Raw genomic sequence first — 41866 nt, 5'->3', positions numbered from 1 at the left:
CGCGTAAACACTGCCGAATAACCCGCAGCTTGAAGCTCTCGTCATATTTCGCCATCAAAAACACCCCGAAGGTTGGATGATGTCCAACTTTCGGGGTGCAGTTCAGCAACGGCCGGTACCTTGAACTGGCGAAGATCCCAGCCCGACTGGCGACGGCGCGGCTTGCGACGGCGGCGCTTGGGTTTGCGCGCCGCGGCCTGCTGTGTGGTCTTTTCCGACTCGCTCATAGGCTTTCTATCTATCCGTTACGGTGGATGAGTGGCATCACAGGTGACGCGGTGTACCCGCCAAGGCGCGCACACCGGCGCCATAGTGTAACAGGGCTTGGCCCCAGAGGCGCAGCGTTGCTGTATGCCAGGCGCCGGTGCCTGTTAGAATGAACGCTTCCATCAGGCTATAGGTTACCCCGGAGCGCTTACATGACGCGTCGCAAAAAGACCCGCTCGCTTGCCGACAAGGTATCGATTCGTACCGGTCGACGTAAGGACTACAAACAGTGGCGCCACGCCAACCCTGACCAGACGGGGCCATCAAAGCGCTTTGCCGCCAAAAAACAAAAGCAGCGCCAGCAGCAGGCGCAAAAACGTCTGCAGCGCCAGCAAAGCGCGCCGAACATTGCCATTCACCCCTCCGATAACGGCGGGGAGAAGCACTGATGCGGCTGGTCTCGTTTAACGTCAACGGCATTCGGGCACGCCCCCATCAGCTAAAAGCACTGGTCGAGAGCCATCGGCCGGACGTCATCGGCCTGCAGGAAACCAAGGTACAAGACAGCGAGTTCCCGCGGGAAAGCGTGGAGGCGCTGGGCTATCACGTGGTGTACCACGGCCAGAAAGGCCATTACGGCGTAGCACTGATGTGCCGCCAGGCACCCGAAGCGGTGTTTTACGGCTTTCCCGACGATGAAGAAAACGCCCAGCGGCGCATGATCGGCGTGCGCCTGCGCGGCGCCGAAGGCGAGGCGGTTACGGTATGGAACGGCTACTTCCCCCAGGGAGAAAGCATCCATCACCCTACCAAGTATCCCCACAAGGCGCGGTTTTACGCCCAGCTCTTGCAGCTGCTGCACGACCGGCACTCGCCCGACGACCACGTCGCGGTGATGGGCGATTTCAACGTATCCCCCGAAGATCGTGATATCGGCATCGGCGAGGCCAACCGCAAGCGCTGGCTGCGCGAGGGCAAAACAAGCTTTCAGCCCGTGGAGCGTGAGTGGCTCGGCGGCATCAAGGCCTGGGGGCTTGCCGACAGCTATCGGATCTGCCACCCGGCGCGTGACGATCTTTTCAGCTGGTTTGACTACCGCTCCAAAGGTTTTGACCGCGACCCGCGGCGCGGGCTGCGCATCGACTATATTCTGGTCAGCTCGCCCCTTGCCCGGCGCGTCCGGGAATCGGGCATCGACTATGCGCTGCGCGGCATGGAAAAGCCCTCGGACCACGCGCCGGTATGGACCGAGTTTGATCTGTCACTGGCCTGACCCGGCTTTCAGCGCTGCCAGCCACGGCTTTGCCTGCTCGTCACCCAGGGCCACGGCGCGCTCAAAGGCCGCTCTGGCTTGGGCATCCTGCCCCCGGGCATAGGCCAGCCGGCCCAGCATGCGCCACTGCTCGGCGCTTTGGGTATGCAGCGCCAGCGCCCGCCGGGCCTTGAGCGCGTGCGACACGTCCCGGGCCTGCTGCCAGGCCGTGGCGCGCAGGCTCAGCGTCAGCGCGCTGCGCACCACCCGCCCCGCGGCAAGCCCGGCGTCCAGCAGTTCAGCCGCTCGCGCCGGCGTACCGCCGCTTATATGCAGGTCAATCAGCTGCCAGTAGTCTGCCGGGCGCTCAAGCCGGCCCAACCGCCAGGCGGTGTCCCAAAGCCCGGCGGCCACCCCCGGCCGGCCGGCGCGCTGGGCGACCCCGGCGGCCTGACGCCACGCATCGGCACTGCTGTCTGGCCCAAGCTCGGCGGTGAGTTCGTCCAGCGCCTTGTCCATGCGCCCGGCGTTGAGGTTGACGGCCAGCGCCAGCCGACGCCGGCGCTCGGTTGCCACTTCACCGGCCGCCTCCAGCGCCCTGGCGGCGTCTTCCCAGCGCTTTTCCTGGGCCAGCCAGCCGATCAGGCGCCAGCGCGCGTCGCGGCGCTCGGCGCCGGCCGGGGCGCTATCCAGCCACTCGCTCAGCCGGGCAACGGCCCGGTCGTTGTCTCCGCCGGCCCGGTAAAGTTCGGCCTGCTCGCGCAGCCAGCGCCGGCTCAGCTCGCTTTTCGGCCCCAGCGCCTGACGCGCCCGGGCAAGCTGGCCGGCGGCAGCGCCGTAACGTTTTTGCTCGGCCAAAGCGCTTGCCACCAGCTGACGATACAGCGCGCTTGCGTAGCGGTCGGCGGCGTTGCCCGAGGCAAAGCGCTCGGCCTGGCGCTTGCCGTGACGCACCGCGCGCTCCAGTTTGCCCTGCTCAAAAGACGCCTCGAGCGCTTGCAAATCACGAATCACATCGCCGGCAAGCGAGGGCGCACCCCACGCCGCGACGCTTGATAGCCCTAGCAGCGCAGCGCACAGCAGGCGGGCAAAATAACGGGGCATATAAACTACCTCAGCTGGAACCGAATACGCTGCGTGGCCCGGCGGCGCTGGCTGCCCGGCTCAAACTGCCACTGGGCAATGGCCTTGCGCGCGGCCGGCTCGAAAACTCGGCGGGGCTTGGCCTGAATCACGCGAATCGAGTCTTTCTCTACCCGGCCGTCGCGGCGAATGACAAAGCGCATCTCGACAAATCCTTCCATACCGCGGCGCTGCGCCCGGGACGGATACTGGGGGCTAACCCGGCGAGTCGGCGCGACCTGCCCTACATCCACCGGCTCGTTGGATGCCGGGCTCGGCTCGGGGCTGGGGCGTGCCTGGCGGTCGGTGGACGGCGTCGCGGCCGCCGCCTGGGCTGCCGGCGCGGGGCTCGGGCCGGGTTCGGGCTCAGGCTGCGGCTGAGGCTCGGGCTGTGGCCTGGGTTCCGGCTTGGCCTCGGTCAGCTCCGGCAGCCGGCTGTCCAGCGCTACGGTTTCGGCCGGCACGTCCGGCAGCGTAGCGTCAGGCAGTGCGATAGCACTGCTTGCCACCGGTGCCGGGGCCGGCGCGGGCGGCGGCGTTTGCGCCACCGTCTGGGGCTTTGTCTGGGCCGGCGCCGGCGGCGGAGGCGCTGCTTGGGTAATCGCCAGCGTCATCTGCTCGGGCTTTTGATGATCGGCGCTTGGCGGCATCACCAAAAGCGCCAGCAGCCAGAAAAGCGTCAGCGCAAGCCCGCCGCCGCAAAGCCAGGAAAGGCCGTTACGCAGCATGGCCCACCTCATGAGCCGCTGCGGCTAGCGGCCACGGCCATCTTTTCGACGCCTGCCTGCTTGAGCCGATCCATGACTTCAATGAGCAGCCCGGTTTCCGCGCGGCGGTCGGCCTGAATCACCACGCTGCCGTCATCGCTGATCATTCCGGCTACCTGCTTGCCCACGCGGTGGGTATCCACGGGGCTGCCGTCAACCCACACGGCCCCTTCGGCGGTGAGCGCTACCAGCACCTGGGCGTCGGCCCGGGAGGTAGCGGCGCTGGACTCCGGCCGTTCGATGTCGACCCCGCTTTCCTTGACAAAGCTGGTGGTGACGATAAAAAAGATCAGCATGATAAACACCACGTCCAGCATCGGCGTCAGGTTGACTTCACTGCTGTCGGCGTCCGCGGCCAGCGAATGGCGTCTACGCATCGTTGTTCTCCCGTGAGCGATGTTCCAGTGCCCGGGTCAGACGGTCGTGCAATCGCTGGTCTTCCCGGCGGATGACGTGCTCAAGGCGGCTGATAAACAAAAGCCCCACCACGGCAATGGCCATGCCGGTGAGCGTGGGCAGCGTGGCCCGGGCCACGCCGTCGGCCATGGCGCGCGCCTGACCGGTATCGTTGAGCGCGAGGCTGTCAAACACGCTGATCATGCCGGTCACGGTACCCAAAAGCCCCAGCAGCGGACACAGCGCCACCAGCAGCTTGAGCCAGGGCAGCGGCTTGGCAAGCCGGGCCATCAGCGTCTGCGCGCGAACGTGGCGCAGCGTGCGTGCGCTCCAGCTGTGATGCTCCCGGCGGGCGGCCCAGCGGCGCACCAGATCCTGGCGCGCCGGCCGCCAGCTGAGCTGATAAAACCAGAAGCGCTCCACACCCAGGGTAAACACCAGCACCGCCACGCCGGCCAGTATCACCAGCACGCCGCCGCCGGCGTCCATCAGCCGGGCAACGGGCTCAAGCCACGGTTGAGGCACGCTCATGCGTCGGCTCCGTGTGTGCTGTTGCGGGGTGGTGTTCCAGATGCGTGGCCAGCGCTGCGCTGGCCTGGCCTTCTACGATCTGCGCCAGCGCCCGGCTGCGGCTGGAAAGCGCGGTCTGGGCAAACAGCAGCGGCACCGCCGTGATCAGCCCCAGCACCGTGGTCACCAGCGCCTGGCTGATGCCGCCGGCCATCAGCTGGGGATCGCCGGTGCCAAACACGGTAATCGCCTGAAACGTCACGATCATGCCGGTCACGGTACCCAAAAGCCCCAGCAGCGGCGCCACGGCTGCGAGCAGCTTGACCAGCGGCTGGCCGCGCTCAAGCCTTGGCAGCTCGGCGAGCACGGCTTCGTCCAGCCGGGCTTCCAGCGCTTCGGGGGCTTGCTGCTTGTCCAGACGCTGAAACCGCAGCAGCACCCGTCCCAGCGGATTGTTGGGCCGCAGCGTGGCAGGCGTTCGGCGCTGGCGGCGCACTCGGGCACTTACCGCCAGCAGGTAGGCATACTGCACGGCGGCCACCAGCAGGCCGACCGCCCCCAGGGCGACGACTACATAGCCGACGTAGCCGCCCTGATGAAACCGCTGCCACAGAGTCGGGCGCTGCGTCAGCGCTTCCAGCACGCTGCCGCGCGTCGGGTCCACCGCCAGGGTGCGGCGCTCGCCGCTGGCGTAGCCGGCCAGCCAGCGGCTGACCTCCCTGGGCGTGTCGGGCTCCAGCGCCGGGCTTTCATCGCCACCCCGACGCGTGAGCAGCGCGTTCGGGGTAAAGGCGGCAAAGTCCCCCACGCGCACCACGCTGCGCTCGCTGACGTTACCGCCGGCATCTGCCACGGGCAGCGTGATACGCTCGGCGCGGCCGGTCGCCCGGGTAAGCCCGGCGAGGCTGTCGACCACGTCTTCCAGATGGCGCTGTTCAAGCACTTCGGCATCGTCCAGGCGCGGCGGCAGCGGCGTATCACCCAGGGTGAGCCAGCTGTCGTCGCCCAGGGCGTTGCGCACCTCGGAGCTGTGGCGGGCAAGCGCTGACAGCAGCCCGGCAAGGCGTTCGCCCTGCTCGCTTTGACGGGTTTCCAACCGGGCTGCGCTGAACGTTTGGGCGGTTTGCCGAATCGACAGCGCAGCGGCTTTGCGGCGTGCCTGAGCATGGGCTTTACGGGCCGCCGCTAGCGCGCTTTGCCGCGCCTGCTGATCGTCGACCAGCTCCAGCAGCCGCTGGCGATCGCGCATTTCTGCGGCCTGGCGCGCCTCGCGCAGAGACGCTACATCGGGCTCTGTCTGCGCCTGGCCGGCGCCAGCCAGCAGCAGCGCACCGGCAGCGACCAGCAGGACCCTCCATCGAAATCGGCTCATGCGTCATCCCCTTGGGCATCTTTTGTATCATCGCTCGGCGGTGCGGCGACTGTGACCGACAGCGGCATGGTCAACAGCTCAGGGGCACGCTGCGCCTCGGCCACCAGCAGGCCGTGGCGCACTTCGCGCCGGCCGGCCTCGTCCAGCGGCTGCCACTGGCGGCGCTCGGCGTGCCAGACGCCACCCTTGCGGCCGTCCGGCGTCAGGTAGTACCAGCCGATGCGCCCCAGACGAAGAAAGTCCACCTCTCTGGTTTCTTCGTCGCTGAGCTGTACGCGGCCGCGCCAGCGATCCACGTCGCGCCCGTAGGCAAGCTCGGCGCGCCAGGCTTCCAGCAGCCGGCGAATACGCGCAGCGGGTGCCAGCGCTTCGTCGTTTTCCACCCGCGCCAGGCGTTCCTGCTTGAGAAACGGCATGTCGTTTTTGATAAAGCCGCTTAGCTGGCGCGCCATGTCCTGTTCGATGCGCGGCAGCGCCTTGCGGGTGTGCTCAAGGGTATCAAGCGCCCGGCCAAGCGCCTGCTGGCGCTCGGCCTCGTCTGCCAGCCGCCGCTGCTGCTTGCGGTTTTGATGGCGCAGCGCGCGGGTTTCACGTTCAAGCTTGCGAAGCTCTGCAATGGCCGTACGGGTTTTTTCACTGGCCTGATCAATCTGTGCTTGCAGCTTCGCCTGGGTATGCTGGGCATCTACCCCGTCCACCGCCGCACGAGACGCGGCCGCCTCGTCAGCGGCCCATGACGAGCCTGCAGGCAGCAGCGCGGCCAGCGCACCGGCCGCTGCCAGACAATACGCCGCTGCGCGAATGGTGTTAGTCAAGAGCATCTCCGCCACATGGGTCAGCGTGCTTATCCGCCGGCGGCTCGATCGTTGAGAATGGCCAAGGGATAAGAACGGTTTGCGTTTGTACGCACAGCCTAGCACTTCTTTATTGAATGGCAATACTTATCATTTAATTTAGCGCCGCGCGCGGCCTCTCCGGCGATTCCGGCTATAAAAAAACGCTTCCGGGCGTGCCGGAAGCGTTTGTGATGTGCCGGGCGCACCGAGCGGCGCCGGTTAAAACGCCCAGTCGTCGTCTTCGGTGGCCTCAGCGCGGCCGATCACGTAGGACGAGCCGGAACCCGAGAAAAAGTCGTGGTTTTCGTCGGCGTTGGGCGCCAATGCCGCCATGATGGTGGGGTCCACGTCGGTCACGCTTTCCGGAAACAGCGCTTCAAACCCCAGATTCATCAGCGCCTTGTTGGCGTTGTAGTGGAGGAATTTCTTGACGTCCTCGGTAAGGCCCACGCCGTCGTACAGCGACTCGGTGTATTTGATTTCGTTGTCATACAGCGCCATCAGCAGCTCATAGGCGTAGTTTTTCACCTCGGCCTGACGCTCAGGCGTGGCTTCTTCATAGGCCAGCTGAAACTTGTAGCCGATGTAGTAGCCGTGTACGGCTTCGTCGCGAATGATCAGCCGAATCAAATCCGCGGTGTTGGTCAGCTTGGCGTGGCTTGACCAGTACATGGGCAGAAAAAAGCCCGAGTAGAACAGAAACGATTCGAGAAACACGCTGGCCACCTTGCGCATCAGCGGGTCTTCCGAATAGTAGCGCTCCAGAATCAGCGTGGATTTCGCCTGCAGCGTGGGGTTTTCCTCGCTCCAGCGAAAGGCGTCGTCAACGTCGCTTGTCGCGCACAGCGTGGAGAAAATCGAGCTGTAGGAGCGCGCGTGCACCGCCTCCATGAAGGCGATGTTGGCGTAGACCGCCTCTTCGTGGGGCGTGCGCGCATCGGGCATCAGCGCAGGCGCCCCGACGCTGCTCTGGATGGTGTCCAAAAGCGTCAGCCCGGTAAACACGCGGATGGTCAGCCGCTGCTCTTCGGCGGTCAGCGTCTTCCACGACGGGATATCGTTGGACAGCGGGACTTTTTCGGGCAGCCAGAAGTTGCTGGTCAAACGGTTCCACACCTCCAGGTCCTTGTCGTCCTGAAGGCGGTTCCAGTTGATTGCATCCACTCGGGAAACCCGCGGCGCGGCGGGCGTTTGCATCGCAGTCATGTTCTTCTCCTTTACAGCGTGCAGGACACGCAGCCTTCCACTTCGGTGCCGGCAAGCGCAGCCTGGCGCAGGCGAATGTAATAAAGCGTCTTGATGCCCTTGCGCCAGGCGTAGATCTGGGTGCGGTTGATATCCCGCGTGGTCGCGGTATCGGGGAAAAACAGCGTAAGCGACAGCCCCTGATCCACGTGCTGGGTGGCCTCGGCGTAGGTGTCGATGATCTTTTCCGCGCCGATCTCGTAGGCGTCCTGAAAGTACGCCATGTTCTCATCGTTGAGATACGGCGCCGGATAGTAGGCGCGGCCGAGCTTGCCTTCCTTGCGAATTTCGATCTTGGCGGCCACCGGATGAATACTTGAGGTGGCGTGGTTGATATACGAAATGGAGCCGGTAGGCGGAATCGCCTGGAGATTACGGTTGTAAAGCCCGTGGGCCATAACGGAGGCTTTCAGCTCGCGCCAGTCGTTTTGGTTTGGCAGGTGAATGCCCGAACGCGCAAACAGATCCTTGACCTTGTCGGTGCGCGGCGCCCAGACCTGATCGGTATATTTATCGAAAAAGCGGCCGTCGGCGTAGCGCGATTCGGCAAAGCCCTTGAAGGTATCGCCGTTTTCGATGGCCAGGCGATTGGAAGCGCGCAGGGCGTGGTAGGCCACGGTATAGAAGTACAGGTTGGTGAAATCCAGCCCCTCGTCCGAGCCGTAGTGGATATGTTCCCGGGCAAGAAAACCGTGCAGGTTCATCTGCCCCAGGCCAATCGCCCGGGACCGGGCGTTGCCGTTGGCCACCGACGGCACCGACGACAGGTTGCTGATCTCGGATACAGCGGTAAGCCCGCGCACGGCGGTTTCCACGCTGGAACCGATATCCCCGCTGTCCATCACCCGGGCGATGTTGAGCGAGCCCAGATTGCAGGAAATATCCTCGCCCACCTGCGCATAGCCCAGATCTTCATCGTAGCGGCTGGGCGTATTGACCTGCAGAATCTCCGAGCACAGGTTGCTCATGTTGATGCGCCCGGTGACGGGGTTGTCGCGGTTGGCGCTGTCTTCAAACAAGACGTAGGGGTAACCGGACTCAAACTGCAGCTCGGCCAGGGTCTGAAAAAATGTCCGAGCGTTGATCTTGCTTTTGTGAATACGCTTGTCGGCGACCATCTCACGGTATTTTTCGGTCACGCTGATGTCGCCGAACGCCACGCCGTAGACCCGCTCTACGTCGTAGGGCGAGAACAGATACATATCTTCGTTGTGCTTGGCAAGCTCGAAGGTGATGTCGGGAATGGTCACGCCCAGCGACAGCGTCTTGATGCGGATTTTTTCGTCGGCGTTTTCGCGCTTGGTATCCAGAAAGTGAAGAATATCCGGATGGTGGGCGTTGAGATACACCGCCCCGGCGCCCTGGCGTGCGCCCAGCTGGTTGGCGTAGGAAAACGCGTCTTCCAAAAGCTTCATAATCGGGATAATCCCCGACGACTGGTTCTCAATGCGTTTGATCGGCGCGCCCTGCTCGCGGATGTTGCTGAGCAAAAACGCCACCCCGCCGCCGCGCTTGGACAGCTGCAGCGCGGAGTTGATCGCCCGGCCGATGGATTCCATGTTGTCTTCAATGCGCAGCAGAAAACACGACACCAGCTCGCCGCGCTGGCGCTTGCCGCAGTTGAGAAACGTCGGCGTGGCCGGCTGAAAGCGGCCGTTGATCATCTCGTCCACCAGCGCTTTTGCCAGGGCCTCGTCGCCGCGGGCCAGGGTCAGCGCGACCGTGCAGACGCGATCTTCAAAGCGTTCCAGGTAGCGCTTGCCGTCAAAGGTTTTCAGCGTATAGCTGGTGTAGTACTTGAACGCGCCGAGAAAGCTGGAAAAGCGAAACTTGTAGGCGTAGGCCTGCTCAAACAGCGCCTTGATAAAGGCCGCATCGTACTGTGCGAGCATCTCGGCTTCGTAGTAGCCCTGCTCGACGAGGTAGTCGAGCTTTTCTTCCAGCGAGTGGAAAAACACCGTGTTTTGGTTGACGTGCTGCAAAAAATATTGGCGCGCCGCTTCGCGGTCCTTGTCCAGCTGCAGGCGGCCGTCGGCGCCGTACAGGTTGAGCATGGCGTTAAGCGCGTGGTAATCCAGCGTTTTTGCGGCCTGCTGGGAAGGCGCCGGTGCTACTGATGTGGTGGCCAAAACGAGGTAACTCCCTGACGAACGTTGGCGACGTCTTGCGGCGTGCCAAACAGCTCAAAGCGATATAAAAGCGGCACGCCGCACTTTTTTGCGACGATGCGCCCGGCAATGCCGTAGGCGGCGCCGAAATTGGTATTGCCCGCCGCGATCACGCCGCGAATGAAGCGCCGGTTGTGCGCATCGTTTAAAAAATGAATCACGGGTTTGGGCACGGCCCCGGCGACGCTGCCGCCGCCGTAGCTGGGCACAACCAGAATATAGGGCGACTCGACCTTTAGCGGCGGCACATCTTTTTCAAAGGGAATGCGCTCGGCGGGCAGGTCGAGCTTTTCGATAAAGCGACGTGTATTTCCCGACTTGGTGGAAAAATACACCAGCTGCGGTGCGGTGCTCATGCCGTGGCGGCGGTGAGTTCGCGGATGCGATCCGGACGAAAGCCTGACCAGTGCGCCTCGCCGGCGATAACGACCGGCAGCTGACGATGACCCAGCTGCACCAGCTTGTCGCGGGCTTTGGGCGTTTCGTCTACATTGATAACGGTATAAGAAAGGCCCAGCTTTTCCATTTCCCGGTAGGTTGCCGTGCACTGCACGCACGACGCCGCGCTATACACCGTAATCGCCATTGTTGAGCTCCTCACTGTAAATACGTTGGATCATTAACAGGGATAAACGCGCCCGGGCGCGCAGGTGCGCCCTGCCCGACGGGCACAATATATAGTATATATCGCGCACTTCAAGGCATATTTTGCACTATATATAGTTATTTTCTGCGAAAGATATAACGGCGCAATGTCAAGCTGTCGAGGCGGCGGATTTTATGCTAGGGGCAAGCCGAAGGCGGGAAAACGGGCAGAAAACGTTGCCAAAAATCACGAACGGGCAAAGAACAATACGGGCGTACGGGCATAAAAAAACCGCCCGCTGATCCACAGCGAGCGGTCGGTCACGCTACCGTCGGGGCAGCGTCAGGTCAGCCTGTGCTTCAGGCTACGGCTGCCTGGTAGCGACGCTCGACCTCTTCCCAGTTGATGACGTTGAAAAACGCCGCGATGTAGTCCGGGCGCTTGTTCTGGTATTTGAGATAGTAAGCGTGCTCCCAGACGTCAAGCCCCAGAATCGGCGTGTTGCCGTGGGAAATCGGGCTGTCCTGGTTGAGCGTGTTTTCTACCACCAGCTTTTTCTCCGGCGTTACGCAAAGCCAGGCCCAGCCGCTGCCGAAACGGCCCAGCGCGGCTTTTTTCAGCGCATCCTGAAAGGCTTCATAGCCGCCAAGCTCGGCATCAATGGCCTTGGCCACGTCGCCGTGAGGCTGGCCGCCGCCGTTGGGCGACATCATTTGCCAGAACATGGTGTGGTTGACCACGCCGCCGCCGTTGTTGATCACGGCCTGGCGCTTTTCTTCCGGCACCCGGTCCAGGTTGGCCAGCAGCTCTTCGCCGGGCACGTCTTCAAGGCCGGTGCCTTCAAGCGCGGCGTTCAGGTTGTTGACGTAAGTCTGATGGTGACGCGAATGGTGGATTTCCATGGTGGTCGCGTCAATGTGCGGTTCCAGCGCATCGTAGGCGTAGGGTAGTTCGGGCAGTGTATGTACCATTTGTCATCCTCTCCTTGCGTTATGGTTTTACCGTTGCTCTTGTCAACGCCCTATAAGGTGCGGCCTTGATCGCAGGATTTCAACCGCCGTCGTCGGCGGACCGGTATCGCTACAGCTTGCTTTCCAGCTCAGGCAGCACATCAAAGAGATCGCCCACCAGGCCATAGTCAGCCACTTGGAAAATCGGCGCTTCCTCGTCTTTGTTAATGGCAACGATCACCCGCGAGTCTTTCATACCGGCCAGGTGCTGTATCGCGCCGGAAATGCCCACGGCGATATACAGATCCGGGGCGACGATTTTGCCCGTCTGGCCGACCTGCATATCGTTGGGCACAAAGCCTGCGTCTACCGCCGCGCGCGAGGCGCCGATGGCGGCGTCAAGCTTGTCGGCAATGCCGCCCAGCAGCCGGAAATTCTCGCCGTTGCCCATACCGCGCCCGCCGGACACGATGACGCTGGCACCGCCCAGCTCGGGCCGCTCGCTTACGGCGAGCTGTTCGTCAACAAACTGCGTGAGCGTGTTGTCCACCACGATATCCAGCGCTTCTCGCGGTGCCGCCTCCGCTGCCGGCGCCACGGCGTCAAAGGCGCTGGGGCGCACGGTTATCACCTTGAGATTCTCGCGGTTTTGCACCCGGGCCACGGCGTTGCCGGCATAGATCGGGCGCTTGAATGTATCTGCGCTTTCCACCGCGATAATATCCGACACCTGCCCTACGCCTTTAAGCGCTGCCAGGCGCGGCAGCACGTTTTTGCCGGCCGTTGAGGTGCTTGCAAGCACATGGGTATAGTCGTCGACAAGCGCTGCCAGCAGCGCGCTCAGCGGCTCGGCCAGCCGATGGGCATAAACGGCGTGATCTGCCACGCGCACCCGGCTGACGCCTTCCAGCCCGGCAGCCTGGCCGGCTGCCTCCTGCACGCCGTCCCCCGCCACCAGCACGTCCACGCGGTCATCGATGGCCCGAGCGGCCGCCACGACGTGCGCCGTTTCACCGGCCAGCCGGCCTGCGTCCAGATCGGCGAGTACCAGAATGCTCATGTAATCACCTTTGCTTCGTTTTTGAGTTTATCCACCAGCTCGTCAACCGAGGCCACCTTGACCCCGCCGCGACGCGCTTGCGGCGGCTCAACGCTTAACAGCTCAATATTGGACGCTACGCTGACGCCGAGCGCCTCGGGCGAAGTCTCTTCGAGCGGTTTTTTCTTGGCTTTCATGATCGCGGGCAGTTTGGCATAGCGCGGCTCGTTCAAGCGCAGATCGGCGCTGATCACCGCCGGCAGCGTTAACCGCAGCGTTTGCATGCCGCCGTCGATTTCCCGGGTTACCGTAACGGCTTCGCCGTCCACCTCGATGCTAGAGGCAAAAGTGCCCTGGGCGGCATCCATCATCGCTGCCAGCATCTGGCCGGTCTGGTTGTTGTCGCTGTCAATGGCCTGCTTGCCCAGCAGCACCAGGCCGGGCTGCTCCTGCTCGGCGATCTGCGCCAGCATTCGGGCGGCGTTGAGCGAGTCCACGCGCGCCTCGGTCTGCACGTGGATCGCCCGGTCAGCGCCCAGCGCCATGGCCGCGCGCAGCTGTTCCTGGGCGGCCTTGGAGCCGATGGTGACGGCCACAATTTCGCTGGCCACGCCCTGCTCTTTAAGGCGTACCGCCTCTTCCACGGCGATCTCGCAGAAAGGGTTCATCGCCATCTTGACATGGGTCAGATCCACATCCGTGGCGTCCGGTTTGACCCGGATCCTGACGTTGTGATCGACGACGCGTTTTACCGCGACGAGTACTTTCATAGATGCCTCGCTTGGCCTGAAGGGAAAGCCGACTCCCACCTCGTTATCCGCGCACATCGCGGGGCAAGCACCGCTGCCGGCACACCTGCCGGAAAAAGCACGCCGATAACCATCGAAGGAGCGTTCTTGCACGGGTATTATGCCTCTCATGTACCACAATCAGAAGCGCACACGCCGATGAAAGCGGGCGGGCCGGCCTGACGGCGCCAAGGCCCGCACGGCGTGACGACGAACACAGGAGACATCCCGGTGGAAAACGCACAACGCGAGGTAATGGAGTTTGATGTCGTGATCGTAGGCGCCGGCCCCTCCGGGCTGGCGGCTGCCTGCCGACTGATGCAGCAGGCCCGCCAGGCCGAACGGGCGCTTGACGTTTGCGTGGTGGAAAAAGGCTCGGAAGTCGGCGCGCATATTCTCTCCGGGGCGATCTTTGAAACTCGCGCACTCGACGAGCTCTTCCCTGACTGGGCCGAGCGCGGCGCACCGCTGAATACCCCCGTGCAGCGGGACGCAACGTACCTGCTGCGCAGCGCCACGAAAGCCCATCGCCTGCCCCACGCCCTGGTGCCCAAAAGCATGCACAACACCGGCGACGGCATCACCCGCTACGTTGCCAGCGCCGGTGATCTATGCCGCTGGCTGGCCGAGCAGGCCGAAGCGCTGGGGGTAGATGTCCTGCCCGGCTTTGCCGCCCAGCACTCAATTATCGAAAACGGCCGCGTGGCCGGCATCGTCACCGGTGACATGGGCATTGCCGCCGACGGCACGCCCACCGATAACTATGCGCCAGGCATGGAGCTGCGCGCCCGCTATACGCTGTTTGCCGAAGGCTCCCGCGGGCATCTGGGTCAGCAGCTGATCCGCCACTTCGCGCTGGATGCCGGGTGCGATCCCCAGCATTACGCCACCGGCCTCAAAGAGCTTTGGGAAGTGCCCGCCGAACAGCACAAGCCCGGGCTTGTGCTGCACGGTGCCGGCTGGCCGCTGAGCGGCTCAACCCACGGCGGCTGGTTTTTATACCACGCCGATCACGGCCAGGTGCTGGTGGGGCTGATTGTCGATTTGTCCTACCAGAACCCGTGGATTTCGCCGTTTGACGAGTTTCAACGCATGAAGCATCACCCGCTGCTGGCCCGTCATCTGGCCGGCGGCGAGCGCATCGCCTACGGCGCCCGGGCGCTGACCAAAGGCGGCTTTAACAGCCTGCCCAAAATGACCTTTCCCGGCGGGCTGCTGCTGGGCTGCAACGCCGGCACGCTGAACTTTGCCAAGATCAAAGGCCTGCATACGGCCATGAAATCGGGCATGATCGCCGCCGAAAGCGTCTTCGAGGCGCTGGCGGCAGGCGACGAAGGCGGCCGCGAGCTCACCGACTTTACCCGGCGCTGGCAAGCCAGCTGGGCTTATGCCGAGCTCAGCGAAAGCGCCAGCTTCGGCCCGGCGATTCACCGCTACGGCACCGTGCTTGGCGGGGCGTATAACTTTATCAATCAGCTTGTCGGCGGCCGGCTGCCCAACGTTCACGACACGGCAACCGATCCGGGCTCGCTAAAGCCTGCCGACGCCTTTAGCCCTATCGATTACCCCGCACCTGACGGCAAGCTGTCGTTTGACAAGCCATCATCGGTGTTTTTATCCAACACCCACCACGAGGAAAACCAGCCTTCACACCTCAAACTGGTGGATGCCGATCTGCCCATTCGCCATACGCTGCCCAAATACGCCGAGCCGGCCCAGCGCTACTGCCCCACCGGGGTATACGAAATCGTGGAAAACGCAAACGGCGACAAGCAGGTCCAGATCAATTTCCAGAACTGCATCCACTGCAAGACCTGCGATATCAAAGAGCCCTCGCACAACATCATCTGGACGGCCCCGGAAGGCGGCGGCGGGCCTAACTATCCTAATATGTAGGCCCGCTCCTCTATGCAGGCCCCGCCGGCGCTAGTCGCCGGTGGCAACGCCGCGCGTGGCATCGGTGATCCACTCGCTCCAGGAGCCAACGTAGAGCCGGGGCAGCGCGCGCCCGGCCACGGCGTAGGCCAGCACATGGTGGCAAGCGCTCACGCCCGAGCCGCAGTAGACGGCAATGGCCGGCGCCCGGGGCAGCTCCGCGTTGAGCACGGCCGGGGCTTTGAAACCGCCGTCAGCGGTCAGGTTATCCGTGCTCGGCCGATTGACGGCGCCGGGAATATGCCCGGCCACCGTTTCCATGGGCTCGCTTTCACCGCGAAAGCGCGGCGCGGCGCGCGCATCAACCGGCAGCACCTTGCCGCCGGCCACGGTATCGGCGTCAATCCAGGCGGCGTCGTTGAACCGCGGCCGCCAGTCGCTCGGCACCGGCGCTGCGGTCGCCGTTACCAGCGCCCCGCCGCGCTGCTGCCAGGCATCGAGCCCGCCGTCGAGCACGCGCACGTCCGGATGGCCGGCCCATATTGCCAGCATCCACCAGGCCCGCGCCGCGGCCAGCCGGCCGCTGCAATCGTCATACACCACAACCGGCACGTCGGGTTTGATACCCAGACGCTGCACCACGGCGGTAAACGCTTCGGCGTCAGGCAAGGGGTGGCGCCCGCGCGAGCCGGGCTCGGCGGCCAGCTCATCGTCCAGCGATACGTGCTGAGCGCTGGCAATATGGCCCTGGCGCCACAGGCGCCGGCCGGCCTCGGCGTCGTCAAGCCGCGCGCGACAGTCCAACACCTGCGGCGGCACAGCGCCGGCAAGTGCCGTATCCAGGGCTTCAGCGCAAATCAGCGGATGTAGCATGACAAACTCCAGTCGTCGTTATGAAAGCGGGGTCGCCGTGACTCAACGCCGTGACTCAACGGGCAGGCCGTCAGGGCGCGGCGCTGTCCAGCGATTCAATCGGGGCGCGCCGGGCCATCAGCCGCCGGCGCCCGGCACGCTGGAAGCGCACGTCAATCACCGGGTCGTCAGGGTTGCCTTCCACCGCGGCCACTTCGCCGTCGCCGAACACCGCATGACGCAGCCGCTGGCCGGGGAAGAACTCGCCGGCCGTTGAGGGCATGGCCTCTGGCGTCTGCGACGGCGCTTCCAGCGTTATATCGTCACGCGCGACAGCGGCCAGGTAGCGCCGGGCAATATCCGGGGAGTCCACCGTCAGCGGCGCGGCGGGGGGTGCATCGGCGGCAAGCCGGTCGGCAATCGCCATGGCATCTTGCCAGGCGCACTCGGCGAGAAAACGGCTGGGGCGGTGCTCGCCGCCGTCGTGTATCAGCCGCAGCTCTTCCCGGGCCCGGGTGATCCCCACATAGAACAGCCGGCGCTCTTCTTCCAGGCGCTCGTCGGTGAGCGGGTTGTCGCGGCTGTAGTGGGGAAAGTCCTCTTCGTTGATGCCGGCCACCGCCACCAGCGGCCATTCCAGGCCCTTGGCGGCATGTACCGTACTGATCAGCACGCCGCCGGCCTGGTTGTGCACCGGGCGCTGCAAAAGCTCGATAAAGGCGTCGGGGTCGGCTGCGCTCTGCGCCTGCTCGATCAGCACGTCCAGCAGGCGGACATCTTCTTCGCCCTTGTCGCGCCGGGCGGCGGCGCGCTTGAGCACTTTTTCCGCCTCCACCGCGTCCACCACGTAGCGCAGCAGCTTGGCCGGCGGCCAGGCGCCAAGCTTTGGCAGCTCGCACAGCAGCGCCCAGCGCTTTTTCAGCGTCTTGCGCTGCAGCGCCTTGAGCTCGGTGAGCTGCGGGTCGCCGCGCTCGGGCCAGCGCTGGGTGTCGGCCAGCCGGCAAGCCAGCCGCCAGAGCTTTTCCCGGGCGACGAAGGTGGTCGGCTGGGACAGCAGCAGCAGCAGCAGCGCGGGGTCGTGGAGCAGATTGGGCTGGCGGGCCAATCGAAGATAGCCGGCCAGCGCCTGCACCAGCGGCAGACGAAAGACAAAGCGATCTTCTCGCGAAAGGCGAAAGGGGAGTCCGGCTTGTAAAAGCGCCAGCTGAAACGGCACCGATAGGGCCCAACTACGCACCAATAGGCAGGCCTCAGCGAGCGGACGGCCCCGGGCCTGCCAGTCGGTCAGCGCATCCAGCAGCGCGCGGCTGCCCTGCCCTACGGCCACCCGAGTCGCCGGCGTTGCCGGGCCGGCCAGGCACAGCTGATCGGGCCGGCGGCGGTTGGCGGCAATGGCATAGTTGGCCGAAAGCGCCAGCGCGTGGCCGTGGCGAAAGGTGACCGACAGCGGATAGTCCTGCGCTTTGCCAAAGGTGGCGGTAAAGTCGGCAAGCATGGTATCGGGGCGGGCCCCGCGCCATTCGTAGATGCACTGGTTGGCATCCCCCACGGCCATGACGTCGGCCTGGTCACCGGCCAGCAGCGCCAGCAGACGCTGCTGGGCGGCGTTGATGTCCTGGTATTCATCAATGATAACGTGATCCAGAAAGCCGGCTACCCGGGCGCGCAGGGTCTCATCGGCTTCCAGCACCTTGAGCGGGCGATACAGCAGGTCGGCGTAGGTCATCACGCCGTCTTCGTGCAGCAGGCGCTCGGCCTCGTGAAAGGCGGCGGGAAAATAGTCGGTATCGACATCCAGCGCCAGGCGCGGATACAGCGCCTCGGGGGCCAGCATTTCGGCTTTGACCAGCGCGCAGTAGTGCGCCAGCGTTTCCAGCCGGTCGCTTTCCAGGGCCGCATCCCGGCGCTCGCGTTCGTGCTCCAGCACGCTCAGGCTGGCCTGGCGCAGCAGGCGCTCCAGCTGCCAGTCCGCCGACAGCAGACGGCGCGGCTGGAGCACGCCCCAGCGGCACAGGCTCTGGCTCAGCCGGTGGCCCAGCGAGTGAAAGGTGCGCACGTCGGGCAGCGCCTGCCCGGGCGGCGCCATACTGCTCAGACGGCGCTGAAAATCTTCTCGCGCCGAGCGGTTGAACATCAGCACCAGCATCCGTTTGGGCGCCACGCCCTGGGCCAGCAGGTGCAGCACCCGTGCCGCCATGGTAGTAGTTTTGCCTGCGCCGGCCACCGCCGCTACCCGCGCGTGGCCGCCGGCGTGGTGGATCACTGCCTGCTGCTGCCGGGTGAGCCTCACAGCGCCGCGTCTGCCTCGTCGTCGTCCAGGGTGCCCAGCAGGTGCCAGGCGCCGCCGCTTTCGATGCCGACCTGCGTGCCGGCCTCGGTCCGGCGCAGGCTGGCGGCGTCAACCAGCTGATAGTAAACGTTGCGATTAAGCCGGGCGGCAAGGCCAAAGCGCACCGGCACCTGCGGTGCCGCATCGCCTGCCGGGGTGGCCGTCATGGTCAGCGGGTGATCGCCGTCCAGGCGCAGCGCGTCGCCGTGATCGGTGGTCAGCCACCAGTCGCGGCCTTTTTGGCAGGCCGCGACAATCATCAGCGGGCAGTCTTCGACGTCGATGCGCACCCGCTCGGCCGGTGTCACCAGGCACACGCCTTCAGGATCGCGGCGCAGCAGGCTCGCCAGCAGCCGCACAAGGGCCGGGCGCGTAAACGGCTCGCCCTGGTGCCACCAGCTGCCGTCGGCCTTGATGGTCAACGGTATATCGCCACAAAACGGCGGCTGCCACTGATCCACCGGCGGTACTTCAACAGTGTCTTCAGCGTATTGCAGTAAACGTTCAAGGTGCATGCTGACCTCTCTGTATCGTCAACGATCGCTGCCCGGCTACCGGATGAGCCCGGCTCGGCTCAAAGCATCACGCTGCTCGGCCGAGACGTCGGGCGCGGCGGCGCGAAACAAACGATAGAAGTTGGCCGTGGTCTGCATCGCAACTTCGTCAACGCTGATGCCGCGCTCTTGGGCGATGCACTCGGCCACCTCAACCACCCAGGCCGGCTCGTTGGGCTTGCCGCGATGCGGCACCGGTGCAAGATAGGGGCTGTCGGTTTCGATCAGCAAACGGTCCAGCGGCAGCCGGCGCGCCACGTCGCGCAGGGCCGCCGCGCTGGCAAAGGTGACAATGCCGGACAGCGAAATATAAAGCCCCAGCCCCACCGCTCGGCGGGCCATGTCGATATCTTCGGTAAAGCAGTGCAGCACGCCGCCAACGCTTGGGTCCAGGTGTTTTTCCAGCAGCGCCAGGGTGTCTTCCCTGGCGTCGCGAGTATGCACGATCACCGGCAGCCCAAGCGCTCGGGCGGCAATCAGGTGGCGCTCGAAGCGGGCGTGCTGAACGTCTGGCGGTACGCTTTCACGGTAGTGGTAGTCCAGCCCGGTCTCGCCGATGGCCACCGCGCCGAAATGGGCCGCGGCGTCGATAATGGCGTTGGCATCGGGCTCTTGCGCCGGCGTATGCAGCGGGTGCAGGCCGGCCGAGATAACCACATCGTCATGCGCCCGGGACAGCGCGGCAAGCTCGGGCATGCCTTCAAGGCTGGTGGACACGGCAAGAAACTGCGTGACCTGCGCCCGGCGCGCAGCGTCAAGGGCAGCGCCAACGTCGCCGCCGTGCGTTTTGTCCGAGAGACGATCGAGATGGCAGTGGGAATCAACAAACATGGAACACATCGCCTGAGTAAACGCGCCGTGTCTTGCGCCACGGCCTGAATAAAAGTAGCAATGCCAGAGCGGGCTAGAGGGTATAGGAGGCGCTGGCACTTTCCATTTGACCGGCCAGCAGCGTTTCAATGCGATCGCGAACGTTGTAGTCCTGCTGGCTGAAATGTACGCCCACGCCGGGGGTGCGTCGCCCGGTGACGCCTTCGGGGGAAATCCACGCCACCTCGCCGTTTACGGTCAGCTCCTGGCTTTCACCGGGTAAGGTCAGCATCACAATAATCGGATCACCCAGCATGCAGCGCTCGCGGGTGGCGATAAACAGCCCGCCGCGTTCAAGAAACGGCATGTACATCGACAGCAGCGTGGGCACGTCGGGAATCGCCGTTGTCAGCAGTTTTTGCGCACTCACAGTCGCTCTCCGTGGGGAATAATGCGTGGGCGCCGGCCTGCCGGCTTTCGCACGCGTTCAAAAACGCAGCAGCGCCGACCAGCGCACCAGCCACGCCTCAAGCACCAGCTGCGGGTTGGGATTGCTTCCCACGGCCAGCAGACGCCGCTGCTCGCGGGCATAGTCAAGCAGCCGAAACCAGTCCTGCACCCGAGCGTTTTTGACGGCCTGACGGTACAAGGGAAGCTGATCGGGATTTCTCAGCCGCCGGCTGTCGCCGGACAGGCCAAAACCGATCAGATCTTCAAGCCAGGCAACACCGTACCACAGGATGTCGTCCACCGCCTGGCGGTCCAGCCGTGCCGCTTCGGAAACCGGCTCGGCCCCGCGCACCAGCTGCTCAAAGCAGTCGTGCAGCTGCTGGCGAAGGGCGCGCTGTTCCGGCGTGGCAAGCTCAAGGGCCAGCAGCGGCAAACCGCCTGCCACCTGCCACCAAAAGCACGCCTCCTCATCGCTGCCCAGCCGGCCGGCAAGCCAGGCGCGACAGTCGTCAAGCGCCACCGGCGACAGCGACCACTGCTGGCAGCGTGAACGAATGGTGGGCAGCAAACGCGACGGCACATCGGCAAGCAGGACAAACAGCGTCCGGCTGCCCGGCTCCTCCAGGCTTTTCAGCAGCGCGTTGCTGGCCGCTACGTTCATGGCCTCGGCTGGGCTGATCACGATCACGCGATAGCCGCTTTGCTGGGCTGTCTGGGCGACAAAGCGGTTGATCTCACGCACGGTGTCGATGCGAATCTGGCGCTTGCCCTCTTCCGGCGCAATACGCATAAGGTCAGGATGGTACCCCGACTGCAGCATCCGACAGGCGTGACACTCGCCGCAGGCCGTGGCGGCATGGCCGGCGCACAAAATACGCGCCGCAAGCGCCTCGGCCAGCACCTGCTTGCCCACGCCGCGGGGGCCGCTGAGCAGCAGCGCATGGGGCAGACGGCCGCTTTGCTCCAGCTGCCACAGGCGCTCCCAGAGCGGCTGATGCCAGGGCAGCGGGCGGGGCTGCTCTTGCTCTGACGCTAGCGCCATGCTGCCGTCCGCTGGTCAAGTACGGCCGCCAGCTGGCGCTGCACCGTCGCCAGAGGTTTTGCGGCGTCAATCACGGCAAAGCGCGCCGGTTCGGCGGCGGCGCGCTGCCGGTAGGCATCACGCACCGCGATAAAAAACGCGTCGCGCTCGCGCTCAAAGCGATCGCGCTCGCCGCCTCCGGCCTTTGCTCTTTGGCTGACCCGGCGCGAGGCGGCGTCAACGGGCATGTCCAGCAGCAGCGTCAAGTCCGGGGCTGTGCCCTGCTGGACAAAACGCTCGAGCACGCCTATGCGCTCGGCGTCCAGGCCGCGCCCGCCGCCCTGATAGGCATAGGTCGCGTCGGTAAAACGATCGCACACCACCCAGGCCCCGCGGGCCAGCGCCGGGCGGATCTTTTCGGCCAGATGCTGGGCTCGGGCGGCAAACATCAGCAGCAGTTCAGCGTCCGGGGCCAGCGGCTGGTCAAAACCGGGGTCCAACAGCAGCTCGCGCATGGCCTCCCCGCGCGGCGTGCCGCCCGGCTCGCGGGTGCGCACCACTTCAACGCCGCGCGCTTCAAGCCAGGCGGTGACAAACGCCATATTGGTGGATTTGCCTACGCCTTCCCCGCCTTCCAGGGTAATCAAGCGTCCACGCTGGGTCATAAAAGCCTCGCCCCGGGTATCGGATCAGTCATTGTCGCTACGAATAAAGCGGTTTACCGCATTATTGTGCTCACGCAGGCTGCGGGAAAAATAGTGTGAACCGTCGCCTTTGGCAACAAAATAAAGCGTATTGCCGTCCAGCGGGTTCACCGCAGCGTCAAGCGCGGCCTTGCCCGGCAAGGCAATGGGCGTGGGCGGCAATCCGTCGATGACGTAGGTGTTGTAAGGCGTTTTTTCCCGCAGATCGGCCCGGGTAATATTGCCGTCATAGCGCCTACCCATGCCGTAAATAACCGTGGGGTCGGTTTGCAGGCGCATGCCCCGCTTCAAGCGCCGAGAAAATACGCCGGCAATTTCGCGCCGCTCTTCGGGCACGCCGGTTTCCCGCTCGATCAGCGAGGCCATGATCAGTGCTTCATAGGGCGTATCCAGCGCCAGCTCGTCGGCTCTGGACGCCCACGCCTGATCGAGCATCTGCGCCATGCGTGCGTGCGCCTGGCGCAAAATGTCCGTATCGCTCATGCCCCGGTGGTACTGGTAGGTATCAGGAAAAAACCAGCCTTCCGGGTGCGCTTTGTCCACCTCGATCAGCTCAAGCACCTCGGCATCCGTTTTTCCGGCGGTGCGATGCTTGAGCTTTTGCGCCTCGTCAAGCCGTTCGCGCATCTGAGCGAAGGTCCAGCCCTCGGGCACGGTCAGCGAGTAAGTCACCACGTTGTTACTGCCCAAAAGCGCCATCAGTTCGCGGCTGTCCATATCCGGCATCAGCCGGTATTCGCCTACCCGCAGCGCCGGCACTTTTTGCGGGTATACCCGGGCCAGCACCTTCAGCGCCCAGGGGTCTGCGATGACGCCTTGCTGCCCAAGCTCGGCGATTACCTGATGGAAGCCGGCTCCCTCGGGGACCTGATAGAGCAGCGGCTCGTCCAGGGCCAGCGGCGCGGCCAGACGGCTTTGCCAGTAGGCGTAGCCGCCGGCCGCCGCGGCAACACCCAGCGCGACAAGCACCGCCAGCACGGTGAAAAGGCGTTTCACGTCAATTCTCCCCCGATAAGGATGGATAGCCCAAAAGCGCGTGCGCGTCGGCCTGCAGCCACGCCCCGGCAGCCTCGGCAAACCGGCGCAGCGGCTCGCCGGACGGAGTCAACAGCGACCTCACCGGCCACAGGCCCTGAACCGAGTTGCCCACAAACAGCTGCTCGACGGCGGACGACTCGATCAGGGTCTCGGCGCCAAGCAGCGCTTCCTGCACCCGGCCCTGCTCCAGCAGCGCGGCCCGCAGGGTACCGGCCACGCCGCAGGCGTCGAGCGTTGGTGTCCACCAAGCGCCGGCTTCGCGCCAGAACACGTTCATGGCGGTGGCCTCCACCACGTTGCCCCGGGTATCGGCCAGCAGCCCTTCGGCAATATCGGCGCGCTGCCACTCCCGCCTGGCCAGCACGTTTTCCAGCCGGTTCAGATGCTTGATGCCGGCGAGCGTCGGCTGGCGGGCCAGGCGTAGCGTACAGAGGCATACATCAACCCCGCTCCAGCGCTCAACGGCCGGAGCAAACGCCGTGCGCCGATGCAGCAGCCGGGGCCGGGGCGCGTCGGGCATGGCGTAGCCGCGCCCGCCGCTGCCCCGGGTGAAGATGATCTTGAGCACTTCAAGCCCGTCGGCCGGTCCGTCCAGGCAGGCGTCAAGCTCGGCGTCAGCCGGCAGCTCGATACCCAGCACTCGGCAGCCTTGGTGCAGCCGAGCGCGATGGTACGGCCACAGCACCGGTTTACCATCGCGCAGCAGTACGGTTTCAAACACGCCGTCGCCGTAGGCCAGGCCACGGTCGTCAAACGGCACCTGATCCGCTGATGCCATGATAGGCTCCGTTACGTAAGCGCCGGCTTACACTTTTTGAAACAGCAGCGAGCCGTTGGTACCGCCGAAACCAAAAGAGTTGGACAGCGCCACGTCGATGCGCATGTTCCGGGCGGTGTGGGGCACGTAGTCCAGCCGGCAGCCTTGCTGGGGGTTGTCCAGGTTGATGGTCGGCGGCGCGATCTGATCGCGGATGGAGAGCACGCTGAACACCGCCTCCACCGCACCTGCGGCACCCAGCAGATGGCCGATCATGGACTTGGTAGAGCTGACTGCCACGGCCGCCGACGCATCTCCCAGCACCTGCTCGATGGCACGGCTCTCGGCCAGGTCGCCGGCGGCCGTGGAGGTGCCGTGGGCGTTAATATAGTCCACAGCGGCCGGTGCAACCCCGGCATCCTTGATGGCGTTGCGCATGGACATCGCCGCGCCGCTGCCGTCTTCGGGCGGTGCGGTCATGTGGAAAGCGTCGTCGCTCATGCCAAAGCCGCTCATTTCGGCATAGATAGTGGCGCCGCGCGCCTTGGCATGCTCGTATTCCTCAAGCACCAGCACGCCGGCACCGTCAGACAGCACAAAGCCGTCGCGCTCGGCGTCCCAGGGGCGGCTGGCCGCTTCGGGGTCGTCGTTGCGGGTGGAAAGCGCCCGGGCCGCCGAAAAACCGCCAAGGCCCAGCGGCGTGGTGGCCATTTCTGCCCCGCCGCAGACCATGACGTCGGCATCGCCATAGGCAATGGTGCGCGCGCTGTAGCCGATGTTGTGAGTCCCGGTGGTGCAGGCGGTGGTAATGGCGATGTTGGGGCCTTTAAAGCCGTACTGGATCGCCATGTTGCCGGAAATCATATTGATGATAGAGCCGGGCACGAAAAACGGCGAAATACGCCGAGGACCGCTTCTCTGCAGCGCATTGTGGTTGTGCTCGATCATCGGCAAACCGCCGATGCCCGAGCCGATGGCGACCCCGATACGCTCGGCGTTATCGTCACGGCACTCGATCCCCGCATCGGCAACGGCCTGGGCGCCGGCGGCCATGCCGTACTGGATGAACAGGTCCATCTTGCGCGCATCCTTGGGGTTTAAGTAGGCGGAAATATCAAAGTGCTTGATCGATCCGCCAAAACGCGTGTTAAACCCCTGGGTATCGAAATGCTCGATAGGGGCGATACCGCTTTTGCCGGCTACGATGTTAGCCCATGACTGCTCTACGGTATTCCCGACCGGGGTCACCAGGCCTAGCCCGGTTACCACTACCCTTTTTCGTGCCATTCGCTTTCCTCCAGGCATCCTTGGTGACGTAACCCGCGTGGGGCACTGGCTGGCGCATACGCAGCGCAGCTATCAAGCCGGCACAGTATAACGAAATTTACGCGCCGTATTCAGCCGGCAAACAAAAAGCCGCCCATGACAGGACGGCTTTTATGTGGGCGATTGCACCGCCCCGGTTTTTTCGCTGCGACAGCCCTTACTGGTGGGCGTTTACGTAGTCGACAGCTTCTTGAACCGTGGTGATTTTTTCGGCTTCTTCATCGGGGATTTCGGTGTCGAATTCCTCTTCCAGGGCCATAACCAGCTCGACGGTATCCAGCGAGTCAGCGCCGAGGTCTTCAGTGAAGGAAGAGCTGCTCTGAATGTCTTCTTCCTTGACGTTCAGGCGCTCGGCCACAACTTTCTTTACGCGCTCTTCAATAGTACTCATTAACGTACTCCAGTCATTCTCGTCAGCCGTACCAGTGCCGGCTATTGGGAAACCGCAAGCCAAAAGCTGCGGGTAGTTTATAGACGCCCTTGCGCTGACGCAACCGCCAGTTCAAGGGTCATCAACGCATATTCATGCCGCCGTTGACGTGCAGGGTTTCGCCGGTGATGTAGCCGGCGCCGTCGCTGGTCAAAAAGCCCACGGCCGCGGCAATTTCGTCGGGTTCTCCCAGGCGCGCCAGCGGAATCTGCGCCAGCAGCGCCTCTTTTTGCGCTTCAGGCAGCGACTCGGTCATGTCGGTGGCAACAAACCCCGGTGCCACGGCGTTGACCGTAATAGCACGCGACGCCACTTCCCGGGCCAGCGCGCGACTGAAGCCTTCCATGCCGGCCTTGGCCGCCGCGTAGTTGCTCTGGCCGAGATTACCCATGGTGGCAACCACCGAGCTGATCGAGACGATGCGACCGAACCGCGCCTTGGTCATGCCCCGCAGGCAGGCCTTGCTGACCCGATAGACCGACTTGAGGTTGGTGTCCATCACCTCGTCCCACTGGTCTTCTTTCATGCGCATCAGCAAATTATCACGGGTAATGCCGGCGTTGTTGATCAGAATAGTGGGCGCGCCGAAGCGCTCGCCGATAGCTTTAAGCACGCTATCAATGCTTGCCTGGTCGGTAACGTTGAGGCACATGCCGGCCCCTTCAATGCCCTGCTCGACAAAAGCGGCATCAATTTTTTCAGCACCGGCTTCGCTGGTGGCCGTCCCCACGACAATGCGTCCCTGGCGGGCCAGCTCATACGCCACGGCACGACCAATCCCCCGGGAGGCACCGGTCACCAACGCCACGCGGCGCGGCTGTGTTGTCTCTTCCTGTGTCATTGCAGTATGCCTTACTCAAGAATCAGAAGATGAGCTCAAAAATCAGAGGATGATCAGCCTTCGCCGGCAACGCCGGCGCGGGCCAGCTCCAGCGCAGCGTCGAGGCTGTCCGGGTCGTTAACCGCCAGGCTCTTGCTGCCGCGCACGATACGCTTGTTCAAACCGGTCAGCACCTTGCCCGGCCCGCATTCGACAAAAACACCGGCGCCTTTCTCCTGCATGGCCAGCACGCAGTCGCTCCAGCGTACCGGCTGATACAGCTGCTCGATCAGGCGGGTGCGCAGTGTGCCCGTATCGGCATGGGCCTGAGCGTCGACGTTTTGAACCACCGTATAGCGGGGCGCACGCAGCGTCATGTCGGCCATGGCCTCTTCCAGGCGCTCGGCCGCCGGACGCATCAGCTCGCAGTGCGACGGCACCGATACCGGCAGCGCCATGGCACGCTTGGCGCCGGCTTTCTGACAGGCGGCAATAGCGCGTTCCACCGCCGCCTTGCTACCGGCAATCACCACCTGCCCGGGGGCATTGTAGTTGACCGCGGCAACCACCTCACCCTGCGCGGCGTCGGCGCAAGCCTGCTCGACGGCTGCGTTATCCAGGCCGAGAATCGCCGCCATCGCGCCCTGCCCTTCAGGCACCGCCTTTTGCATGGCCTCGCCGCGCAGCCGCACCAGCCGAACCCCCTCGGCATAGCTCATCACGCCGGCGCACACCATGGCGCTGTATTCGCCCAGGCTATGCCCGGCCATGACGCCGGGCCGCGGGCCTTCCAGCTCCTGCCACACGCGCCAGATCGCCACGCTTGAGGCCAGCAGTGCCGGCTGCGTGCACGCCGTGGCGTTCAGCGACGCCTCCGGCCCTTCCTGAACGACCTTCCAGAGGTCATAGCCCAGCGCGTCAGACGCTTCTTCAAACGTGGTGCCTACCACGCTGTAGCGTTCCGCCAGCTCTCGCAGCATTCCCGGCTGCTGAGAGCCTTGCCCGGGAAACATGAGGGCAAGGGGTTGAGACATGTCGTTCACCTTTGGTTTTGTTGGCTGTTCTTGGCATCCGTGCGTTGGCACGTGCCCGTTTGGCGTACCTGCAAACCGGCTACGGCATCGCTTGCCAGCGCTGGGCAAGGCGCCCTGGAAGGTCGTGCTCGACCTCCTGCATGGCGCGTCGAATCGCGTAGTAAAAGCCTTCCGCGTGGGCCCCGCCGTGGCTTTTGACCACGATGCGCGAAAGCCCCAGCAGGCTTGCGCCGTTGTAGCGCACCGGGTCGAGCTCTTGCTTTAGCCGCCTGAGCACCGGACGCGCCAGAAGGCTCGCCAGCCGGCCGCTGAGGCGGGACTCAAACGCGTTTTGGACACGCTCAACCAGCATTCCGGCAAGCCCTTCGCTGGATTTGAGCACGGCATTGCCGACAAAACCGTCGCATACCATGACGTCCAAAGCGCCGCTGTAAAGATCACCGCCTTCGGCATACCCGCGGTAGTCAAACACGCCGGCGGCGCCGTGGCCGCGCAGCACGGCGTCGGCCTGGCGCACGCGGCTGCTGCCTTTGGTCGCCTCGGCCCCGACGTTGAGCAGCGCTACCCGCGGCATGCGCACACCGTCGACGCTTTGCGCCATGGCCGCGCCCAGCACGGCAAAATCCACCAGGCGCTGCGCCGGTGAATCGACGTTGGCGCCCAGGTCAAGCAGGTAGCACTGCCGCTGCCGGCGAGCCGGAATCGCTGTGCTGATGGCCGGACGCTTGATGCCCGGCAGCATGCCCAGAGCACGCCGGGAAAATGCCACCATGGCCGCGGTGTTGCCAGCGCTGACGGCAGCGTCCAGCCGGCGCCGGCTGTCGCCAAGCGCCTCAAGCATGCAGGCCATGCTGGTCGTGCGGCCGTGGCGCAGCGCCCAGGCCGCCGTGGCCTCTGCCGGCACGCCGTCTGCGGCATCACAGGGGATCAAACGCGACGTTGCCGCAGCCAAGGGCTGCGGCAAGCGCGAAAGTTCGGCAAGCACGTGCCGGCGCGGGCCATAAAGCTCAAGCACCAGCTCAGGGTACTCCTGCGCTGCGCGGGCGGCTCCGTGAATAATGGCGCGGGAGCCGTGATCGCCTCCCATGACATCAACGGCTATACGCACGCGTTACCGAGCTGCTTGGCCGCACCAGACATTGGCTGTTTAAACCTCAACAACCTTGCGGCCGCGGTAGTAGCCGTCGGGCGCTACGTGATGGCGCAGATGCGTGGTGCCGGTTTCCTTGTCCTGAGACAGCGTCGGCGCGCTCAGCGAGTCGTGGCTACGACGCATACCGCGAGCGGAGCGAGTTTTACGGTTCTTTTGAACTGCCATGGGAATTCTCCAAGCTATATAGAAAGGGAGTTACTGCTTGCCTTTCAGGGTGCGCAGCACCGCAAAAGGGTTGTCGTCAGGCGCTGACGCCTCTTCTGTCGCATCGTCTGCCTTGCTGACCAGCTGCTGCGCCGGCACAAGGCAGTCGGCTTCATCGTGGTAGACCACCTGAGGCAGGCTGAGAATCAGCTCATCCTCAACCAGCGCCAGCAGATCCAGCTGTTCGTTTTCCACCAGCACCGGCTCGTGGCTGGCCGGCAGCTCGCCGGCAAGCGACTCGTCAGCCACCATGCCCAGCAAAAACTCGCTTTCCACCGCGCGTTCAATCGGTGCATGACAGCGCCGGCAGGCAAGCGCCAGGTCAGCCTTCAGCCAGCCCTGTATCTGGCGGCGGCCCTGCAGGTCAATACCGAAGTCAAGCACCACGCGGCAGTCTCCTGCCTGGGGGCCGGCTTCTTCGGCAAGGCGAGAAAGGCCGCCGAGCGGCACAAGGCCTTCGAGTCGTTCGCGGCGGGCGGCAAGCTTGTAGGGCTCAACGCGGCCGGGGAGTTGTGAGGTCGACATAGGCGCGCAATGATAGGCACTCCCCCCGTCGGTGTCAAAGCCTGAAAGGCAATCTCACAGCGGCCCGGCGCGCTTAACGCTCTGCGGTGAAATGCAGCGGCGACGGCGAGACGGAAAGGCCCAGCGCCTGCGCTGCCGTCCGGGCAAAACGCCGCGTTAGCCGGTCCAGCGGCCCCAGCGCCGGCGTATAGTCCTGCCGCCGCATGCCGCCGGTATACTCGCGCGCCACGTCCTCGATACTGGCCAGGCGATCGACCAGCCCCAGCTCGATGGCCTGCTCGCCGCTCCATACCAGCCCTGAGAACAGCCGCGGATCGTCCGCCAAACGCGCGCCGCGCCCGGCCTTGACGTCGGCCACGAACTGCTGATGGGTGGTGTCCAGCACCGTCTGCCAGAACGCTTGCGTGTCTTCGTTCAAGGGCTGAAAAGGATCGAGAAACGCCTTGTTCTCCCCGGCGGTCATCACCCGGCGCTCAATCCCCAGCTTATTGATGGCCTGCTGCGCGCCAAAGCTTGAGTAGATCACGCCGATAGAGCCCACCAGACTCGCCGGGGACGCCACCACCTCATCCGCCGCAGCGGCGATATAGTAGGCACCGCTGGCACCGATATCCTCGATCACGGCAATGATCGGTTTGTCCCCCGCCTGGCGCAGGCGCATGACTTCGGCGTATATCCGCTGCGACTGTACCGGGCTGCCTCCCGGGCTATTGATATGCAGCACGACCGCCTTGGCGCTCTGCGCCTGCCAAGCGCGATTGAGCCCGCGAATCAGCCGCTCGGCGTTGGCCGGCGCGTCGCTGGCAATGGGGCCCTCTACCGCCACCACGCCCAGGTGCGGCTGCGCACTCACCGCCGACGCCGGCTGGCCACCAAACAGGCTATAAGCGCTGAGCAGCACCGACATCAGCAGCAGCGTTGCCAGTAGCAGGCGAAAAAATATTTTCCAGCGTCGGCTGCGACGCTGCTCGATCAGCACCCCGCCGATCCAGCGGTCCATCATGGCCATCTGCTGCAGGCGCTGGCGCTCGCGCAGGGTATCGGTATCGTCCTCGGGATAGCCCGCGCCGCCGGGCGGCTCGGCGGAGGCCGCGTCGCTGTCGGTCCAGGGATCTCGCCGGGCGGTACGGCCGCCCTGTTCGCCGCCGCTGCCGGTTGGCTCGTCGCTCATACTGCCTCCTTACTGTATTCGGAATTTACCGCAGCGCGGCGGGCGCCGCCTTCACGGCCGTGGCCTCCAGCCAGTCAAACAGTTCGTCAACGTTCTGGGCAATGTGCAAAGGCTCACAGGCGGCTAGCCGATCGGTATTGTGGACCCCGTAGCCGACGCCTACGCTCGCCATTCCCAGCGCGCGCGCCATGGCCAGGTCATATTCGCTGTCGCCGATCATGACGGCACGGCTGACCGGCACTGCAAGCTCGTCAAGCAGCTCGGCCAGCATCAGCGGGTCCGGCTTGGAGCGGGTTTCATCGGCGGTGCGGCTGGCATGAAACCAGCCGGCGCTGCCGGTATCGGCAAAAACCCGCTCCAGACCGCGCCGGGTCTTGCCCGTCGCTACCGCCAATCTCGGTGAGTGCTGGTGGCGCAGGCGCAAAAGCCGCGCCTCGACGCCGTCAAAAAAGGCCATGGGCGTGCTGTCGGCATGGACGAAATAGTGCGCGTAGCGCTCGCGCAGCCGGGCCGACTGCGCGGGCAAAATGCCCGGGCACAGCCGCGCTACCGCCTCGGGCAGCCCAAGCCCGATAATATTTTCCACGGCGTCAGGCGAAAGCTCGCCCCACTCGGCGTCGCGCGCGGCGGCCTGCATGCTGGAAACAATACGCGGCACCGAGTCCATCAGGGTGCCGTCCCAGTCAAAGATCATCAGTTCAAACGTCATGGCGTGGTCTATCCGCGAAGAGAGTTCAGCACCTGCTCCAGCACATCGGGCAGCGGTGCTTTGACCGTGATCATGCGCCCGCTGCCGGGCTCGGGAAAGCTCAGCGAGCGCGCATGCAAACACAGTCGGCCAACCTTCAGCCGCTGCGTCAGCGCGCCGCTTTCCCGGCTGGCATACTTGTCATCCCCCAGCAGCGGGTGTCCGGCATGGGCGGCATGCACGCGAATCTGGTGGGTGCGCCCGGTGATCGGCTCCGCCTCGATCAGCGTGGCACGCCGGAACGTCTCCGCTACGGCAAAGCCGGTGCGAGCAAATTTGCCGTCCACGGCGACCCGTACGCGGCGCTCGCCGTTGCCGGCGTCAAAACGATCCAGCCGCGCGCTGACAAAGGCCTTGCGCGCCGGCCAGCGTCCGTACACCAGCGCCAGATAGCGTTTTTCCATGGCGTGCTGCTTCAGCGCCTCATTAAGCGAAAGCAGCGCCTCGCGAGACTTGGCCAGCAGCAAACAGCCCGAAGTATCGCGATCGAGCCGGTGCACCAGCTCGATAAAATCAAGGTCGTCACGCACCTGGCGCAGCGCCTCGATCAGGCCGATCTTGACCCCGCTGCCGCCGTGCACGGCAAGCCCTGACGGCTTGTTCAGCACCAGCCAGTCGTCGCTTTCGCGCAGTACGCTGCCCAACAGCACGTCGCGCAGGTTATCGCTGACCTCTCTGACGGCTTCTCTGGGCGCCAGCCGCAGCGGCGGCACCCGCACGGTGTCGCCGGCCTGCACGCGATAGCCGGCCTTGATGCGCTTTTTGTTCACGCGCACCTCGCCTTTGCGCACGATGCGGTAGATCAGCGCCCGGGGGGCGCCTTTCAGCCGGGTCATCAGGAAGTTATCAATGCGCTGCCCCGCCTGCTCCGGGGCGATTTCAACCCACTGCACGTCGCGCCCTTCGGCCATGGCGGTGTCCTCCTGTCGCCGGGAAAAGCGCCATTCTAGCGCACCCGTGCGGACAATGCGCCCACTGCTGCCTGGCAATTGACGGCGGTGAAATTGCTGGCCGTTGGCTTTACTGTTATATTCCGATGCGCTCGCCCTCCAAGCGCTTTCGCGCTTCTGTGTGCCGCACCGCTGCGCACGAGTGACCAGTGCCATAGCGTCCAACACGTGCCATCACAGAACGCCCGCACTCCGGTGGGCGCTTGCCCGGGCTCGGCGCCTGCCCGACCGACACGCAGGCCAGAGCAAGGTAAATGCCATGACACGCAACACGGTTGACGCCGGCTGTGCCGGCGCCGGCTTAGAGTAACGCTACGGATACGCGCCAGGCAGGCCGTTGCCACTGGCGTTGCCGGCCGTTGAGGCCGGCGCAGTCACCGTACAAAGCAGCAGTACAAGGCAGCAACAACACAAGACATACGCTACGCCCGCCGCGGCTACGCTTTCACGTCACAAGGCGTGCCCGGCGGCGGGCGAAACAAGTTCAACGTTGTGCCGGTGGCCGGCGTTGGTAAATCGGGGAATGACAGGTGTTGGCGGCGCCCGCAGAGCCGGATGGCCTTGACAGCCACCGAAACACGTTCTGCCGCCGCCGCGCTCCCGGCGACGCTTCTTTTCGGCCTGCACCTTCAGGCCGGGGCGGCCTTGGGCCGCAAGAAAGACGCCGGGCCAGGCACGCATCCTGCGATTTATCAATGCCGTCTTGGACAAAGCACCGGCACGCAACGCTATGCGAGACAACATGAAACGGATGCTCATCAATGCGACCCAGCCCGAAGAGCTGCGCGTCGCCCTTGTCGATGGTCAGCGCCTTTTCGATCTGGACATTGAATCCGGCGCGCGCGAACAAAAGAAAGCCAACATCTATCGCGGCAAGATTACCCGCGTAGAGCCCTCGCTGGAAGCCGCTTTTGTCGACTTCGGCGCTGAACGCCACGGATTTTTGCCGCTAAAGGAAATTGCCCGGGAATATTTCGTCAAGGACGTAAACGGCCGGCCCAGCATCAAAGAAGTCATCAAGGAAGGCCAGGAAGTCACCGTTCAGGTGGACAAGGAAGAACGCGGCAACAAGGGGGCAGCACTCACCACCTTTATCAGCCTGGCCGGCCGTTTTCTGGTGCTCATGCCCAACAACCCGCGTGCCGGCGGCATTTCCCGGCGCATTGAAGGCGAAGAGCGCAGCCAGCTGAAAAGCGCCATGGGCCAGCTGACGATGCCGGAAAAAATGGGCCTGATCGTGCGTACCGCCGGCATCGGCCGCACGCCCGAAGAGCTGCAGTGGGATCTGGACTATCTGGTACAGGTGTGGGAGTCGATCACCGACGAAGCCGGCAAGCACCCAACGCCTTTTTTGATTTATCGCGAATCCAACGTGATTATTCGCGCCATGCGCGACTACCTGCGCCAGGACATCGGCGAGGTGCTGATCGACAGCCCCGAGATCCACGCCGAAGCGTTGAGCTTTATTCGCCAGGTCATGCCGTCGTATCAGCAAAAGATCAAGCTGTACGCCGACGAAGTGCCGCTGTTTTCGCGCTTTCAGATCGAATCCCAGATCGAAACCGCCTACCAGCGTGAAGTCAAGCTGCCTTCAGGCGGCTCGATTGTCATCGACCACACCGAAGCGCTGGTGTCCATCGACATCAACTCCGCCCGCGCCACCCGCGGCAGCGACATCGAAGAGACCGCCCTGCAGACCAACAGCGAAGCCGCCGACGAGATCGCCCGCCAGCTGCGCCTGCGCGATATCGGCGGTCTGGTGGTCATCGATTTTATCGACATGGGTCCTGCGCGCAATCAGCGCGAAGTGGAAAACCGCACCCGCGACGCGCTCAAGATCGATCGCGCCCGGGTGCAGATCGGGCGCATTTCGCGCTTTGGCCTGATGGAGATGTCGCGCCAGCGTCTGCGCCCGTCGCTGGGCGAAACCAGCGGCGTGGTCTGCCCGCGCTGTAACGGCCAGGGCACGATTCGCGACGTGCGCTCCATGTCGCTATCCATCATGCGCCTGATCGAAGAAGAGGCGATGAAAGAGCGCAGCGCTCAAATCCGCGCCATTCTGCCGGTGCCGGTTGCCACCTACCTGCTCAACGAAAAACGCAGCGTGCTGGCCGACATCGAAAGCCGTCAGGACGTGCGGGTGGTACTGCTCCCCAGCCCCGACATGGACACGCCGCATTACGACGTCCAGCGCTTGCGCGACGACCACCTGGAAGGCGACGACCTGACGTCAGCCTCAAGCTTTGAACTGCCCGTAACAAGCGATGTCGGCAAGGAGCCCGAGCCCAACGTTACCCCCCCGGCCCAGCGCGACGTGGCGGCGGTCAAAAGCGTCACCCACAACGCCCCGGCGCCCGCTTCTCTGCAGAACAGTGCGCAAGGCGCTCACGGCAAGGCGGGTGATGAAGGCGCCGACGCGGCCAACGGCGTGGTCAGCCGCTTTATTCGCGGCTTTGCCAAGTTTCTGGGCGCGGAAGAAACCGAACAAGCCCCCAGCGCGCCTGTGCAGCAGCCCACGCCTCAAACAGCGGAAAAGCGTCAGTCGCGCCCCGCTTCGGCCCGGCGCAAACCGACAGGCGAACGCCGCCGCCCATCCGGCGAGCGCAAGCCCCGCCAAAATGGCAGCGCCCAGCAGGATAGCGGCGCCGACACCCAAAAGGCTCCAGCGAAAAAAGCCGCACCGGCAGCTGAAAGCTCGTCAAAAGACGCCAAGCGCAGCGCACCTGATCAGGCCCCCGGCGCGTCCAAACCGCACAGCGAGCCAAGCGATGGCAAGAACAACAGCGCCGAGCCGCAGTCCGGCAGCGCGGATCGCCAGCGTACCGGACCTAGCCGCCGTCGCAGCCGTCGCACCCATCCCCAGCATGAAAATACCGCAGAGCAAAACGCACCAGCGAAGCCCTCAGCCAACAAACCGGCCGGCAAACGCGCTGATCAGGAACAGCCGGCCGCCGAGCCTCAAAAGCCGCAAGACGCAGAACAAACCGGCAAACCCGACGACTGCATGGACGTTGCCATAGACAGCACGCCCAAGCGCACGCGCAACAACCCGCGCAAGCGCAGCCGTCAACAGGCGCTTAACCCCAAGGCAGAAGCCGAACAGCTAAAGCTCCAGGCCGAGGCCAAGCAGGCTGAAAACGACCCGGCCAGGGCCGACACGACCCCGGCAGAAAAGCCCGCAGCGCCCGAGACGGAAAAAGCGGCCGACAAGCCACAGCCGTCAAAGCAGGACACCTCGGCAGACAGTGCCGCAGCGCCCAAGCACGCCGAGCCCTCGGAAAAAGCCCAGGTGCCGAAAAAGCCCCAGGCTTCACCAGAAGCCGCCAAAGCGGAAAAGCCGCTGGAGCCCGAAGAACCGGCAGCCGAGGCACCAAAGGCAAAACCGCAGGCGTCAAAGCCGCCAGCCCAGCCTGAGCACGAGCCGGCTGCGTCGACCCGCTCTGATGAATCGAAGGCAGAAGAGGCTTCCGACAAAGCCGACACGCCGCCAGCAGAGCAGCCGGCGGCAAAACACAAGAAAGGGTCAAACAAGGACGACGCGAACGCACGCGAGCAGCAGCCGGCTCCCAAGGCATCAGAAAAAGAAGCCCAAACGCCGGAAAAAGCGCCGACAACACAGGCCAAACCGGCCGCGGCGGACGATTCGGCGGCACCTGCTTCTCAACCGCCAGTGCCGCCCAAGTCGCGCCGCCGGCGCGCGCATAACGACCCGCGCGAACAGCGCCGTCGCCAACAGCAGGAGAAAAGCGCCGAGCAGGAAAAAAGCGCTGACTCGTAAAAAAGCGCAGAAGTAGCAACGTGCGCCCATGAAAAAGCCCGGTATGATACATACCGGGCTTTTTTTCGGACTGCTGTTTCTAGCGATCATGAAAATCCGACAAGCCTAGCGCCGCTCTTGGCAGGCAGCGCTAAGCGCTTTTGCGGCGATCCACTATTTCACTACGCGTAGCGAGGGGCGCTTCTTGGCGCTCTCCTTGTGCTTATCATCAGGCGCTGGCTTGCCGTCTTTATCTTGCCCGTCCGGGCGCGAGCCACTTTCATCGGTATCCGAGACGGCGGATAGCGCAGGCTTTGCCTCGCTATCGTCTTTCTCCCGCGCTTCTTCTCCCGGCTCATCGGCCAGCGCCTCGTCCAGCGCTGCCAGATCCGGCTCATGACCGAACACCATGCCGGCTGCGTTTTCCCGCGCGTAAACAGCAAGCAGCGCCTCCATGGGAATCATGATCTGCATTGGCTGGCCGGAAAAGCGCGCGCTAAAACCGATAGCCTGGTTTTCCATGAAAAAATCACGCACGGCCGAAGGCGCGGCGTTAAGAACAATTTGACCGTTCTGCACAAACTGTTCAGGCACCTCAACGCCGGGCTGCGTGGCGTCCACCACCAGGTAGGGCGTAAGCTCGTTGTCCAGAATCCACTCATACAAGGCTCTGGCAAGATAGGGGCGGCTGGAACGCGTCATTATCGCTCTCCTTTCACGGCATTATCGGGCCCCGGCACATGTGCGGCCGAGAAGGCGTTTGCTGCTGGCACCGTTTAGCCACGCATCTCTTTTTCACGCTCGTTAAGCGATGCCTTGAACGCATCACGCTCAAACACCCGCGACATGTACTCCATCAGCGGCTGTACCTGCTTTTCCGGCAGTTCAATATCCAGCTCAGGCAGGCGCCATAGAATCGGAGCCAGGCAGCAATCCACCAGCGTGAACTCTTCACTCATGAAAAACGGCATGTCTTCAAAAATCGGCGATATACCGACAAGGCTTTCGCGCAGCTCCTTGCGCGCCTTTTCCGCCTCTTTTTTACCGCCGGTGCGGATGCGATCCACCATGGGGCACCATTCCCGCTCGATGCGGTGCATCCAAAGGCGGCTTTGCGCGCGCGCTACCGGATATACCGGCAGCAGCGGCGGATGCGGAAAACGCTCATCCAAATACTCCATCATCACCTTGGATTCATAAAGCACCAGATCACGATCGAGTAGCGTCGGCACGCTATTGTAGGGGTTGAGCTCGGCAAGCTCTTCTGGGCCCTGCTCACCGCTTACGTTGACGATATCGACCGCAACGCCCTTTTCAGCCAGCACAATACGTACTCGGTGACTGAAATGATCATCGGTTCCGGAATAAAAAATCATTGACGACCGTTTGGCCACAACACCCATGTAGCAATCCTCGCTTCAAATCAGTGGGCCATGTTACCACGCCGCAGCGTCTCTAGGGGAAACGCTCGGCAACCTGTATACGCAAAGGGCGCACGACTGTCGTCGTGCGCCCTTTTTTACAGGCCTCTAGCACGTGCTAGTGGATATCTCGCCAGTACTCCCGCTTGAGGAAGTAGCAGATAATGCCCAGTACGAAAATAAACAGCAAGACCTTGGGCGCCAGCGCCTGAGCCTTGAGCTTGGACGGCTCACCGACGTAGGCCAAGAAGTTGGTCAGATCGTAGACCGCATCCTTGAACTCGTCAGGCTCCATCTCGCCTGGCTGGGTTACCCTGAGCACGTCGCAGGACTGATATTTTCCGGTGAGCGGATCAGGCGACTGCCCTTCCACGGGTTCGTCCGTGGCCGCGCAGATTTTCTCCTGCACGCCCTGCAAAGGCTCCAGCACGTTGGGCATGGCGACCAGGTCAAATACGGCATTGTTAACCCCGGTCGACTGCTCCTTGTCCTGATAAAAGCTCAGCAGGTAAGAGTAGATCCAGTCGGTACCCCGCAGCCGCGCCTCCAGCGTCAGATCAGGCGGTGCGGCCCCGAACCAGTCTTCTGCATCATCGGCCTGCATGGCAATGTGCATCTGGTCGTTGTAGGCCAGCTCCGGCGAGAAAATCAGGTTATTTTCCATCAGATCCTGAGGAATGCCCAGATCAGTCGCCGCCCGAGAAAAACGCTGATGCTCAAGAGAGTGACAGCCCATGCAATAGTTGACATAAAGCTTCATGCCGTTTTGCAGCGATGCCTTGTCCTGCAAATCGGGGTCCATCGAGTACGGCAGGCTGCCCCCACCGGCGGCCATTGCCGTTACCGGCAGCAGCGCGAAGAGCAGTGCAAACAGTTGCTTTTTCATTAGCCAGTCACCCTTTCCGGAACGGGTTTAGTCTTCTCCAGCCGAGTATAAAACGGCATCAACAGGAAGAAGGCAAAGTAGATGACGGTACATACTTGAGCGAGAATCGTCCGCCCTTCGCTTACCGGCAGCACGCCAAGAACGCCAAGAATAATAAAGCTAATGGCAAACAGCGCCAGCATTATCTTGGAGAACCAACCCTTGTAGCGGATAGAGCGTACCGGGCTACGATCCAACCACGGCAACACAAACAGTACCGCAATGGCACCGCCCATGAAGATTACGCCCAGAAACTTCGCGTCCAGCCCGAATATCGAGAAGGTAATCGCGCGCAAAATGGCGTAAAACGGCGTGAAGTACCAGACCGGGGCAATATGATCCGGCGTTTTCAGCGGGTTGGCCGGCTCAAAGTTGGGCTTTTCGATGAAATAGCCGCCGCCTTCGGGGAAGTAAAAGATCACCACGCAGAAGACAAACAGGAACACCGCAACGCCTACCAGATCCTTCACCGTGTAATACGGATGGAACGGAATACCGTCCAGCGGGATGCCGGTTTCGTCTTTCTTCTTTTTGATATCGACGCCGTCCGGGTTGTTCGAGCCCACTTCGTGTAGCGCGATGATGTGCAGCACCACCAGCGCCAAAATCACGATGGGCAACGCCACCACGTGCAAGGCAAAGAAGCGGTTGAGCGTAATGCCGGAGATCAAAAAGTCGCCGCGCACCCACTGCGCCAGATCAGGCCCGATAGCGGGAATCGCCGAGAACAGCGAGATGATAACCTGCGCGCCCCAATAGGACATCTGGCCCCAGGGCAGCAGATAGCCCATGAAGGCTTCCGCCATGAGCGCCAGATAGATGGTCATGCCGAAAATCCATACCAGCTCGCGCGGGGCCTTGTAAGAGCCGTAAAGCAGACCGCGGAACATATGCAGATACACCACCACGAAAAACGCCGAGGCGCCGGTGGTATGCATATAGCGGATGAGCCAGCCCCACTCCACATCGCGCATGATGTATTCAACAGAGGCAAAGGCACCCTCCGCTGTGGGGTTATAGCTCATGGTCAGCCAGACACCGGTCAGAATCTGGTTGACCAGCACCAAAAGCGCCAGCGAGCCGAAGAAATACCAGAAGTTGAAGTTCTTCGGCGCATAGTATTTGGACAGATGTTCTTGCCACATCTGCGTGGCAGGAAAGCGGTCATCAACCCAGCGCATGATGCCGCGTTCCGCCTTGGCCTTGTGTGGATTACCCATCAGGCAGTCTCCTTGTCCTCGCCGACCACGATGATCTCGTCGCTATCAAAGCGATACGGCGGCACTACCAAGTTGGTCGGCGCGGGCACGTTGGTAAACACGCGGCCGGCCAGATCGAAGCGGGAACCGTGACACGGGCAGAAAAAACCGCCCGGCCAGTTGGTTGTACCCACACCCTCAGCGTCAGGCTCCGGCTTGAACAGCGGAGAGCACCCCAGATGGGTGCAAATGCCGACAAGCACGCCAATTTCCGGCTTGATCGAGCGCATATAGCCTTCAATATAGGCCGGCTGCTGCGGCACGCTTGAGTCTGGATCGGCCAGGCGATCAACCTCCAGCGCCTCGGTGCGCTCGATCATTTCCGGCGTACGGTTGACAATCCAGACCGGCTTGCCTCGCCATTCCACCGTCATACGCTGGCCCGGCTCAAGCTTGGATATATCTGCTTGCACCGGGGCACCAGCGGCCCTTGCCTTGGCGCTAGGCTGCCAAGAAGCCACAAAGGGGACCGCAACCCCGACAGCACCCACCGCTCCGACTACGGAGGTGGCACCGACGAGGAAACGGCGCCGGCCTTTGTTTACGCCGTTATCTGCCATTCCAGGTTTCTCCCTTTTTTGCTAACCCGTACACCGCAAACGCGTATGACGGCGACGAATATAGATTATGCCTATAGTAAAAAAACGCGGCGCTTTGCACAACAACAGCGATCGTCAATAAGCGTCATGATTTGCTATCAACTGTCTGATATTGCAGCAAAAAAAACGCCCAGGCCAAGGACCCGGGCGTTTTGCCGCATGCGTTTGCCTTAACGCTTGGAGAACTGCGGGCTGCGGCGTGCCTTGCGCAGGCCGACTTTTTTACGCTCGACGGCGCGGGCATCGCGCGTAACGTAGCCGGCTTCACGCAGCGCCGGGCGCAAATCTTCGTTGTAGTCCATCAGCGCACGGGTAATGCCGTGGCGGATAGCGCCGGCCTGGGCTGAGCCACCGCCGCCTTCAACGGTGACGTAGACGTCAAACTGATCCAGCGTTTCGGTCAGCTCCAGCGGCTGGCGCACGACCATCTGGCCGGTAACGCGGCCGAAATACTGGTCGAGCTCACGCTGGTTGACGGTAATCTTGCCGGAACCTGGCTTGAGAAAAACGCGGGCGGTGGATGTCTTGCGGCGCCCGGTACCGTAATACTGCTGTGTCATGGTGAAAACCCCTTAGATGTTCAGTTCAAGCGGCTGCTGAGCAGCGTGCGGATGCTCGGTACCGGCGTACACCTTGAGCTTGGCATACATGGCGCGGCCCAGCGGGCCTTTCGGCAGCATGCCCTTGACGGCAAACTCAATCACACGCTCCGGCGCGTGGTTGATCATCTTGTCAAACGACATGGAACGCAGCCCGCCCGGGTATCCGGTGTGGCGGTAGTAGGTCTTGTCGGTTGCCTTGTTGCCGGTTACCCGCACTTTTTCAGCGTTGACGACCACGATATAGTCGCCGGTATCAACGTGGGGGGTAAACTCAGGCTTGTGCTTGCCGCGCAGACGGCGAGCAATTTCGGTTGCCAGGCGACCGAGCGTTTTGTCAGTCGCGTCGACAACGTACCAGTCACGCTGGACGGACTGCGGCTTGGCACTGAACGTCTTCATGGATGAAATCACCAGGTAAAAATGTGTTGGGTGCCTATATGCGCCGCAAGGGCGCGCACCATCCCTATTTTTTTTGGTTGCCGCCGACATCATGCGAGCGACAACATTAAGCGAGGCGCGATTCTACCCCACAACGGCGAAAAAGTTAAACACATTCCCCGACTTTTCCGCCGCCGCAAAAGCATGCGTCGCTCAAGGGCGATGAGGCAGCGCAAGATAGTCACGAGACTGCATTTCTTCAAGCCTTGAGCGGGTACGGCGAAACTCGAAATCCAGCCGCCCGCCGGTATAAAGCGACGCCAAAGGCGTCTCTGCCGACATCAACACATTGACGCCGCGATCATAAAACTCATCGACCAGGTTGATAAAACGCCGAACACGAGCGCCGTCGAGCGCCCCCATTTGCGGCACGTTAGCAAGCAGTACGGTATGAAAGCGTCGCGCCAGCTCAATATAGTCGTTCTGACTGCGCGGGCCGTCGCACAGCTGGTGAAACTCAAACCATGCCGTCTCACCGCTCAGGCGCCGAGCGAGAATCGTGCGGCCGTTGACGTCCAGCGCCACAGCGCACGCCTCTTCGCCATCGGCCAGCGCCTGAAAACGCTGCATAAGAGCCTGATCGGCCGCTTTGCCAAGCGGCGTGTAAAAGACCTCGGCCCGCGACAGCGTACGCAGCCGATAGTCAACGTTGCTATCCACCCGCAGGACCTCGCAGTGCTGCTTAAGCAGCGCAATGGCCGGCAAAAAGCGTGCCCGCTGCAGCCCGTTGTAGTAAAGCTCATCCGGCGGGGAGTTAGACGTTGCCACCAGCTGTAGTGGTCAAGTGTTTTTGGCCACTGAGTTTTGAGCATTCCAGTAGTTCTTTTCTGCCACATTCGGCGGCAGCCCACCGTTATGCTTGTGCGGCCTGAGGCT

At 63.4% G+C, this 41866-nt stretch carries 44 protein-coding genes and 1 pseudogene; 4 read left to right on the top strand and 41 right to left on the bottom strand.

Annotated features, from left to right (window positions below):
- Positions 1 to 41: 41 nt before the first annotated feature.
- Positions 42 to 227 (bottom strand): hypothetical protein, encoded by a 186-nt coding sequence (locus ABD654_RS07665; protein ID WP_344703907.1) that lies wholly within the window; start codon positions 225 to 227, stop codon positions 42 to 44.
- Between the two features lie 192 nt (positions 228 to 419).
- Here ABD654_RS07665 and ABD654_RS07660 point away from each other — a divergent pair, with 192 nt between their 5' ends.
- Both ABD654_RS07660 and xthA read left to right on the top strand, forming a co-directional pair.
- Positions 420 to 656 carry a hypothetical protein gene (locus ABD654_RS07660; RefSeq protein WP_344703905.1) on the top strand — a complete coding sequence of 79 codons (237 nt, stop codon included), beginning with the start codon at positions 420 to 422 and terminating at the stop codon, positions 654 to 656.
- Positions 656 to 1480, top strand: coding sequence for an exodeoxyribonuclease III (gene xthA, locus ABD654_RS07655; RefSeq protein WP_344703903.1), 825 nt, complete (start codon positions 656 to 658; stop codon positions 1478 to 1480). Before ABD654_RS07660 ends, xthA begins: the two co-directional genes overlap by 1 nt.
- Here the strand turns inward: xthA and ABD654_RS07650 are convergent.
- From ABD654_RS07650 to ABD654_RS07590, 13 genes are all read right to left on the bottom strand, one after another.
- Positions 1469 to 2563, bottom strand: a complete 1095-nt coding sequence (locus ABD654_RS07650; RefSeq protein ID WP_344703901.1) for a tetratricopeptide repeat protein — start codon at positions 2561 to 2563, stop codon at positions 1469 to 1471. The two genes, xthA and ABD654_RS07650, sit on opposite strands and share 12 nt — an antisense overlap.
- Before the next feature lie 5 nt (positions 2564 to 2568).
- Positions 2569 to 3309 (bottom strand): energy transducer TonB, encoded by a 741-nt coding sequence (locus ABD654_RS07645; RefSeq protein ID WP_344703899.1) that lies wholly within the window; start codon positions 3307 to 3309, stop codon positions 2569 to 2571.
- 8 nt (positions 3310 to 3317) lie between these two features.
- Positions 3318 to 3725 carry an ExbD/TolR family protein gene (locus tag ABD654_RS07640; protein WP_344703897.1) on the bottom strand — a complete coding sequence of 136 codons (408 nt, stop codon included), beginning with the start codon at positions 3723 to 3725 and terminating at the stop codon, positions 3318 to 3320.
- Positions 3718 to 4275: a MotA/TolQ/ExbB proton channel family protein gene (locus tag ABD654_RS07635; RefSeq protein WP_344703895.1), complete on the bottom strand. Its 558-nt coding sequence runs from the start codon at positions 4273 to 4275 to the stop codon at positions 3718 to 3720. Before ABD654_RS07635 ends, ABD654_RS07640 begins: the two co-directional genes overlap by 8 nt.
- Entirely contained in the window at positions 4250 to 5626 is a 1377-nt protein-coding gene (locus ABD654_RS07630) for a MotA/TolQ/ExbB proton channel family protein (RefSeq protein WP_344703893.1), read from the bottom strand. The genes ABD654_RS07635 and ABD654_RS07630 overlap by 26 nt, the downstream gene beginning before the upstream one ends.
- Positions 5623 to 6441, bottom strand: a complete 819-nt coding sequence (locus tag ABD654_RS07625; protein ID WP_344703891.1) for a DUF3450 domain-containing protein — start codon at positions 6439 to 6441, stop codon at positions 5623 to 5625. The genes ABD654_RS07630 and ABD654_RS07625 overlap by 4 nt, the downstream gene beginning before the upstream one ends.
- 240 nt (positions 6442 to 6681) lie before the next feature.
- Positions 6682 to 7668, bottom strand: a complete 987-nt coding sequence (gene nrdF / locus ABD654_RS07620; protein WP_344703889.1) for a class 1b ribonucleoside-diphosphate reductase subunit beta — start codon at positions 7666 to 7668, stop codon at positions 6682 to 6684.
- A gap of 11 nt (positions 7669 to 7679) precedes the next feature.
- Positions 7680 to 9836, bottom strand: a complete 2157-nt coding sequence (nrdE, locus tag ABD654_RS07615) for a class 1b ribonucleoside-diphosphate reductase subunit alpha (protein ID WP_344703887.1) — start codon at positions 9834 to 9836, stop codon at positions 7680 to 7682.
- The gene (nrdI, locus tag ABD654_RS07610) at positions 9818 to 10231 is read right to left on the bottom strand and encodes a class Ib ribonucleoside-diphosphate reductase assembly flavoprotein NrdI (RefSeq protein ID WP_344703885.1); all 414 of its coding nucleotides are present in this window, start codon (positions 10229 to 10231) and stop codon (positions 9818 to 9820) included. Before nrdI ends, nrdE begins: the two co-directional genes overlap by 19 nt.
- Positions 10228 to 10461 (bottom strand): glutaredoxin-like protein NrdH, encoded by a 234-nt coding sequence (nrdH, locus tag ABD654_RS07605; protein ID WP_344703883.1) that lies wholly within the window; start codon positions 10459 to 10461, stop codon positions 10228 to 10230. The genes nrdI and nrdH overlap by 4 nt, the downstream gene beginning before the upstream one ends.
- A 359-nt stretch (positions 10462 to 10820) precedes the next feature.
- The gene (locus tag ABD654_RS07600; RefSeq protein WP_344703881.1) at positions 10821 to 11432 is read right to left on the bottom strand and encodes a superoxide dismutase; all 612 of its coding nucleotides are present in this window, start codon (positions 11430 to 11432) and stop codon (positions 10821 to 10823) included.
- Between the two features lie 109 nt (positions 11433 to 11541).
- Positions 11542 to 12471 (bottom strand): electron transfer flavoprotein subunit alpha/FixB family protein, encoded by a 930-nt coding sequence (locus tag ABD654_RS07595; protein ID WP_344703879.1) that lies wholly within the window; start codon positions 12469 to 12471, stop codon positions 11542 to 11544.
- Positions 12468 to 13220, bottom strand: a complete 753-nt coding sequence (locus ABD654_RS07590; RefSeq protein ID WP_344703877.1) for an electron transfer flavoprotein subunit beta/FixA family protein — start codon at positions 13218 to 13220, stop codon at positions 12468 to 12470. The genes ABD654_RS07595 and ABD654_RS07590 overlap by 4 nt, the downstream gene beginning before the upstream one ends.
- Before the next feature lie 273 nt (positions 13221 to 13493).
- Between ABD654_RS07590 and ABD654_RS07585 the strand changes: the two genes are divergently transcribed.
- The gene (locus ABD654_RS07585; protein ID WP_425552741.1) at positions 13494 to 15134 is read left to right on the top strand and encodes an electron transfer flavoprotein-ubiquinone oxidoreductase; all 1641 of its coding nucleotides are present in this window, start codon (positions 13494 to 13496) and stop codon (positions 15132 to 15134) included.
- Positions 15135 to 15164: 30 nt separating this feature from the next.
- On the opposite strand, the gene ABD654_RS07580 is transcribed toward ABD654_RS07585, so the two are convergent.
- The 19 genes from ABD654_RS07580 to ABD654_RS07490 form a co-directional block, all read right to left on the bottom strand.
- On the bottom strand, positions 15165 to 15986 hold the full coding sequence (locus ABD654_RS07580; protein ID WP_344703873.1) for a sulfurtransferase: 822 nt from the start codon (positions 15984 to 15986) through the stop codon (positions 15165 to 15167).
- A 70-nt stretch (positions 15987 to 16056) separates the two neighbouring features.
- Complete coding sequence (locus ABD654_RS07575; protein WP_344703871.1) at positions 16057 to 18255, bottom strand: ATP-dependent helicase; 2199 nt, start codon at positions 18253 to 18255, stop codon at positions 16057 to 16059.
- On the bottom strand, positions 18252 to 18809 hold the full coding sequence (locus tag ABD654_RS07570; protein ID WP_344703869.1) for a DUF1285 domain-containing protein: 558 nt from the start codon (positions 18807 to 18809) through the stop codon (positions 18252 to 18254). The genes ABD654_RS07575 and ABD654_RS07570 overlap by 4 nt, the downstream gene beginning before the upstream one ends.
- A gap of 36 nt (positions 18810 to 18845) precedes the next feature.
- Positions 18846 to 19679 (bottom strand): TatD family hydrolase, encoded by an 834-nt coding sequence (locus ABD654_RS07565; RefSeq protein ID WP_344703867.1) that lies wholly within the window; start codon positions 19677 to 19679, stop codon positions 18846 to 18848.
- Positions 19680 to 19752: 73 nt separating this feature from the next.
- Positions 19753 to 20088 (bottom strand): PilZ domain-containing protein, encoded by a 336-nt coding sequence (locus ABD654_RS07560; protein ID WP_344703865.1) that lies wholly within the window; start codon positions 20086 to 20088, stop codon positions 19753 to 19755.
- A gap of 57 nt (positions 20089 to 20145) precedes the next feature.
- Positions 20146 to 21150 (bottom strand): DNA polymerase III subunit delta', encoded by a 1005-nt coding sequence (locus ABD654_RS07555; RefSeq protein ID WP_344703863.1) that lies wholly within the window; start codon positions 21148 to 21150, stop codon positions 20146 to 20148.
- The gene (tmk, locus tag ABD654_RS07550; RefSeq protein WP_344703861.1) at positions 21141 to 21794 is read right to left on the bottom strand and encodes a dTMP kinase; all 654 of its coding nucleotides are present in this window, start codon (positions 21792 to 21794) and stop codon (positions 21141 to 21143) included. The genes ABD654_RS07555 and tmk overlap by 10 nt, the downstream gene beginning before the upstream one ends.
- Before the next feature lie 24 nt (positions 21795 to 21818).
- Complete coding sequence (mltG, locus tag ABD654_RS07545) at positions 21819 to 22829, bottom strand: endolytic transglycosylase MltG (RefSeq protein WP_344703859.1); 1011 nt, start codon at positions 22827 to 22829, stop codon at positions 21819 to 21821.
- A 1-nt stretch (position 22830) separates the two neighbouring features.
- A complete protein-coding gene (pabC, locus tag ABD654_RS07540; RefSeq protein ID WP_344703857.1) occupies positions 22831 to 23649 on the bottom strand; it encodes an aminodeoxychorismate lyase in 819 nt (272 codons plus the stop codon).
- A gap of 27 nt (positions 23650 to 23676) precedes the next feature.
- Complete coding sequence (gene fabF, locus ABD654_RS07535; protein ID WP_344703855.1) at positions 23677 to 24915, bottom strand: beta-ketoacyl-ACP synthase II; 1239 nt, start codon at positions 24913 to 24915, stop codon at positions 23677 to 23679.
- Positions 24916 to 25111: 196 nt separating this feature from the next.
- Positions 25112 to 25345, bottom strand: coding sequence for an acyl carrier protein (acpP, locus tag ABD654_RS07530; protein ID WP_301513535.1), 234 nt, complete (start codon positions 25343 to 25345; stop codon positions 25112 to 25114).
- 121 nt (positions 25346 to 25466) lie between these two features.
- A complete protein-coding gene (gene fabG / locus ABD654_RS07525; protein ID WP_344703851.1) occupies positions 25467 to 26225 on the bottom strand; it encodes a 3-oxoacyl-ACP reductase FabG in 759 nt (252 codons plus the stop codon).
- Between the two features lie 53 nt (positions 26226 to 26278).
- Complete coding sequence (fabD, locus tag ABD654_RS07520; protein WP_344703849.1) at positions 26279 to 27238, bottom strand: ACP S-malonyltransferase; 960 nt, start codon at positions 27236 to 27238, stop codon at positions 26279 to 26281.
- 79 nt (positions 27239 to 27317) lie between these two features.
- A complete protein-coding gene (plsX, locus tag ABD654_RS07515; RefSeq protein ID WP_344703847.1) occupies positions 27318 to 28346 on the bottom strand; it encodes a phosphate acyltransferase PlsX in 1029 nt (342 codons plus the stop codon).
- 39 nt (positions 28347 to 28385) lie between these two features.
- A complete protein-coding gene (gene rpmF, locus ABD654_RS07510; protein WP_344703845.1) occupies positions 28386 to 28556 on the bottom strand; it encodes a 50S ribosomal protein L32 in 171 nt (56 codons plus the stop codon).
- Positions 28557 to 28586: 30 nt separating this feature from the next.
- Positions 28587 to 29120: a YceD family protein gene (locus ABD654_RS07505; protein ID WP_344703843.1), complete on the bottom strand. Its 534-nt coding sequence runs from the start codon at positions 29118 to 29120 to the stop codon at positions 28587 to 28589.
- Positions 29121 to 29193: 73 nt separating this feature from the next.
- On the bottom strand, positions 29194 to 30291 hold the full coding sequence (gene sppA / locus ABD654_RS07500) for a signal peptide peptidase SppA (protein WP_344703841.1): 1098 nt from the start codon (positions 30289 to 30291) through the stop codon (positions 29194 to 29196).
- Between the two features lie 25 nt (positions 30292 to 30316).
- A complete protein-coding gene (locus ABD654_RS07495; protein WP_344703839.1) occupies positions 30317 to 31000 on the bottom strand; it encodes an HAD-IA family hydrolase in 684 nt (227 codons plus the stop codon).
- An 8-nt stretch (positions 31001 to 31008) separates the two neighbouring features.
- Complete coding sequence (locus tag ABD654_RS07490) at positions 31009 to 31950, bottom strand: RluA family pseudouridine synthase (protein WP_344703837.1); 942 nt, start codon at positions 31948 to 31950, stop codon at positions 31009 to 31011.
- A gap of 781 nt (positions 31951 to 32731) precedes the next feature.
- On the opposite strand from ABD654_RS07490, the gene rne reads away from it, so the two are divergent.
- On the top strand, positions 32732 to 35767 hold the full coding sequence (rne, locus tag ABD654_RS07485) for a ribonuclease E (protein ID WP_344703835.1): 3036 nt from the start codon (positions 32732 to 32734) through the stop codon (positions 35765 to 35767).
- A 153-nt stretch (positions 35768 to 35920) separates the two neighbouring features.
- Here rne and ABD654_RS07480 read toward each other — a convergent pair whose 3' ends face one another.
- From ABD654_RS07480 to zapE, 8 genes and pseudogenes are all read right to left on the bottom strand, one after another.
- Complete coding sequence (locus tag ABD654_RS07480; protein WP_344703833.1) at positions 35921 to 36448, bottom strand: ClpXP protease specificity-enhancing factor; 528 nt, start codon at positions 36446 to 36448, stop codon at positions 35921 to 35923.
- Positions 36449 to 36522: 74 nt separating this feature from the next.
- Positions 36523 to 37149 (bottom strand): stringent starvation protein SspA, encoded by a 627-nt coding sequence (sspA, locus tag ABD654_RS07475; protein WP_344703831.1) that lies wholly within the window; start codon positions 37147 to 37149, stop codon positions 36523 to 36525.
- Positions 37150 to 37285: 136 nt separating this feature from the next.
- Positions 37286 to 38053 carry a cytochrome c1 gene (locus ABD654_RS07470; RefSeq protein ID WP_344703829.1) on the bottom strand — a complete coding sequence of 256 codons (768 nt, stop codon included), beginning with the start codon at positions 38051 to 38053 and terminating at the stop codon, positions 37286 to 37288.
- On the bottom strand, positions 38053 to 39312 hold the full coding sequence (locus ABD654_RS07465; protein WP_344703827.1) for a cytochrome b: 1260 nt from the start codon (positions 39310 to 39312) through the stop codon (positions 38053 to 38055). The genes ABD654_RS07470 and ABD654_RS07465 overlap by 1 nt, the downstream gene beginning before the upstream one ends.
- The gene (gene petA, locus ABD654_RS07460) at positions 39312 to 39911 is read right to left on the bottom strand and encodes a ubiquinol-cytochrome c reductase iron-sulfur subunit (RefSeq protein ID WP_344703825.1); all 600 of its coding nucleotides are present in this window, start codon (positions 39909 to 39911) and stop codon (positions 39312 to 39314) included. The genes ABD654_RS07465 and petA overlap by 1 nt, the downstream gene beginning before the upstream one ends.
- Before the next feature lie 209 nt (positions 39912 to 40120).
- Positions 40121 to 40510, bottom strand: a complete 390-nt coding sequence (rpsI, locus tag ABD654_RS07455; protein WP_344703823.1) for a 30S ribosomal protein S9 — start codon at positions 40508 to 40510, stop codon at positions 40121 to 40123.
- Between the two features lie 12 nt (positions 40511 to 40522).
- The gene (rplM, locus tag ABD654_RS07450; protein ID WP_344703821.1) at positions 40523 to 40951 is read right to left on the bottom strand and encodes a 50S ribosomal protein L13; all 429 of its coding nucleotides are present in this window, start codon (positions 40949 to 40951) and stop codon (positions 40523 to 40525) included.
- Positions 40952 to 41143: 192 nt separating this feature from the next.
- Positions 41144 to 41761, bottom strand: a pseudogene (gene zapE, locus ABD654_RS07445) (cell division protein ZapE); the annotation flags it as partial.
- Positions 41762 to 41866 lie beyond the last annotated feature (105 nt).

The organism is Halomonas cibimaris (assembly GCF_039537045.1).
In the GTDB taxonomy this organism is placed as follows: Bacteria; Pseudomonadota; Gammaproteobacteria; order Pseudomonadales; family Halomonadaceae; genus Vreelandella; species Vreelandella cibimaris.
The sequence above is the reverse complement of the archived record's forward strand: the minus strand, read 5'-3'. Positions and strand labels throughout refer to the sequence as shown.

What these genes read in the sequence shown, in the direction of transcription:
- ABD654_RS07665 (WP_344703907.1), bottom strand. Translation starts at nt 227, where the DNA reads ATGAGCGAGTCGGAAAAGACCACACAGCAGGCCGCGGCGCGCAAACCC.
- ABD654_RS07660 (WP_344703905.1), top strand. Translation starts at nt 420, where the DNA reads ATGACGCGTCGCAAAAAGACCCGCTCGCTTGCCGACAAGGTATCGATT.
- xthA (WP_344703903.1), top strand. Translation starts at nt 656, where the DNA reads ATGCGGCTGGTCTCGTTTAACGTCAACGGCATTCGGGCACGCCCCCAT.
- ABD654_RS07650 (WP_344703901.1), bottom strand. Translation starts at nt 2,563, where the DNA reads ATGCCCCGTTATTTTGCCCGCCTGCTGTGCGCTGCGCTGCTAGGGCTA.
- ABD654_RS07645 (WP_344703899.1), bottom strand. Translation starts at nt 3,309, where the DNA reads ATGCTGCGTAACGGCCTTTCCTGGCTTTGCGGCGGCGGGCTTGCGCTG.
- ABD654_RS07640 (WP_344703897.1), bottom strand. Translation starts at nt 3,725, where the DNA reads ATGCGTAGACGCCATTCGCTGGCCGCGGACGCCGACAGCAGTGAAGTC.
- ABD654_RS07635 (WP_344703895.1), bottom strand. Translation starts at nt 4,275, where the DNA reads ATGAGCGTGCCTCAACCGTGGCTTGAGCCCGTTGCCCGGCTGATGGAC.
- ABD654_RS07630 (WP_344703893.1), bottom strand. Translation starts at nt 5,626, where the DNA reads ATGAGCCGATTTCGATGGAGGGTCCTGCTGGTCGCTGCCGGTGCGCTG.
- nrdF (WP_344703889.1), bottom strand. Translation starts at nt 7,668, where the DNA reads ATGACTGCGATGCAAACGCCCGCCGCGCCGCGGGTTTCCCGAGTGGAT.
- nrdI (WP_344703885.1), bottom strand. Translation starts at nt 10,231, where the DNA reads ATGAGCACCGCACCGCAGCTGGTGTATTTTTCCACCAAGTCGGGAAAT.
- nrdH (WP_344703883.1), bottom strand. Translation starts at nt 10,461, where the DNA reads ATGGCGATTACGGTGTATAGCGCGGCGTCGTGCGTGCAGTGCACGGCA.
- ABD654_RS07600 (WP_344703881.1), bottom strand. Translation starts at nt 11,432, where the DNA reads ATGGTACATACACTGCCCGAACTACCCTACGCCTACGATGCGCTGGAA.
- ABD654_RS07595 (WP_344703879.1), bottom strand. Translation starts at nt 12,471, where the DNA reads ATGAGCATTCTGGTACTCGCCGATCTGGACGCAGGCCGGCTGGCCGGT.
- ABD654_RS07590 (WP_344703877.1), bottom strand. Translation starts at nt 13,220, where the DNA reads ATGAAAGTACTCGTCGCGGTAAAACGCGTCGTCGATCACAACGTCAGG.
- ABD654_RS07585 (WP_425552741.1), top strand. Translation starts at nt 13,494, where the DNA reads ATGGAGTTTGATGTCGTGATCGTAGGCGCCGGCCCCTCCGGGCTGGCG.
- ABD654_RS07580 (WP_344703873.1), bottom strand. Translation starts at nt 15,986, where the DNA reads ATGCTACATCCGCTGATTTGCGCTGAAGCCCTGGATACGGCACTTGCC.
- ABD654_RS07570 (WP_344703869.1), bottom strand. Translation starts at nt 18,809, where the DNA reads ATGCACCTTGAACGTTTACTGCAATACGCTGAAGACACTGTTGAAGTA.
- ABD654_RS07565 (WP_344703867.1), bottom strand. Translation starts at nt 19,679, where the DNA reads ATGTTTGTTGATTCCCACTGCCATCTCGATCGTCTCTCGGACAAAACG.
- ABD654_RS07555 (WP_344703863.1), bottom strand. Translation starts at nt 21,150, where the DNA reads ATGGCGCTAGCGTCAGAGCAAGAGCAGCCCCGCCCGCTGCCCTGGCAT.
- tmk (WP_344703861.1), bottom strand. Translation starts at nt 21,794, where the DNA reads ATGACCCAGCGTGGACGCTTGATTACCCTGGAAGGCGGGGAAGGCGTA.
- pabC (WP_344703857.1), bottom strand. Translation starts at nt 23,649, where the DNA reads ATGGCATCAGCGGATCAGGTGCCGTTTGACGACCGTGGCCTGGCCTAC.
- fabF (WP_344703855.1), bottom strand. Translation starts at nt 24,915, where the DNA reads ATGGCACGAAAAAGGGTAGTGGTAACCGGGCTAGGCCTGGTGACCCCG.
- acpP (WP_301513535.1), bottom strand. Translation starts at nt 25,345, where the DNA reads ATGAGTACTATTGAAGAGCGCGTAAAGAAAGTTGTGGCCGAGCGCCTG.
- fabG (WP_344703851.1), bottom strand. Translation starts at nt 26,225, where the DNA reads ATGACACAGGAAGAGACAACACAGCCGCGCCGCGTGGCGTTGGTGACC.
- fabD (WP_344703849.1), bottom strand. Translation starts at nt 27,238, where the DNA reads ATGTCTCAACCCCTTGCCCTCATGTTTCCCGGGCAAGGCTCTCAGCAG.
- rpmF (WP_344703845.1), bottom strand. Translation starts at nt 28,556, where the DNA reads ATGGCAGTTCAAAAGAACCGTAAAACTCGCTCCGCTCGCGGTATGCGT.
- ABD654_RS07505 (WP_344703843.1), bottom strand. Translation starts at nt 29,120, where the DNA reads ATGTCGACCTCACAACTCCCCGGCCGCGTTGAGCCCTACAAGCTTGCC.
- sppA (WP_344703841.1), bottom strand. Translation starts at nt 30,291, where the DNA reads ATGAGCGACGAGCCAACCGGCAGCGGCGGCGAACAGGGCGGCCGTACC.
- ABD654_RS07495 (WP_344703839.1), bottom strand. Translation starts at nt 31,000, where the DNA reads ATGACGTTTGAACTGATGATCTTTGACTGGGACGGCACCCTGATGGAC.
- ABD654_RS07490 (WP_344703837.1), bottom strand. Translation starts at nt 31,950, where the DNA reads ATGGCCGAAGGGCGCGACGTGCAGTGGGTTGAAATCGCCCCGGAGCAG.
- rne (WP_344703835.1), top strand. Translation starts at nt 32,732, where the DNA reads ATGAAACGGATGCTCATCAATGCGACCCAGCCCGAAGAGCTGCGCGTC.
- ABD654_RS07480 (WP_344703833.1), bottom strand. Translation starts at nt 36,448, where the DNA reads ATGACGCGTTCCAGCCGCCCCTATCTTGCCAGAGCCTTGTATGAGTGG.
- sspA (WP_344703831.1), bottom strand. Translation starts at nt 37,149, where the DNA reads ATGGGTGTTGTGGCCAAACGGTCGTCAATGATTTTTTATTCCGGAACC.
- ABD654_RS07470 (WP_344703829.1), bottom strand. Translation starts at nt 38,053, where the DNA reads ATGAAAAAGCAACTGTTTGCACTGCTCTTCGCGCTGCTGCCGGTAACG.
- ABD654_RS07465 (WP_344703827.1), bottom strand. Translation starts at nt 39,312, where the DNA reads ATGGGTAATCCACACAAGGCCAAGGCGGAACGCGGCATCATGCGCTGG.
- petA (WP_344703825.1), bottom strand. Translation starts at nt 39,911, where the DNA reads ATGGCAGATAACGGCGTAAACAAAGGCCGGCGCCGTTTCCTCGTCGGT.
- rpsI (WP_344703823.1), bottom strand. Translation starts at nt 40,510, where the DNA reads ATGACACAGCAGTATTACGGTACCGGGCGCCGCAAGACATCCACCGCC.
- rplM (WP_344703821.1), bottom strand. Translation starts at nt 40,951, where the DNA reads ATGAAGACGTTCAGTGCCAAGCCGCAGTCCGTCCAGCGTGACTGGTAC.